This window comes from Acidovorax soli (assembly GCF_014207955.1).
Classification (GTDB): domain Bacteria; phylum Pseudomonadota; class Gammaproteobacteria; order Burkholderiales; family Burkholderiaceae_C; genus Acidovorax; species Acidovorax soli_A.
Genome location: NZ_JACHLK010000004.1, coordinates 444471 through 499890 on the forward strand (window position 1 = coordinate 444471; position 55420 = coordinate 499890).

A 55420-nucleotide genomic window follows, 5' to 3' on the forward strand; every position below is an offset into this window, starting at 1 on the left:
GCACTGACTTTCGAGATCATCTACGGCCATGCCTTCAAGCCCGCGCCGCGCCTGAAAATGAGCGCCAGCAGCGCGGTTTCGCTGCAGGACATGCGGGCCATGCTGGCCAGTGGAACAGGTAGAAGTACCGGGTAGCTCCCTGTCAATGACATGGAACAAGGCACGCTACAATTCAGGGTTATTGGGATTTCGGGCATCTTCCCGCGCAACGTAGCGGGCTGCGCATGCCGCGCCAGTGGCTTTCCTGGTGTGGCCTGCAGCCGGCAGTCTTGTGGGCACCTCCGGTGACAGGCTTGGTATTTCGCTTCGCCACGGTCTCGGGCCAGCGCATCGATTGGCGCCTGGTCCGCAACTGCTCGGTCACGCCGGCGCAGATGGGGTGGATGTACCTGTCGCTGTGTGCCGTGTCGCTGGGCATTGCGACGTTCTTCTGGCTGCTCGGAGCCCGGTTGGTCATGCCCTTCGCATGGCTGGAGATAGTGGTTGTTGGTTTGGCATTCGCCACATACGGACGTCATGCGGCCGATGGCGAGAGGATCTCACTGCAGGGCTCGCGCCTGGTGGTGGAGTTGGAGACAGCAGGCAAGCTCCAGCGTGCCGAATTCGACCGGAGCTGGGTTCGCGTAGAACCCAAGACCGGCGACCGGTCGCTGATCACCTTGTCTGGCCAAGGCCGATCGGTGGAGGTGGGGCGCTACGTGCGCCCCGAGCTTCGACCGGCCCTGGCATCGGAGATACGCATGGCCTTGCGCGCAGCCTGACCCCACGCAGGCGCGCCAGCAGGGATTGGTTAATTTGAGGCTTAGAAGTAAGTGAGAACTATGAAGAGCATTTCCAATAAGCTGGCTTCTCTGCTGCTGATCGCAGGCACATGGGTAGGTGGCGTGGCCCATGCCGTTCAAGACCTGCCCGGCGGTCCTGCAGTCAACCAGCTCAATCTGCATCCTCCGGTCACCAAGATCGCCGAGGAGCAGCATTTCCTGCATTGGATGATGCTCATCATCTGCACGGTGATCTTCGTGGCCGTGTTCTCCGTGATGTTCTATTCCATCTGGAAGCATCGCCAGTCCAAAGGCGCCAAGGCCGCCAACTTCCATGAGTCCGTCACCGTCGAAGTCGTCTGGACCATCATTCCCTTCATCATCGTGATCCTCATGGCCCTGCCCGCCACCAAGGTGCTGGTGGCGCAGAAGGACACGACCAACGCCGACCTCACCATCAAGACCACGGGCTACCAGTGGAAGTGGGGCTACGACTACATCACCGGCGAAGGCGAGGGCCTGGCCTTCATCTCCACGCTGGACAGCAGCCACCGCGTGATGTCCGACAGCGGCAACGTCAAGGAAGCGCCCGCCAACTACCTGCTCAAGGTGGACAACCCCATGGTGGTGCCGGTCAACAAGAAGATCCGCATCATCACCACCGCCAACGACGTGATCCACGCCTTCATGGTGCCGGCCTTCGGCATCAAGCAGGACGCGATCCCCGGCTTCGTGCGCGACACCTGGTTCCGTGCCGAGAAGATCGGCGATTACTACGGCCAGTGCGCCGAGCTGTGCGGCAAGGAACACGCCTACATGCCCATCCACGTGAAGGTGGTGTCCGCCGAGGACTACACCGCCTGGGTGGCCGACCAGAAGAAGAAAGCCGCCGCCAAGCTCGACGACCCGACCAAGGTCTGGACGCTGGAAGACATCGTCAAGCGTGGCGAGAAGGTCTACGCCGCCAACTGCGCTGCCTGCCACCAGGCCAACGGCAAGGGCGCCGGCCCGATCAAGCCGCTCGACGGCGCGGCCGTGGTGCTCGATGCCGACCACGCCAAGCAGATCCAGATCGTGCTCAAGGGCGCGGCCAATGGCGCCATGCCCGCATGGGGCCAGCTGAGCGACACGGACATCGCGGCCGTGGTCAGCTACACCAAGAACAACTGGTCCAACAAGACCGGCCAACTGGTGCAGCCTTCGGAAGTCGTTGCCCAGCGCGGCAAGTGATCGACGCCCAACGTACTGATTGATTGAGGAATCCACAATGAGCGCAGTTCTCGACAACCACGGGCACGCTGGCGACCACGCACACGACGACCACGGCCACCATGGCCCCACCGGCTGGCGCCGCTGGGTATTCGCCACCAACCACAAGGACATCGGTACCCTGTACCTGCTGTTCGCCTTCGCCATGCTCATGGTGGGCGGTGTGCTGGCCCTCCTGATCCGCGCCGAGCTGTTCCAGCCCGGCCTGCAGCTGGTGAACCCCGAGCTGTTCAACCAGCTCACCACCATGCACGGCCTGATCATGGTGTTCGGCGCCATCATGCCGGCCTTCGTGGGCTTTGCGAACTGGATGATCCCGCTGCAGATCGGCGCCTCCGACATGGCCTTCGCGCGCATGAACAACTTCAGCTTCTGGCTGATGATTCCTGCCGCTGCCATGCTGGTCAGCTCCTTCTTCATGCCCGGTGGCGCACCCGCCGCCGGCTGGACGCTGTACGCACCGCTGACGCTGCAGATGGGCCCCTCGATGGACGCCGGCATCTTCGCCATGCACATCCTGGGTGCCTCGTCCATCATGGGCTCGATCAACATCATCGTGACCATCCTGAACATGCGCGCCCCCGGCATGACGCTGATGAAGATGCCCATGTTCGCCTGGACCTGGCTCATCACCGCCTACCTGCTGATCGCCGTGATGCCCGTGCTGGCCGGCGCCATCACCATGACGCTGACGGACCGCCACTTCGGCACCAGCTTCTTCAACCCCGCCGGCGGCGGTGACCCGGTGATGTACCAGCACATCTTCTGGTTCTTCGGCCACCCCGAGGTGTACATCATGATCTTGCCGGCCTTCGGCATCGTGAGCCAGATCGTGCCCGCCTTCGCGCGCAAGAAGCTGTTCGGCTACGCCTCCATGGTGTATGCCACCTCGTCCATCGCCATCCTGTCGTTCATCGTGTGGGCGCACCACATGTTCACCACCGGCATGCCCGTGACCGGCCAGCTGTTCTTCATGTACGCCACCATGCTGATCTCCGTGCCCACGGCCGTGAAGATCTTCAACTGGATCGCCACCATGTGGCGCGGCTCCATGACCTTCGAGACCCCCATGCTGTTCGCCGTGGGCTTCATCTTCGTGTTCACCATGGGTGGCTTCACCGGCCTGATCCTGGCCATGGCGCCCATCGACATCCAGCTGCAGGACACCTACTACGTGGTGGCCCACTTCCACTACGTGCTGGTGGCCGGCTCGCTGTTCTCGATGTTCGCGGGCGTGTACTACTGGCTGCCCAAGTGGACGGGCCACATGTACTCCGAGACGCGCGGCCAGATCCACTTCTGGGGCTCGCTGATCACCTTCAACATCACCTTCTTCCCGATGCACTTCCTGGGTCTGGCCGGCATGCCCCGCCGCTACGCCGACTACCCCATGCAGTTCGCCGACTTCAACGCCATCGCCTCGGTGGGCGCCTTCGGTTTCGGCCTGATGCAGGTGTACTTCTTCCTGGCCATCGTGCTGCCTGCCATGATGGGCAAGGGCGCTGCGGCCCCCGCCAAGCCCTGGGACGGCGCCGAAGGACTGGAATGGGAAGTGCCATCGCCCGCACCGTTCCACACCTTTGAAACCCCGCCCAAGCTGGACGCCACGGCAACCCGCGTGATCGGCTGAGCACCATGCCCATGACCCCCGAACAGAAGAAGAGCAACCTGCGCCTGGGTTTGATCCTGGCGTCCATCGCTGCGGCCTTCTTCATCGGGTTCATGGTCAAGATGGTCCTCTTGTCCTCGCGCTGAAGCACCACCACGAGGCACCGGACCCGTCACCATGAACCTGCGCCGCGAAAACGCCAAGATGGTGGGCAAGCTGGTCGTGATCGCGGCCGGCATGTTCGCCTTCGGCTACGTGCTGATCCCCATCTACAAGCACATCTGCGAGATGACGGGCATCAACATCCTGTCGCTGTCCGAGCGCCAGGTGCCCGGCAACGGCGTGGCCGGCAAGGACGTCAAGGTGCCCGCCAACACGCAGGTGGACAAGAGCCGCACCATCACCGTCGAGTTCGACGCCAATGCGCGCGGCCCCTGGGACTTCAAGCCCGCCCAGCGCTCGGTGCAGGTGCACCCCGGCGAGCTGACCACGGTGATGTACGAGTTCCAGAACGTGCAGAACCGCCGCATGGCCGCCCAGGCCATCCCCAGCTACGCACCGCGCCAGGCGGCAGCGCACTTCAACAAGCTGGAGTGCTTCTGCTTCAACCAGTACACGCTGGAGCCCGGTGAAAAGAAGCAATGGCCCGTGGCCTTCGTGATCGACCCGCGCCTGTCCAAGGACGTCACGACGATCACCCTGTCCTATACCTTCTTCGAAGTGGGCGGCAAGACGCCCGCGGCGCCCGAGTCCACGGCTGCGGCACCGGTGCTGCAGCATGCCGCTACCGAAGGAGCCGGATCATGAACGCCCCCGCGCCGGCACACCAGCGCAAGGGCTCGCTGCTGCGCACCATCCGCGCCGTGGCCTGGTCCTTCATCGGCCTGCGCAAGGGCAGTGAATACGCGCAGGACGTCGAGAAGCTCAACCCGGTGCACATCATCGTGGTCGGGCTGGTCGCGGTGTTCCTGCTGGTGATCGGGCTGATCGCCCTGGTGAACTTCATTGTGTGACGGCGGCATGGCCAGCGTCCCCACGAGTACGATAGATAGATAACAAAAGATTCAAAGAGATTCAGGAGCTGAAGAAATGAGTGCATCAAGCCACGGAACCACACCGTACTACTACGTGCCCGCCGAATCGCGCCACCCGGCGATGGCGGCTGCCGGCCTGTTCTTCGTGATCCTGGGCGCGGGCCAGTGGATCAACGGCCACGATTGGGGCAAGTACTCCCTGCTGCTGGGCCTGGTCTGGTGGCTGTTCGTGCTCTACCAGTGGTTCGGTGACGCCGTGCGCGAAAGCGAAGGCGGCCTGTACGGCCACAAGATCGACCTCTCGTACCGCTGGAGCATGAGCTGGTTCATCTTCTCGGAGGTGATGTTCTTCGGCGCCTTCTTCTCGGCCCTGTGGTGGGCGCGCGCGCACTCGGTGCCGGCCCTCGGCAGCCTCGACAACGCGCTGCTCTGGCCCGACTTCAAGGCCGTGTGGCCCAGCGTGGCCGCGGGCGTCACCGCATCGCCTGCCGGCATCGTCGAGCCCTTCCAGACCGTGGGTCCCCAATGGCTGCCCACCATCAACACGGCCCTGCTGCTGACCTCGGGCGTCACGCTGACCATCGCCCACCATGCGCTGCGCGAAAACCACCGCGGCAAGACCATTGCCTACATGTGGGCTACCGTGGTGCTGGGCTTCACCTTCCTGTGCGTGCAGGGCTACGAGTACTACCACCTGTACACCGACCTGAACTTGAAGCTCAACTCGGGCGTGTTCGGCTCCACCTTCTTCATGCTCACGGGCTTCCACGGCTTCCACGTGTTCCTGGGCATGCTGATGCTGCTGTTCATCACCCTGCGCCTGCAAAAGGGCCACTTCACGGCCGACAAGCACTTCGGCTTCGAGGGCGCTGCCTGGTACTGGCACTTTGTGGACGTGGTCTGGCTCGGCCTGTACGTGCTGGTCTACTGGATGTAATCCGGCACGGCCTTCCGCAAAAAAAGCGCCGTGAGGCGCTTTTTTTGTTCCGGCCGGGTGCGCTGGCTCAGCGCGAGGCGGGCAGCCCCGTGGGCTGGATGTAACCGAGCTGCCAAGCCACCAGAATGCACAGGAACAGTACGATGGACAGCCCCACCCGCAGCGCCAGCGCGCGCGCCATGCGGCGGCCCTTGGCCTTATCGTCGCTGGCATCCTTGCCGCCACGCATCATGAAGAACAGGGCCGAGGCCAGGCTGGCGAGGATGGCGATGAAGGCCAGCACAACGAGGTATTTCATGGAGCACATTATCCCGTGACCGACACGCGACGCGCCCTGGGCCCGCTGTTCTGGCTGGTGCTGCTGGCCGCCCTGGCCGGCATGGCGGCCACCGCCTCGCTGGGGCGCTGGCAGCTCTCGCGCGCGGCAGAGAAAGAGGCGCTGCAGGCCCGCATCGACGAGCGCATGCGCGAGCCGGCCATCGATGGCCGCACGCTGCTGGCCGCGACAGCATCCACACCCGCCTCCACCGACGCGCCGCAGCAGGCCCTGGTGCACCGCACCGTGCAGCTGCAGGGCCGCTGGCTGCCCGAGCACACCGTGTACCTGGACAACCGCCAGATGCAGGGCCGGCCCGGCTTCTTTGTGCTCACGCCACTGCAGCTGGCGGGCGAGCCCGGCGCCGTGGTGTTGGTGCAGCGCGGTTGGGCGCCGCGCAATTTTCAGGACCGCATGCAGTTGCCGCCCGTGCAGACGCCCGCCGGCCCGGTGCAGGTCACGGGCCGTGTGGCAGCGCCCCCATCGCGCCTGTACGAGTTCGAGGGCGGCGACAGCGCCAAGGGGTCTTCCCGCATCCGGCAAAATCTCGACCTGGCTGCCTTCGGGGCAGAGACCGGCCTGGCGCTGGCGCCCCTCACGGTCTTGCAGACCGGGGCGGCCGGCGAGGGGCTGCTGCGCGACTGGCCGGTGATCGGCGCGGGCGTCGACAAACACTACGGTTACGCATTTCAATGGTTCGGGCTCTGCGGCCTGATTGCACTTCTTTATGTCTGGTTCCAAATCGTCCGACGCTTCGTTCGCCCACGCCGCCAGCCAGGTGCCTGAGCCCCACAGCAGCGGCGTCGCCCACCCGCTGGGCCTCACGGTGCACAGCCTGCCCGAGGCAGGCGAGGCCGTTGCCAGCAGCCAGCGCACGCGCCATGGCCGCCTGAAGATGTTCGGTGTGCTGCTGATCTGTGCCGCCCCGGTCATCGCCTCGTACTTCACCTACTACGTGATCCGGCCAGAGGGTCGCCGCGTCTACGGCGAACTCATCAACCCCCAGCGCAGCATGCCCGCGCTGGTGGGCACGGCGCTCGACGGCACGCCCCAGGCCCTGGCCTCGCTCAAAGGCCAGTGGCTGCTGGTGAGCGTGGCCGGCGGCGATTGCAACGACACCTGCCAGAAGCACCTGTACCTGCAGCGCCAACTGCGCGAAACCCTGGGCCGCGAGAAGGACCGTGTGGACTGGGTCTGGCTCGTCAACGACAGCGCGCCGCCGCCGCCGCTGCTGGCGCCGGCCCTGCAGCAGGCCACCGTGCTGCGCCTGGCGCCCGAGGCCCTGGCGGCCTGGCTGGCGCCGGCTGAGGGCCATGCCCTGCAGGACCACCTCTACGTGGTGGACCCCATGGGCAACTTCATGATGCGCTTTCCCGCCGCCATGGACCGCAGCGGCGCGGCCAAGGCCAAGCGCGACCTCGACCGCCTGCTGCGCGCCTCCTCCTCGTGGGACGAGGCCGGCCGGCCCGCCAAGCCATGAGCGACGCCCAACCCCTGTACGACCTGGCACCGCTGGCCCGGCTCATGCTGCTGGGCGTGCTCATCGCCCTGGGCCCGCTGGTCTGGGTGTGGCTGCGCAACCGCAAGAGCACGCCGCTCAAGCGCCTGCAGGCGCTCACTGTGCTCACGCTGTTCCTCACCTTCGACCTGGTGCTGTTCGGCGCCTTTACGCGGCTCACCGATTCGGGCCTGGGCTGCCCCGACTGGCCCGGCTGCTACGGCAATGCCAGCCCCGTGGGCGCACGCGCCGAGATCGCCGCGGCGCAAGAGGCCATGCCCACCGGCCCCGTCACCCACGGCAAGGCCTGGGTCGAGATGGTGCACCGCTACCTGGCCACGGGCGTGGGCGTGCTCATCATCGTGATCACCGTCTCGTCCTGGGTGCAGCGCCGCCAGGCCCGGCAGCAGGGCATCGCCGAGCCGCCCATCAGCCCCTGGTGGCCCACCTTCACGCTGTTCTGGGTGTGCCTGCAGGGCGCGTTCGGCGCGCTCACGGTCACCATGAAGCTGTTCCCCGCCATCGTCACGCTGCACCTCATCGGCGGCCTGGTGCTGCTGGCCCTGCTGTGCGTGCAGGCCGTGCGCCATGCACACTGGGCCCAGGGCCGGGTGGCTGAGCGCATTGCCCCCGCGCTGCGCCAGGGCCTGCTGTGGACCGCCGTGCTCGTGTCCGTGCAGATCGTGCTGGGCGGCTGGGTCAGCACCAACTACGCGGTGCTGGCCTGCACCAGCTTCCCCACCTGCCAGGGCAGTTGGTGGCCGGCCATGGACTTTGCCCAGGGCTTCCAGGTCTGGCGCCAGCTGGGCATGCTGCAGGACGGCAGCCACATCAGCTTTGCCGGCCTCACGGCCATCCACTACGTGCACCGGCTCATGGCCTATGTGGTGCTGGCCGCGCTGCTGGCGCTTGTCTGGCGCCTCTACAAGGCCGCCGTGCTGCCGGTGCAGGCACGCTGGCTGCTGGCGCTGTCGCTGGCCCAGCTGGCAACGGGCCTGTCCAACGTCGTGCTGGACTGGCCCCTGCTCGCAGCCGTGCTGCACACCGGCGGCGCCGCCGCCCTGGTGGTGGTACTGACCTGGGCCCTGGCGTCCAGCCGGTCTACAGCCGCCGCTGCCACTGCCACTGCAGCCCCCGAAGAATCCCAGGCGCCGCAGGGCGCATCGAGAAGAGTGTCCGCATGAGTGTCGCCCCCGCCCTACCGTCGTCGCTGCCCTCGCGTGCGGCGCAGTTCTATGCCCTGACCAAGCCGCGCGTGGTGCAGCTCATCGTGTTCTGCGCGCTCATCGGCATGGTGCTGGCCGTGCCCGGCATGCCCAGTGGCGCGCAGTTCGGCCGCATGGCCATTGCCTGCCTGGGCGTGTGGCTGGTGGCCGGCGCTGCCGCCGCCTTCAACTGCATCGTGGAGCAGGGCATCGACGCCAAGATGAAGCGCACCGCCTGGCGCCCCACGGCCAAGGGCGAGCTGTCCAATTCGCAGACCCTGCTGTTCTCGGCCATCCTGTGCGGCGCCGGCTCGGCCCTGCTGTACTTTGCCGTGAACCCGCTGACCATGTGGCTCACCTTTGCCACCTTTGTCGGCTACGCGGTCATCTACACCGTGATCCTGAAGCCGCTCACGCCGCAGAACATCGTCATCGGCGGCGCCTCGGGCGCCATGCCGCCGGTGCTGGGCTGGTCGTCCATGACGGGCGACGTGGGCCCCGAGGCGCTGATCCTGTTCCTCATCATCTTCCTGTGGACGCCGCCGCACTTCTGGGCCCTGGCCCTGTACCGCGTGGAGGACTACCGCAAGTCCGGCCTGCCCATGCTGCCCGTGACGCATGGCAACGAGTTCACGCGCCTGCAGGTGTTCCTCTACACCCTCATCCTGTTCGCCGGTTGCCTCATGCCGTTTGTCTACGGCATGAGCTCGTGGATCTACCTGACCGCCGCCGTGCTGCTCAGCATCGGCTTTTGCGGCTACGGCTTTGCGCTGTGGCGCAAGTACTCCGACGAGCTGGCGCGCAAGACCTTCCGCTTTTCCCTCGTCCACCTGAGCGTGCTGTTCGCCGCCCTGCTGGTGGACCATTACGTGCTCTGAACGGGCCTTTTCCCACCATGCAGAAACGACATGCTTTGAAAGCCATCGCCCTGGGGACCGCCGCGTTCGCTGGCAGCACGCTGCTCACCGCCTGCTTCGACAAGAAGGAGCAGACGCTGCAGTTCCGCGGGGTCGATGTCACCGGTGCCGACTATGCACGGGACCTGCCGTTGACCGACCACAACGGCCAGGCGCGCAGCATCAAGGACTTTGCCGGCAAGGTGGTCGTGGTGTTCTTCGGCTTCACCCAATGCCCCGATGTCTGCCCCACCGCCATGGCCGAACTGGCCGAGGTGAAAAAGGCCCTGGGCCAGGACGGTGACAAGCTGCAGGGCCTGTTCGTCACCGTCGACCCCGAGCGCGACACCCCCGAGGTGCTCAAGGCCTACATGGCCAACTTCGACCCCAGCTTCCTCGCCCTGCGCGGCACCCCCGAGCAACTCGCCGCCGTGGCCAAGGACTTCAAGATCTACTACAAGAAGGTCGAAGGCAAGACCCCCACCAGCTACAGCATGGACCATTCCGCCGGCAGCTATGTCTATGACACGGCCGGGCGGCTGCGCATCTACAACCGCTATGGCAGCGGTGCGCAGGCGCTCACCGAGGATGTGCGGGCGCTGCTGAACACGGCCGCCTGAGCGCTGCCATAAAAAAGCCCTCCCCCGCCATGGCGGAGGAGGGCGATAGACGGAACAGGGCGGTTTACTCGGCCTTGATGCCGCGCATGGCGATCACGCCGCCCAGCAGGTTGGTGTCGGCCTTGATGCGGTTGGCCAGGCCTTCGGGCGAGGTGCCCACCACCTGCCAGCCTTGCTGGAACAGCTTGCTGCGCACGTCGGGGCTGCGGGCGATCTCGCTGATGAGGGCGGCGACCTTGGCCTGGATGGGCTTGGGCATGGTGGCCGGGGCGGCAAAGGCGTTCCAGATCTCCAGGTTGTAGTTGGTGATGCCGGCTTCGGCCAGGCTGGGCACGTCGGGCACCAGCGGGCTGCGGCCCGACGAGGTGACGCCGATGGCGCGCAGCTTGCCGGCCTTGACCTGGGCCTGGGCCAGGGCGGGGGGCAGCAGGGCCATTTGCAGCTGGCCGCCGAGCATGGCGGTGGCCACCTGGGGGTAGCCGGGGTAGGGCACGTGCACGGGGTTGATGTTGCTGCGCGACTTGAGCAGCTCGGTGCCGATGTGGCCCACGGTGCCCACTCCGGGGGTGCCGTAGCTCCACTTGTCGCCGCCGTTGCGGGCGGCCACGAAGAATTCGCGCGCGTCGGCCGTGGCGGGCACGCCGGGCTGGCTCACGGGGGCCGTCAGCACCAGGGGCGAGGTGCCGATCAGGCTCAGCGGGGCCAGGTCCTTGATGGGGTCGTAGGGCACGGCGGGGTTGAGCATCTTGGCGATGGTCATGTTGCCGTTGATCATCAGGCCGATGGTGTGGTCGTCACGCGCCTTGGCGACGGCGTCGGCACCGATGTTGCCGCCCGCGCCCACCTTGTTCTCCACGATGACCGGCTGGCCCAGCGCCTTGGACAGGGGCTCGGCAATGGTGCGGGCCGTGAGGTCGGGCGAGGAGCCGGCCGGAAAGCCCACGATGATGCGCACAGGCTTGGTAGGCCAGGCCACGGGGGCTGCCGCCGCCGCAGGTGCTGCGGGTTTGGCAGCGGGCTTTTGCGCGGACGACTGCTGGGCTTGCTGGGCCAGGGCCCAGGGCGACGACGTCAGGGCAGCGATCGCCAGGGCCAGGGCCGCGCGGCGGGGAACAGGAACAACAACAGGGCGTGACAAGAGCATCTCCTTGAAAGTGATCTGCAGCGGCTGCCGCGCCAAAGAAAAAGGGCCCCGACGGGGCCCTTGTGCTCAAGGCGCTTTTGCCGCGAAGCAGCGATGGTAACGCGCCCTTTGCAGCGAAGCGGATCGATGCTTATGCCTTTATGCGTACTCCGCCAGCGCCTTTTTCATCTTCTTCATGGCGGCTACTTCGATCTGGCGAATGCGCTCGGCGCTCACGCCATAGACGGCGGCCAGCTCGTGCAGCGTCATGCCGCCCGTGCCGTCGTCGTTCACCTTGAGCCAGCGCTCTTCCACGATGCGGCGGCTGCGCTCGTCCAGGCTGGCCAGGGCGTCGGCAATGCCGTCGGTGGCCAGGTAGTCGCGCTGGCGCGATTCGATCATGGCCGTGGGCTCATGGGCGGCATCGGCCAGGTAGGCGATGGGGCCGAAGGCCTGCTCGCCATCGTCCGAGGGGGCCGGGTCGAGCAGCACATCGCCGCCCGACAGGCGGGTTTCCATCTCGATGACTTCTTCGCGCTTGACGTTGAGCTGCTCGGCCACAGCGTCGATCTCGCGGTCCGACAGGGTGTCGCGGTGCGTGGCGGCATCGGCGGCGGCCGCATCGGCCTTGAAACCTTGCTTCATGGACCGCAGATTGAAGAACAGCTTGCGCTGGGCCTTGGTGGTCGCCACCTTGACCATGCGCCAGTTCTTGAGGATGTATTCGTGGATCTCGGCCTTGATCCAGTGCATGGCGTAGCTCACCAAGCGCACGCCCTGGTCGGGGTCGAAGCGCTTGACGGCCTTCATCAGGCCCACGTTGCCTTCCTGGATCAGGTCGCCGTGCGGCAGGCCATAGCCCAGGTACTGGCGCGAGATGGAGACGACCAGGCGCAGGTGCGACATCACCAGCCGGCCGGCGGCGTCCAGGTCGTTGTTGTCCTTGAGAGCGCGTGCGTAGGTCTGCTCTTCCTCGTGGGTGAGCAGGGGCAGGCGGTTGACGGCCGAAATATAGGCGTCCAGATTGCCCAGCGGGGGCACCAGCGCCCATGGGTTGGCGGGCGCCAAAGTCGTCGTAACGGTTCCAGACTGAATGTTCATTCCGGGAATCCTTTCCTCTAAGCCGTGATATTAGCACTCTCTTTGAATGAGTGCTAAAGCCAAAGTTCCCCTGCTGCGGTGGGGTGATTGCCGGGGTGTCCGGGCCACGATGGACCATGGACTGGCATGCATCCCCAAGGTTCCTTCCACGGTGCTTTGCCCTGCAAAGCCGGCCGAAAATCGCTGGTCCCCAGTCTAGGGAGCGTGCCTGGGCCCGCCTGTAGGAGCCCGGCCCAGTTCTGTGTGGTGATTGGCGACGGATGCGGGAGCAGGGGGTGGGGGCGCGCATCGCTACCATCGGCGGCCACAGCACCTGTTTACGTCCATGCACCCCCAGCCCGCCACCGCCACCCCTCCCGCCCCCGCTCCCTGGATCGCCCGCATCCCCCTGTCGCCCGAGCGCAGCCGCCAGGCCCTGGTCATCGTGCATGCCGGCAAGGCCACGCGCCCGGCCGAGGGGCTGCAGGCGCTGCTGGGCTTCCATGCCGATGGGCAAGGGGGCTGGATCTCCGCCGCCCAGGCGGAGGATGGGCGCTGGGGCTTCATCGATGCCGGGGGCCGCTGGCGGGTGCCGCCCACGCTGGAGAATGCGCGCGGCTATTCCGTCGACGGCCTGGCGCGCTTCCAGCAGGGCGGGCTGTGGGGCTTTGTGGACCTTGCAGGGGCGGTGGCGGTGGCGCCGCGCTTCCTGGATGTGCGGCCATTCCGGCACGGCCTGTCGGCGGCGCGGGTGGGCGAGGACGAATGGCGCATCCTCGACCGCGAGGGGCGCTTCACCTCGGAGGCGCGCTTTCACGACCTCAGCGAGTTCGGCGCCTGCGGCCTGGCCCGCGCGGTCCCGTGGGATCCGCAAGGCGACGAGCGCCTGCACGGCTTTGTGGACCGGGAGGGGCGCTGGGCCATCGCGCCGCGTTTCCAGGCGGCCGAGCCCTTTGACGAGCTGGACACCACCCCCGCCACGCTCGACGGCGACCGTTGGGGCCTGATCGATGCACGTGGGGAGTGGGTGCTCACCCCCGGCTATGCGCTGATCGATGCTTTCAACGGCGACGGCCTGGCGTACTGCGAAGGGCCCGACGATGGGGACGAGGACGATTGCGCCTACCTCGATGCCCAGGGCCGGGTCGTCGTGCAGGGCGACGCCCAACTGGCCCGGTACATGGCCTGCGGCCGGGTGGCCAGCAACGCCGAGGGCAGCCGCTTTCTGTGCGCCGACGGCACGCCGCTGGCCACCCCGGCCCTGGCCTGGGGCACCCACTTCCGCCCCGCCTGCGGCTTTGCCGTGGTGCGCACCCGCAGCAGCGGCGATGGCGACGGGGCTGTCCCCGCGGCCTGGGGCCTGTTGCACACCGATGGCAGCGTGCTGCCAGTGGATGCTGCGCCGCTGCTGGAGCCGCTGACCGACGCCGAGGGCTGGATACCCGCCGAAGAGCGCGGCACGCCGCTGGTGCCGTTTCTCACGCGCGATGGCCAGGTGGCCTGGATCGACCGGGCCGGTACCGTGGTCTGGCGTGCCGTGGCCGACGGCGCGCAGGTGGTGCTGCAGGCCGCCGATGGCCGCCCGCTGTGGCGCAGCGCGGTGCAGGAGGGGGCTGTCGGGCCGGTGCAGCCGTTCTTCCACCCCCAGCCCACCGCGCACCAGGATGCGGTGGCCCTGGCCCGCGACCTGCTGGCCGATGCCGAGGCCGCCCTGCACGGGCTGGCGGCGGGCGAAGCGCTGGAGGGCGGGCCCGCCTATGACGAGGAGGAAGAAGCGGACGAGGACGCCGCCCCGGTGCGCCATGCGGTGCGCACGCGGCGGCTGGCGCGCACCGACCTGGGCGAAGAACACAGCGGACACTACGAGTTCCTGGGCCCGCTGCGGGCCGGTGCCGTGGAGCAGGCCCATACGGCGGTGCTGCAGGCCCTGGCCGGGCATTACGGCCCGCCCTTGCGCGACCCCGAGCACAAGGTCCCTTGGTGGTTCCCCGCCGGCCAGCTGCCGCCGGCCTGGGCCGTGCCGATGGACCGCGCCCTGCCGGGGGACAGCGGCGTGCTGCGCGAGTCGCGCGAGCAGTGGCTGTCGCTGTACCAGGTGGATGGCACGGGCGACGGCGATGCCTGGTGGGAGCTGCGGCTGATGGCGGCGCCGAGCGTGGACGCGCTGCAGACCGCGCTGCGCGCACGCCAGCAGGCCCTGCCGGCCGGGGAGGGCGAGGGGGACAGGCCTCGCGCTGACGGCCCGCCCGAGGCGCCCCGCGAACCGCAGACGCGCGAGGAATGGCTGCAGACCGTGGCCCGCAGCGGCCGCTCCATCGGCCGGGTGCCGGCACAGTGGCTGGACGATGCCATGGTGGATGCGGCGGTGGCCGACTGGACCGCGGCGCTGGAAGATGTGCCCGCGCGCTGGCAGACGCCCGAGCGCCTGGCCGCCCTGGTGCGCCAGGGGGTCGACAAGGCCACGCAGATCCCGCCCCGCTGCATGACGGCCGAAGCCTTGGCCCTGGCGCGCGCGCTGTACGCGGGCCAGCCCGACTGGGACTGGCGCGACCAGGAGCACAGCCGCGTGCCCCGGCAGTGGAACCACAACAGCCTGCACGGCGTGTGGGCCGGACTGCTCACGCCAGCGATGGCGCTTGCGGCCGTGCGCGCGCATGCGCCCCTGCGCACCGTGGCGCACTGGCTGCGCACCGATGCGGTGGAAGAGGCCGCCCTCAGCACCAGCCTGGACAACATCCGCGACCTCGACCCCGCCAAGGTCACGCCGGCGCTGGCCGAAGCCGCCGTGCGCTACCGCGGCGACCGGATCGACGCCATCCCGGCCCACCTGCTGACCCCCCAGCTGTGCCTGCTGGCGGTGCGCAACAACGGCCAGTCGCTGGCCCTGATTCCCGAGGCCCTGCGCAGCGTGGACGTCTGCGTCGCAGCGCTCCAGGAATCCTGGAACCAGTTCATGGAAGTGCCCCAAGCCCTGCGGGTGGAGGTGACCACCCAGCTCATCGACGCGGAGCTGGCGAAGAGCAAGCGCAAGAAGAAGCAAGCCGGCGCGCCGGAGGAAAGCAGCGAGTGGCACGCCTACCGCGCATGGGCCCGCCTCTGGGCCGGCGACTGGCCGGGCGCCATGGCCGACGCGCAGCGCAAGCAGGGCAGGGCGGCCGACATGCACTACGTGATGGCCAGCGCCTGGCGCGCGCTGGGCCGCCCCGAAGAGGCCGCGCGCGAGGCTGCGAACGTGCTCGCCCGCGAGTCGCCCTACGTCGCCATGTGGAACCGCGCCGAAGACACGCGCTGGCTCCAGGCCCTGGCCCGGGAGCACACCGCCCGGGCGCTGGCGGTTGACGATGCGGCGCTGGTGGAGCGGCTGCGCGCGCAGCCCGACCTGCTGGGCGACATCCCGCGCGAGCGCATCACCCACGCCATGGTGGATGCCGCGCTGCAGGACGATGAACGCACCGTGCGCTTTGTGCCGCGCCGCCTCATGACGCCCGAGCGCTATGCCATTGCGCTGGAGCGCCAATTCAAGCAGTTCGGGCAGATCCCTGCCAGCATGCTCAGCGAGGCGGCCTGTATCGCGCATGTGCGCAACGCGGGGTGGAACCTGGGCGCGGTGCCCGAGGCCCTGCGCACGCTCACCGTCTGCGCCTACGCGGTGCGCCACAGCGCCCGCGCCATCGAGGAGGTGCCCGCGGCCCTGCGCGAGCGGGTGCCGGCCGCGGTCCGCAAGCTGCCGCGCGAATAGGGGGATGTCCCGCACCGAGGGGTGCTGGGGACGTCCCTTTAGCGGCCGGTCGGCAGCAGCCGCTCCACCAGCGGGTGCAGCACCTTCTTGTGCGCGGCGATGGCAAAGAAGTGCTCCTCCACGCCTGTGCAGGCGCCCACGCGCTTGACGCCATAGTGGGCCCTCAGGTCCTCGTGCACCAGGCCCGCCATCGGAAACACGCCCATGCCCGCGGCGCCAAAGGTCTTGAGCAGGGCGCTGTCCTCGAACTCCCCGGCCACATTCGGGCGGATGGCCTGGCGTTCGAACCACTGGTCGAGCCGGGCGCGCACGGCGGCATGGGTGGTGGGCAGCAGCACGGGCACCTGCGCCAGCGACTGTGGAAAGCCGCGCCGCGCGGCCGCATACAGCGCGGGCGGCGCGTACCAGGCCAGGGCCGAGGAGGTGAGCGGGTGGCTGTAGACCTTGAGGCTGGGGTTGGGCGGTGCGGCGCGGTCGGCCAGCACCACGTCGAGCCGGTGCAGCGCCAGGTCGCCCAGCAGGTCTTCGAACTCGTCCACCAGGCACAGCAGCTTGAGGTGCGGCGCCTGCATCACCGGCTGCATCAGGCTGCGCACGGCCAGCTTGGGCAACTGGTCGGAGATGCCCACCACCAGGCGCACCGTGGGCGCGCCCGCGGCATCGCGCACGGCGGCCGGCAACTGCTCGCCCAGCTGGAAGATCTGCTCGGCCTGGCGCAGCGCGGCCAGCCCCGCTTCGGTGAGGGCCACCCCGCGCCCCGCGGGCTTGAGCAGGGCGTAGCCGAGGGCGCGCTCGAGCTCGCGCACCTGGGTGCTCACGGTTTGCACGGCCATGCCCAGGCGTTCCGCGGCGCGCGCCACGCCCCCTTCCTTGGCGACGACCCAGAAGTAGTAGAGGTGCCGGTAGCTGAAGTCGGGGCCCATGCACTGTCCGGTTTTTCAGAACTGTTGCTTCCCAATTATCTGCTTTGACAAAGCTGCCGCGCCAGTATCGTGGAGGCTGGCTCCAGGCCATGGCAGGGGGCCACCACTCCGGTCCACCGGAAGGAGGAAGCCATGTTGAGAGTCCTTGTGCCATCGGATGGTTCCGCCAACGCGGCGCATGGCCTGCGCCATGCCATCGGCGAGTTCAGCAAGAACCGGGATCTTGAAATCCATGTGCTCAACGTGCAGCCGCCGTTCTCGCAGCATGTCTGCGATTTCAGCAGCAAGAGCGACCGCATGGACCTGCACCGGGAGCAGTCCGCGCAGGCGCTGGCCCCGGTGCGCCAGGCGCTGGACGATGCCGGAGTGCCCTACACCGTGCACATGGAGGTCGGCGACAAGGCCGACTGCATCGTGGAGACCGCGCGCCGGCTCGGCTGCGACTGCATCGTCATGAGCACGGGGCGCAAGAGCTCGCTGGTGCGCATGGTCGAGAATTCGATCACCAACCAGGTGATCGAGCGCACCAGCGTGCCCGTGGAGGTGATCGCCGGCGAGCCCGCCTCCAAGCTGGAGCGCTTTGGCATTCCCGCGGGGCTGGGCGCGGGCCTGCTCGTGCTGTGGATGGCCGCCAACTGAGGCGGCGCAGCGCGGGGGCCTGCCCATGACCGGCAGCATCGACACCCTGGCCACCGGCCCGATGTGGGCCGGTTTCATCGCCTTCGTGCTGGCCATGCTGGCGCTGGACCTGTTCGTGCTGGGCGGCAACAAGGCCCACCGGGTGGCGCCGCGCGAGGCCGCGGGCTGGGCGGCGGCCTGGGTGGCGCTGGCCTGCGGCTTTGGCGCGCTGCTGTGGTGGTACCTGGATGGCGTAGCCGGGCGCGAGGTGGCCAACCGCAAGGCGCTGGAGTTCTTCACCGGCTACCTGATCGAGCAGGCCCTGTCGGTGGACAACATGTTCGTGTTCGTGATGGTCTTCGGCTACTTCGCCGTGCCGCCCGAGCTGCAGCGCCGCGTGCTGCTGTATGGCGTGCTGGGCGCGATCGTGATGCGCGCGGCCATGGTGCTGGGCGGCGTCTGGCTGGTGTCGCAGTTTGCCTGGGTGCTCTACGTCTTCGGCCTGTTCCTCGTGGTCACCGGCATCAAGATGCTGGTGCTGGCCGAGCACCAGCCCGACCTGGACAGCAACCCCCTGCTGCGCTGGCTGCGCGGCCACCTGCGCATCACGCCGGGCTTCCATGGCCAGGCCTTCTTCGTGCGCATCGGCGGCGTGCGCCATGCAACGCCCATGCTGCTGGTGCTCGTGATGATCGAGGCCAGTGACCTGGTGTTCGCGGTGGACAGCATCCCGGCCATCTTTGCCGTGACCACCGACCCCTTCATCGTGTTCACCTCCAACATCTTTGCCGTGATGGGCCTGCGCTCCCTGTACTTTCTGCTGGCCGACATGGCCGAGCGCTTTCGCCTGCTCAAGTACGGCCTGGCCCTGGTGCTGGTCTGCATCGGCAGCAAGATGCTGGCCACGCCCTGGTTCCATCTGCCCACGCACTGGTCGCTGGCGATCGTGGGCGCCATCATCCTGGTGTCGGTGCTGCTCAGCCTGCGACTGCCGGCTCCCGCTCCCACTCCCGAGCCCTCCAGGCGTGCCGTCCGCTGACGGCCGGGCGGGCGTGCTGGTCTGCTGGCTTGTCCGATTCGGGCCCGAAACTGGCCAGAGCGATCATTCTCACGGCAGGGCATGCGGGCGATAGTGGCGGCCCCCATCCACCATCCCTGCGAGAACCGACCGTGCGCCCTTTCAGAAACTGGCTTCCCTTGCTCCTGCTGGTCTCCACCGCCCTGTGCAGCACTGCGCAGGCACAGCAGACCTACCCCACGCGCCCCATCACCCTGCTGGTGCCGTTTCCGGCCGGCGGGCAGGCCGATGCGCTGGCACGCGCGACGGCACCGGCGCTGCAAAAGGAGCTGGGCCAGCCGGTCATCGTGGAGAACACGGCGGGCGTCGGCGGCGCGCTGGGCGCGCAGCGCGTGCTCAACCTGCCGGCCGATGGCTACACGCTGATGTTCGGCACGCCCATCGAGCTGATCCAGACGCCCATGGCCGTGGCCGGCGCCAAGTACCAGCCCGACGCCTTTCGCATGGTGGCGCCCGTGGTGTCCACCTACCTGATGATGGTGGTGCGCTCCGAGCTGCCGGTGAACAGCGTGGCCGAGTTCGTGGCGCTGGCCCGCTCGCGCAGCGGCGCGGCCGGGCTCAACTACGGCAGCGTGGGCCGCGGCTCGGCCTACCACCTGGTGGCCGAGCGCTTTGCCCAGGACACGGGCGTGAAGATGGTGCATGTGCCCTACCGGGGCGCGCAGCAGATGATCACCGACCTCGCGGGCGGGCAGATCGACATGGGTTTCCTCGCGATGGGCGGACCGGTGCCCGGGCTGCTGCAGTCGGGCAAGTTCAAGGCCATCGGCTACACCGGCACGACGCGCCACCCGGCCTTCCCGAACGTGGCGACCTTGAACGAGAGCAAGCTGGTCAAGGATTTCAACTTCGACCTCTGGGGCGCCGTGGTGGCAAACCGCAACCTGCCCGAGGCCGTGGTGGCCAAGGTGCATGCTGCCGTGAACACGGCGCTGCGCCAGCCGCAGTTCCGCAAGAGCCTGGAGGCCACGGGCGTGATTCCCGCCGAGCCCATGGCCCTGCCCAAGGCGGCGGCCTTCTACGCCTCGGAAATCACGCGCTACCAGCGGGTGGGCCAGTCGATCGACCTGCAGCCCGAGTAGGCCGCGGCTCCGTCCTAAGGGACTTTCCGGGTAGCCGGGAGCGGGGCCCCGCGGCACCATCGCGGCATGTACTCCCACCTTGCACAGGGCGCGGCGCAGCGCGCGGACCCGGCCCGGGCGGCCATGGCGGCGGTCCAACGCCCCTGGAGCCAGGCCTCCACGGCTGCGGCGGGCGAGAAGCGTTTCGCGCCCTCCAAGCTCTCGGTGCTGGTCGAGGTGGCGCAGGAGCTGGGCTGGCCCGTGGAGGCCGTGCTGGCCGGCACGGGGCTGGACCGGGCGGCGGTGCAGGACCCCTTCACGCTCACCTCGCCCTCGCAGTTTCTGCAGGCCGTGCGCAACATCGTGCACCTGCCCCGGGGCTGTGAGGCCGGCGTGCGCGTGGGTGCGCGCCTGCATGCCTCGTGCTACGGCATGTACGGCTATGCGCTGCTGTGCTCCGAATCCATGCGCCAGATGTTCGACACCGGCGTGAAGTTCCACCAGCTGGCCAATGGCATGCTGCAGATCAAGTGGGTCGAGCAGCAGGGCCTGGCCACCTGGCTGCTGCCCTCGCACGACACCCTGCTGGTGCGCGACGTGGACGCGGCGCTCTACCGCCTGCTCATCGATCTGCAGTTCGCCGTGCATGTCACCCTGTTCAAGGACATCATGGGCCCCTGGTGCGTGCCGCAGCAGGCCTGCTTCACCTGCCCCGAGCCGCCCCACGCCGCGCTGCTGGCGCAGTTGCTGGAGTGCCCGCTGGCCTTCGGCCAGCCGCAGAACACGCTGAGCTACCCGGCCGCCTGGCTGGAGCGCGCGCCCCAACTGGCCAACCCCATCACGGCGGCCCATGTCTCCAGCCAGTGCATGCGCCTGCTCGACGAGTTCAAGTGGCACGCCGGCATCACGCGGCGCGTGTACCAGGAGCTCACGCGCACGCCCGGCCAGTTCCCGGACATCGAGGTCGTTGCCGAAGCGCTGTGCATGACCTCGCGCACCCTGCGGCGCAAGCTGGAAGCCGAGGGCACCTCGTTCACCGACCTGCTGTCCAGCGTGCGCAAGGCCCTGGCCATTGACTACCTGAGCAGCACGCGCATGGGGGCCGACGACATCGCCGCGGCCATCGGCTTCAGCGACGCGGTGAGCTTTCGCCACGCGTTCAAGCGCTGGACCGGCAAGTCCCCGAGCGAGTACCGCCGCGCGGCGGGTTTCCTGCAGGGCTGACCTGTCCCGCGTGGGGTGTCCGCTGCGGACACCCCTTGGCCGGAGGCGTCATTCCCCGTGGCGGGGCTCCGCTGGATACTGGGATGTGCCCAGAAACAACAACGGAGACATTCAGATGAAGCGCAATTTGCTGTGGTGCGGTGCTGCCGCATGGGTGGGGATGCTGACGGCCTGTGGTGGCGGTGGCGATGGCGGGCCGCAACGCGGCGCGCTGCTGGAGGCGCCGGCCAGCGTGGCCACGCTCTCGGCCGCACAGATCGATGCCGCCATGGCCGCCAGCGGCCTGCAGGCGCTGACCGGCAAGGCCCGCTGCGACGTGAAGATCGTCGCGCTCAACTACCGCACGGTGGACCCGAAGAACGCCGAGGCCAATGTCTCGGGCGCCATGCTGGTACCCACCGGGGCCGCCTGCAGCGGGCCCGCGCCGCTGGTGGCCTATGCGCGCGGCACCGACGTGGCCCAGGGGCGCACCATGGCCAGCGCCACCGATGCCGAGACCGGCATGGCCATGGGCTTTCTCGCCGCGCAGGGCTATGCCGTGGTGCTCACGGACTACCTGGGCTACGCCAAATCGACCTTCCCCTACCACCCTTACCTGCATGCCGATTCGGAGGCCGCCTCGGTGATCGACTCCATCCGCGCGGCGCGCAACGCGGCGGCGGGGGTGGGTGCCAACCTCTCGGGCAAGGTCATGCTGGCCGGCTACTCGCAGGGCGGGCATGCGGCATCGGCCGCGCAGCGCAACGGCGAGCGCGACAACGCGGCCGAGCTCAACATCGTCGGCGCCGCCCTCATGGGCGCACCGTTCAACGTGTCGGACTCGGCCCGCCAGCCCATCGCCGGGGTGCAGGTCTTCGTGCCCCTGGCCATCACGGCCTGGCAAAAGACCTACGGCAACATCTACAGCGATGTGAACACGGTGTTCCGCAAGCCCTATGCCGACACCATCGAGAACCTGATCCCCTCGCGCACGCTGAACTTCACCACCATGGTCACCAGCGGCGCGCTGCCCGGGGCCAACGGCGAATCGCCCGAGCAGGCGCGCGCCGCCATCCTGCAGCCGGCCTTTCTGGCCGACTATGTGGGGAACAACCAGAACCCGGTGTACCTGGCGGCCAAGCGCAACGACCTGGTGGACTGGACGCCGCGCGCCCGCACGCTGCTGTGCCAGGGCTCGGCCGACCCGACCATTCCCTACGCGCTGAACCAGAAGGCCTTCAAGGCCCTGCTCGACGCACGCGGCGCCAGCCACGTGACGGCGGTGGATGTGGACGCCCAGGTGCAGGCGGCCTTTGGCACCAACGGCGCGGCGCCCACCGACCCGGCCAACCCGGCCTTTGCCAAGTACTACGGCGGCTACCACGGCAGCTATGCGCCGCCGTTCTGCTTTGCGCAGGCGCGCGCGCTGTTCGACACGGTGAAGTAAGCCGGCCGAACCCTCTGGCCCCCCGCACTCGCGGGGGCGCCTTTCTCTCTGCATTCTCCCTGGGGACTTGGCATTGCCGGGCCTGGCCTGCAAGGGCGGGCCGTGGGCGTTGCACAAGCCACCCCTTCACTGACAAGAAAGATCAGGAGACACGCACCATGGGACACACCCGTTTCACCCTGGCCGCGCTCGCGCTGGCGGCCGTCCTCGCCGGTTGCGGCGGCGGTTCGTCTGAGCAGGACGCCGGCAGCGGCGCATTCGGCAAGCAGTCTGCGCTGCAACTGCCGCCCGCGGCCACGCTGCGCCAGACCGCACAGGGGCCCGTCACCGGGCGCGAGGACGCCGCCACGCAGACCTATGCCTGGCTGGGCCTGCCCTATGCCAAGCCGCCCGTCGGCCCCCTGCGCTGGATGCCGCCGGTGGACCCCGAGCCCTGGACCCAGGCGCGCGCCGCCGACCGCTACGGCGCCTCGTGTGCGCAGATGGGGCGCACCTTCAGCCCCGCCCCCGGCGGTGCCCCGTACGGCCTGGCCGTGCGCGAGGGCTTCGGCAAGCCGGTGGGCGCCGAAGACTGCCTGACCCTCAACATCTGGCGCCCGGCCACACCCGACGCCGACCTGCCGGTGATCGTCTTCGTGCACGGCGGCAGCAACATCTCGGGCTACGCCGCCGACCCGATCTACGACGGCGCGGCCTTGGCGGCCAAGGCCCGGGCCGTCGTCGTCACCATCAACTACCGGCTGGGCCTGTTCGGCTGGCTGGACATGGCCCAGCTCAAGACCGGCGAGCCCGTGGCCGACTCGGGCAACTTCGGCACCCTGGACCAGATCCAGGCGCTGAAGTACGTGAAGGCCAACATCGCGGCCTTCGGCGGCAACCCCGGCAAGGTCACGCTGGCGGGTGAATCGGCGGGCGCCGTCAACACCTGGGCACTGCTCACCGCGCCCGCGGCCGGCGGGCTGTTCCACCGGGCCGTGGCCATGAGCGGTGGCATCCTCACCGCGCCCGGCCTGCCGGCCCGGGCCTATGCGCGCTCGCTGCTGCAGGCCCTGCTCATCGCCGACGGCAAGGCCAGCAACGCCTGGACGGCCGATCTCTACCTGCTCACGCAGAGCAAGGCCCAGGTCGCGGCCTACCTGCGCGGCCAGACCAGCGGCGCGCTGCTGCGCGCCGAGGCCGCGGCAGGGCAGGGCACGGCACCGCCGGTGTTCGTCGACGGCCATGTGCTGCCGATGGAGCCGCATGTCGCCATCCTCGCCGGGCGCTACCACCGCGTGCCCATGCTGGCCGGCAACACGCGCGAGGAGGGCAAGCTCTTCGGCGGTGCCATCGGTGCCTTCAAGCCCGATGAGTACGAGCGCTTCGGCCTGCAATTCCAGTTCGACCCCGACGCACCGCCCACCCTGGCCGAGTCGGACCTGCTCAACCCCCTGTACCTGCCGGTGGACAAGCCCGTGCTCGGCTGGAACGCCGCCGCCTCGGTGCTGACCCTGGCCCTGAGTTCGCAGAACGCGCTGTCGCTGGGCACCCTGGCCACCCAGCAGCCGGGGCAGATCTGGGGTTACCGCTTCGACTGGGCGCAGCAGCCTGTGCCGTTCAACACCGTGTACGGCGCCGGGCACGCCATGGACCTGCCGTTCTTCTTTGGCAACTTCGGGCCCAGCGTGTTCTCGTTTGGCTTCAGCGCGGCCAACCGGCCCGGCCGCGAGGCCTTGTCGGAGGCCATGATGGGCACGCTCGGGGCCTTCGCGGCCACGGGCAACCCCCAGGGCGGTGTGGGCGTGCCCTGGCCGAACTGGCCCTCGACCCTGGTGTTCGATGCATCGCGGGAGCAGGCGCGCATCCGCGTCGAATGAGACCTTGGACTCAGGCGGTGCGGAACTGCTTGCGGTAGGCCAGCGGCGAGACCTGCAGGTTCGCCGCGAAGTGCTGGCGCAGCGAGGCCGGCGTGCCGAAGCCCGCCTGGTCGGCCACGGCGTCGATGGACTCTTCGGTGGTCTCCAGCAGGCGCTGGGCCAGGGCCAGGCGCTGGTGCAGCAGCCACTGGCCCACGGTGGTGCCCATGGCCTCGCGGAAGTTGCGCGTGAAACTCCTGCGGCTCATCAGCGCCTTGCCGGCCAGGGCATTGAGGTCGTGCGGCTGCTGCAGGTTCTCGCGCATCCAGTCGACCACGGGCGTGAGCCGGTCGCGCTCGGGCGCGGCGCGCACGGGCGTCTCGATGTACTGCGCCTGCCCGCCCTGGCGGTGCGGCGCCACCACCATGCGGCGCGCCGCGCGGTTGGCCACCTCGGCGCCGTGGCGCACGCGCAGCAGGTGCAGGCAGCAGTCGATGCCGGCCGCGGTACCGGCGGAGGTGAGCACGTCGCCGTGGTCCACGTACAGCACCTCGGGCTGCAGCAGCACCTGGGGGTAGCGCGCGGAAAAGCGCTCGGCCAGGTGCCAGTGGGTGGTGGCCGTGCGGCCGTCCAGCAGACCCGCCTCGGCCAGCACGAAGGCGCCCAGGCACAGGCCCACGATGGTGGCGCCGCGGCGGTGGGCGCGGCGCAGCGCCTCCAGCAGCTCCGGTGGCGCGGCACGCGTGTCGTCGAACCACGAGGGCACGACGATGATCTGGGCCCGGCGCAGGATGTCCAGGCCATGCGTGACCTGGATCGCAAAGCCCGCATTGGTGCGCAGCGCGCCGGGTGCCGCAGCGCACACCGAGAGCGCGAAGCGGTGGCTGCGGTCCTCGTCGCGGTCCTCGCCGAAGACCAGGCAGGGCACCGACAGGTGGAAGGGGCTGATGCCGTCGAAGGCGACGACAGCAACGGTCTCGGGGCGGGACGATGGTGTGGGAGGGGGGCGCATCAACATGGCCCGATTCTATCGATGATTGGCATTCGGGCCGCTATCGAAAGGCCGCTCCGCTGCCTAAGATCACCCCCATCAACCACCCCAACGGAGCCTTGCCATGTCGACTTCTCCCCGCCGCGCCCTGATCGTCATCGATGTCCAGAACGAGTACTTCGACGGCGGCCTGCTGCCCATCGAATACCCGCCCGTGGCGCAGAGCCTGCCACGCATCCTGCAGGCCATGGATGGCGCACACGCCGCCGGCGTGAAGGTGGTGGTGGTGCAGCACCATGCGCCCAAGGGCGCGCCGGTGTTCCAGGCCGATGCCCACAACGGCCAGCTGCACCCCGAGGTGGCGCGCCGCCACCGCGACCACCTGATCACCAAGGCCACGCCCAGCGCCTTCACGGGCACCGACCTGGCGCAGTGGATCGCCGACAACGGCATCGACACGCTGAGCGTCATCGGCTACATGACGCACAACTGCGATGCCTCCACCGTCTTCGAGGCCATGCACCGCGGGCTGGCGGTGGAGTTCCTCGCCGATGCCACGGGCGCGCTGCCGTACGAAAACGCGGCAGGGTATGCCAGCGCCGCGGAAATCCACCGCGTGTTCAGCGTGGTCTTCCAGAGCAACTTTGCCGCAGTGGCCAGCACCGAGGGCTGGCTGGCCGCGGTGCGTGATGGCCAGGCCCTGGCCAAGGACAACGTGGTGGTCTCGAACCAGCGCGGCCGCGCCCGCGCAGCCCGGGCCTGATTTCTTCCTCATCTGGCCAGCTCGCGCAGCGCCTCGGCCAGGCGGGGGTACTGGAAGCGGTACCCGGCCTGCAGTGCAGCCCGGGGCTCCACGTTCTGCCCGTCGAGCAGCAGGGTGGACATTTCGCCCAGCAGCGCGCGCAGCGGCGCCCCCGGCATGCGCAGCCAGACCCTGCGGCCGAAGGACTGCGCCAGCGCGCGGCTGAAGCCCTGCTGCGATGGGGTCTCGGGCGCCACGGCATTGACGGCACCGTCCAGGCTGCGGTGCTCCATCGCATGGCGCAGCAGGCCCACGGCGTCGGCGCTGTGGATCCAGGGCGCGGGCTGCCGGCCGGAGCCCAGCACGGCACCCAGCCCGAAGCGCGCGCTCAGGGCCAGCAGGGGGTAGGCGCCATCGCCCCGGCCCAGCACCACGCCCAGGCGCATCCGCACCACGCGCACGCCCAGGGCCTCGGCGCGCCGGGCCTCGTGCTCGATGGCCACGCACAGGTCCGACTGGAACTCGCCCGGCCGGGGCGGGGCGTCTTCGGCCAGGGCCGCACCGGCGAGGTTGTTGGCCGCGCCGTAGTAGCCCACGGCCGACGCGCTGACCAGCACCTCGGGCACCTGGTGCAGCCGCCGCATCAGCTGCACCAGGCCCATGGCCACCTGCGTGCGGCTTTCGACCAGCGCGCGCCGGCGAGCGGTTGTCCACGGCCGGCCAAGGACCCGGGCCCCTGCGACGTGCACGACGGCGCCGAGGCGGGTCTCGCTGGGGATCTGGTCCAGCCGCTCCACCACCCAGGCGCCCGGGCCGAACATGCCCTGGGCCTGCCGCCCGTCGCGCGACAGCACGATGACACGCCGGCCTTCGGCCAGCAACTGGCGCACCAGCACCTCGCCGAGGAAGCCCGTGCCTCCTGCGACCAGCACCGCCGGGCCGCTGCGCTCGCTGGCCGGGCGCGCAGGGGCGGCCGGCGCCGCGGCCTGCTGCCGCAGCCGCAGCACCGCACGCAGGTTGCGCACGCTCCAGGCCAGCACGCCCACGCCATAGGCCGTGAACAGCCACGACACCCAGCCGTGCGGCGTGAAGTGCAGGGCCGTGTCCAGGCGCGCCCAGGCCAGCAGCACCGGCACCATCAGCGCCACGAAGCCGCCATAGCTGATGGTGAGCACGGTGTGCAGCAGGCGCTCGAAGGGCGGCAGGCGGCGCGTGCGGTCTTCCTCCAGAAAGTCGGCCAGGGTGATCAGCACCTCGGCCGCCAGGACCAGCGCCAGCACACCGGCCATCGCGCCGCGCCATTCGAACCAGGCCAGGCCCAGAAAGACCAGGCCGTACAGCGCCTCGCGCGCCGCATGCAGCGCCAGTTCGCGGAGCGCCGACAGCCGCTGCGGCAGGCGCGCCTCCCACTCGTGGTGCCAGAGGTTGTCGAAGGCGCCGAGCACGGACTGGAAGGACAACAGAAGAAAAACGGCATGCATGGTGGACTCCTCATTCATTCGACATGCAGGGGGTCGGTGAAGACGCCCGATTGGTAAAAGGTCTCGCCCCACAGCAGGTGCTGCATGGACAGGGTGAAACGGAAGTCGCCGCCGCCCAGGTCGGTATGGGTCACGCGGCATTGCCCGGGCGACAGCCATTGCGGCACCGGGATGCGCAGCCGGCCCAGTGCCAGGAAGAAGCGGCGGCTCTGGAAGACCAGGCTGCCGTCTTCCTCGAACACATCGAGCGCCATGGCCAGGCCGCCGTCGGTGCGCTCGGTCAACTGCGCGCCCGCGCCAGGTTCCTTGGTCGAGCGCACGGTGGCTGCACCGGCCGTGGCGTCATCGCCGAACACCCTCTCCCACACCACGCCGCCCTGGCCATTGCTGCGCACCCGCACGGTGGCCGCGAGGCCATGGGCCTGCAGGCCGGTGAGCGGGCTGCCGAAGGCGCGCGACAGGCCGGCATACACCCGGCCGATGGCCGAACAGTGCAGCTCCATGCGGCCGGTGTAGTCCACGTCGGGGTGGCCGGCGCCGAAGCGCCGCCGCACGGCGGCCGGCAAACGGGCCCAGCCCGCGGCGCCCACGCAGTCGGCCAGGTCGAGGTGGCGCACGGCGTGGGCTGCAGGGGCGAGGGGGGTCAGGGAGGTGGAGGTCATGGCGGTTTTCCTGTGGGCTGCTTGCACCCTCTTCTGCGAAAACCAGGCCAGCCCCTTGCGCATCCGCAAGTCGTTGATTCATTTGGCTTTTCACCGGCGACCTGCATACTTCGTTTACAGTACGCGCAGGCCCGGTTGTCAACGCTGGCAACAGGTCCACCCCCCTCGGCATCCCTCCCTGCCCATGCTCATCCGCGCCGTCCTTGGCTTCTCCATCGTCGAAACCCTGGCCCTGGCCGGCATGCTGCTGTGGTGGGCCGACCGGGTGGCCGGGGCCCGGCTGCTGGCGGCTTTCCTGACCGGCATCGCCATCTGGATCACGGGCAACGAGCTGCCCAACTGGATCGGGCCGGCGCACCAGACGCTGACCTTCGCGCTGCTGGCCTTTGCGCCCCTCACCTCGGCCTTCTTCTTCCACTTCTGCGTGGTGTTCTGCCGCGTGCCGCTGCCGCGCTGGGGCGTGGTGGCGGCCTACCTGATGGGCGGCTCGGCAACGCTGGCGGCCCAGGTGCTGCTGCCTGCCGAACTGGTCCACAAGCCGCATGTGGGCTACATCGCCATTGCCAATACCGTGGGCTGGACGGCCAGCCTGGCCTGGATCCTTCTGGGCACCGGCGGGGTCGCCGTGCTGCTCACGGCACTGGCGCGCGCGCGGCGCCCGGCCTTCAACCAGATCGCCGCGGTGACCGCGTCCTGCCTGTGGGGCCTGTTGTGCCTGGCCGGCTACGGCATCGTGATCCTGGACCTGCCGGTCTACCCCTACCCGCTGCTCGGGCTGCCGTTCTACCCGGTGATCCTGGTCTACGGCATCCTGCGCTACGGGGTCTTCGTCGCCAATGCCTGGGCGCGCCGTGCGCTCGCCTGGGCCCTGCTGCTGGCGGCCGGCGCGGCCATGGTGGCGCTGATCCCGCTGCTGCCCATCGAGTCGCGCTGGGCCGGTGGCCTGGTGGTGGCGGCCAGCTGCATCGCGCTCAACGGCCCCGTGCGCCAGTTTGCCGAGCGCCTGGTCTACCCGGGCGGCGCGGTCTCGGCAGTCGACCTGCAGTCCTGGCGCCAGGCACTGCAATCGGCCGACAGCATGCCGGCGCTGGAGAACGAGGCCAGCACCTTGCTCAGTCGGCGCACGGGCACCCAGGTGCGGGTGCTGCTGGGCGACGGCGCTGCCCAAACCCCCGGTGATATGCCCTGCCTGATAGGCACCCGCTCGGGCCCCGGCTGGAGCATTGCGCTGCAGGGCTGGGAGGCCGCCCCACCCGGGCCGCGGCGCGTGGCCGAGCTGTTCGGCACCGTGGTGGCCGATGCCGCCGAGCGTGTGGCCCAGGGCGAGCAGATCGCGGCGCGCGAGCGCGAGCGCCAGCTGCAGGCGCGGCTGGCCGAGCTGGGCTCGCTGGCCGCCACCGTGGCGCACGACATCCGCAACCCGCTCAACATCATCGCCATGGCCGTGGTCACAGCCCCGCCCGAGGTGCGCCGCGAGGTGGCCAGCCAGGTGGGGCGCATCGCGCACCTGAGCAACGACCTGCTCGACTACGCCAAGCCCTGGAAGCTGGTGCCCCAGCGCTACGACCTGGCGGCCCAGGTGCGCGCCGCCGCCGCCCGGCTGCCGCACTGCACGCTGGGCGAGGCCCTGCAGGCCCCCCTCATGATCGACGGCGACGCGCGGCGCGTGGAGCAGGCGCTGACCAACCTGCTGGAGAACGCGCGTGCGGCCGCTGGGGCGGGTACCCCGGTCCATGTGCACATCGACGCCGAGCAGCGCCCCGACGCCGTGCTGCTGCATGTCTGCGACGATGGCCAGGGCGTGCCCGAGGAGATCCGCCACCGGCTGTTCGAGCCCTTTGCTTCGCGCAGCCCCGGTGGCACCGGCCTGGGCCTGGCCATCGTGGCGCGCACCCTGGCCGCCCATGGGGGCGCGGTGGCGCTCACCGAGCGGCCGCCCTGGACCACCTGCTTCACCCTGACTTTCCCCCTCCACCACGATGCAAAACCCTCCTGATTCGGGCCGTATCCTGCTGGTCGACGACGAGCCGGCCTTCCAGCGCCTGGGCGCCGACTTTTTGCGCGGGCTGGGCCACGAGGTGGTTGTGGCCGGCGATGCCGAGCAGGCCCTGGCCGCCTTCGCCACCCTGCCGGCGCCCGACCTGGTGCTGCTGGACCTGGCCATGCCGCCCACCATGGACCCCGAGGCCGGGCTGGAGCTGGTGCCGCGTTTTGCGCGGGTGCCGGTGATCGTCTGGTCCGGCCATGGCGACCATGAGCTGGCCCTGCGCGCAGCCGAACTCGGTGCCTGGGACTTCCTCACCAAGCCCATCGACCCGGACATGCTGCGCTTTGTCATAGCGCGCGCGCTGCGCAAGGCCAAACTCGATGCCGAGCTGCGCGCCCTGCGCGCGGCGCAGGCCGGCGATGACATGGGCCTGGTCGGCCAGGCCCAGGCCACGGTGCAGCTGCGCGCCATGGTGCGGCGTGTCGGGCCCACGCGGGTCAGCGTGCTGGTGCTGGGGCCCACGGGCAGCGGCAAGGAGCTGGTGGCGCGTGCCCTGCATGCCAGCAGCCCGCAGTCGGAGAACGCCTTTGTCGCCATCCACTGCGGCGCGCTGTCGGCCGAGCTGCTGGAGAGCGAACTCTTCGGGCACTTGAAGGGCAGCTTCACCGGCGCCTACCGCGACCAGCCCGGCCTGGTCGAGGTGGCCCATGGCGGCACCCTGTTCCTCGACGAGGTGGGCGAAATGCCGCCGCCCATGCAGGTCAAGCTCTTGCGCTTTCTGCAGGAGGGCACCTTTGTGCCCGTGGGCGGGCGCAGTGCCAAGAAGGCCGAGGTGCGCGTGGTGGCCGCCACGCACCGCGACCTGGAGGCCATGGTGCGCGACGGCAGCTTCCGCGAAGACCTGTACTACCGCCTCAAGGGCGTGGTGCTGCGCACCCCGGCGCTGGGCGAGCGGCCGGCCGATGTGCCGCTGCTGGCCACGCGCTTTTTGCACCGCGTGGCACCGCGCGCCGGCCTGTCGGGCGATGCCCTGGCCTGGCTCGCGGCGCGCGAATGGCCGGGCAATGTGCGCGAGCTCAAGGCCTTGGTCGAGGCGGCCGGGGCGCTCTTGCTGCCGGACCAGCCCGAGGTCGATGCGCCGCTGCTGCGGCTGGCCGCGGGCGAGGCGGATGGGGACCTGCCTGCCGAACCTGCCGCCCCCTTGGAAGGGCTGGGGCCGCTCGATGCCGCGCTGGCCGAGCTGGAGCGCCGGCTGGTGCGCGATGCCCTGCAGGCGGCGGGCGGCAACCAGTCCGAAGCCGCGCGGCGCCTGGGCATCTCGCGCGTGGGCCTGATCAAGAAACTCGCGCGGCTCGGCCTGCGCTAAGGCGCAGACTTGGCCTTGCCTGGCAAGCGCGCTACGCGCTCGCTCAGAAACTCCACCAGCACGCGCACGCGCTGAGGCAGGTAGGGGCGCGCGGCATACAGCAGATGCGCCTCTTGGGCCGGGCCGGTGTAGCGCGGCAGCACGCGCGCCAGGCGGCCCTCGGCCAGCAGCCCGGCCACCATCCAGGTGGGCTGCAGCGAGATGCCGGCACCGGCCAGCACGCTGTCCAGCATGGCCACGGCGTTGTTCACGCGGTAGCGGCTGTGCACCGGCACGTTCACGGGGCCATCGGGGCCCTGCAGCAGCACGCCATCGTCACCGGCGGCATAGCGCAGGTAGTCGTGTGCCAGCAGGTCCACGGGCTGGCGCGGTCGGCCGCGCGCGGCCAGGTAGGCCGGCGAGGCCACCAGCACGCGCGGCCAGGTGCCCAGGTGGCGCGCGACCAGGTCCGGGGGCAGGGGGCCGCCCAGGCGCAGCGAGACATCGATGCGCTCCTCCAGCGGGTGGATGAAGCGGTCGTCCAGCACCAGCTCCAGCGCGATGTCGGGGTAGGTGGCGAGGAACTCGCCGGCCATGGCGTTGAGCCGGCACTGGCCCAGCGCCACCGGCGCGCTCACGCGCAGCAGGCCGCGCGGCTGCGTGCTGCGCTGCTGCAGGTCGGCCACGGCCTCGTCGTGGGCGTCGAGCATGCGCCGCGCGTGTTCGACAAAGCGCTGGCCCTCGTCCGTGAGGCTCAGCCCCGCCGGGGCGCGGCGCAGCAGGCGCACGCCCAGCGACTGCTCCAGGCCGGCCACCAGCTTGCTGACCGTGGGCTGGGTGGTGTCCATGGCGCGGGCGGCGCCCGACAGGCTGCCCAGCTCCACGCTGTGAACAAAGGCCGCAAGCGCGCGCAAGGTGTCCATGGATATTCCGAAATCGAATGAAGAGCATGCCATTTTGCCGTCTGTTCATGGAATCGGGAATGCAAGACAGTGGCGTCTCTTTCAGCCCCTCCAAGGATTTGCCACCATGCACACCACCCCGACCCTTACCGCACGCCTGCGCCACGCCCTGCTGGCATTGACCGTTGCCGCAGGCCACGCCACCGCTGCACCCCCGGCCGCACCCGCCGAACACTGGAGCCCGAGCTGGATGGCCGCCCCTCAGCCGCTGTGGGGCGGCGATTTCGTGCTGCCGCTGGGCCTGCCGCTGCAGTACCACCAGCAGACCCTCCGCCAAGTGGCGCGCCTGAGCATCGGCGGCACGCAGCTGCGCGTGGTGCTCAGCAACGAGGGCAGTGCGGTGCCGCTGCACATCGGCGCGGCGCGCGTGGCGCGGCATGCCCAGGGCTCTGCCACCGTGCCGGGCACGGACCGCCCGCTGCTTTTTGGCGGCCAGGCCGCCACCGTGGTGCCGCCCGGTGCGCGCTGGGTCAGCGACCCGGTGGACCTGCCCCTGCCCGCGCTGGCCGAGGTTGCCGTGTCGCTGTACCTGCCCCGGCCCAGCGCGCCCGCGGGCTTTCACTTCGATGCGCGCCAGACCGCCTATGTGGCCGCGGGCGAGCACACGGCCGCCCTGCAGCTGCCGGCGTCCGCCACCGCGTGGAGCACCCGCGTCTATGTGGCCGCGCTGATGGTGCAGACCCCGCAGCCTGCCGCAGCCGTGGTCACACTGGGCGACTCCATCACCGATGGCAACGGCGCCACGCCCGGCGCGAACGCGCGCTGGCCCGACGTGCTCGCCGAGCGCCTGGCGGGCCGCGGCGTGGCCGTGCTCAATGCCGGCATCTCCGGTGGCCGGCTGCTGCGCGACGGCATGGGCCGCGCGGGGCTCACGCGGGCTGCGCAGGACGTGTTCGCACAGCCCGGCGTGCGCAGCCTGGTCGTGCTGCTGGGCACCAACGACATCGGCTGGCCCGGCGGCCCGTTCGCGCCCGGCGAGCCCGCGCTGCGCGCCGAGGAACTGGTGCAGGGCTACCGCCAGCTCATCGCCATGGCCCGTGCCCACAATGTGCGCATCGTAGGCGGCACCATTCCGCCGTTTGGCGACGCGCTGGCCGGCACGCCGCTGGCGGGCCACTACTCGCCCGAGAAGGACGCCGTGCGCCAGGCCGTGAACCGCTGGATCCGCGAGGCCGGGGCCTTCGATGCGGTGGTGGACTTCGATGCGCTGCTGCGCGACCCGGCCCGCCCCTCGCACCTGCGCGCGGCCATGGATTCCGGGGACCACCTGCACCCGGGCGATGCGGGCTACCGCGCCATGGCGGATGCCATCGACCTGGATGCGCTGTAAGAAATCAGGAGTCGGTCTCCCGTGCTTCAGAGGGCTACCGCTTCCAAGGCCTGGCGCAGGTCGGCCACCAGGTCTGCTTCGTCTTCCAGGCCCACGGACAGGCGCACCAGTCCGTCGCCGATCAGGTGGCGCTGGCGCTCCTCTGGCGAATAGGGTGAGTGGGTCATGCTGGCGGGGTGCTGGGCGAGGCTCTCCGCGTCGCCCAGGCTCACGGCGCGGGTCACGAGCTGCAGCGCGTCGATGAAGCGGCGCCCGGCCTCCACGCCCCCGTGCAGGTCGAACGCGATCATGCCGCCCGGGGCCGCCATCTGGCGCCGGGCCAGCTCGTACTGGGGGTGGGACGGCAGGCCCGGGTAGTGGACGGCCGCCACCTGCGGCGATGCCTGCAGGAACTCGGCGATGGCCTGCGCCGTGCGGCAATGGCGCTCCATGCGCACGGGCAAGGTCTTGAGCCCGCGCAGCACGAGAAAGGCGTCCATCGGCGACATGCAGGCGCCGGTCAACTCCTTGAGGCCCACGAGCCGCATCTGCGCCATCAACTCGCTGCGGCCGATCAGCGCCCCGGCGATCACATCGCCATGCCCGTTCAGGTACTTGGTGAGCGAGTGCACGACCACGTCGGCGCCCAGCTCCAGCGGGCGCTGCAGGCAGGGCGTGCAGTAGGTGCTGTCCACCGCGACCAGCGCCGGGCTGTGGGCGTGCACCAGGGCGCTCACGGCCGCAATGTCCACCAGGCGCATGTTCGGGTTGGCGGGCGTCTCGAACAGCACGAGCCTGGTCCGTGCATTCAGGTGCTGGCGCAATTCCTCGGGCCGCGTGAAATCCAGCGAGCGCGTCACGATGCCGAACTCCGGCAGCAGGTGGCTCACCAGCGCATGCGTGCAGCCGTAGAGCGTGAGGTCGACCAGCAGCTCGTCGCCGGGCCGCAGCAGGGTCCAGATCAGCGTGCAGATGGCCCCCATGCCCGAGCCGAAGGCCAGCGCCGCCTCGCCCCCCTCCAGGGCGGCCAGGCGCTCTTCCAGCATCTGGACGGTGGGGTTGGTGATGCGCGAATAGACCATCCCCGGTTCTTCTCCCGCGAAGCGGGCCGCCCCCTGGGCCGCGCTCTCGAACGCATAGGTGGAGGACCAGTAGATCGGCGGATTGAGCGCACCCTGGTGGCTCATCGGGCGGTAGCCGGAGTGGATGGCTTGGGTGGCGAGGGACAGGGAGCGGGTGTTCATGGGCAGGGGCCTCGGTGGCGGGAAGTGGATTCGGTAGGGGAAGTTTGCCTATTTGCTGCGGTAATTTGCTTGCTAAAAATAACCCTGTTTATAGGTATATGGGTAAGATAAATACCCATGGACAAGCGAGACACCCAGATCCTGCGGACCCTGCAGGACGATGGCCACACCACCAACGCCGCGCTGGCCAAGCAGCTGTGCATTGCGGAGGCGCCGACCTGGCGGCGCGTGAAGGCGCTGGAAGAAGCCGGCGTGATCACCGGCTACCAGGCTGTGCTCAACCAGCAGGCCCTGGGCTATGCGGTCACCGCCTTCGTGCAGATCCGCTTCTCCAGCCACGACCCCAAGCTCCAGCAGGCCTTCGAGGAGCAGGTGCTGCTGATCCCCGAGGTCGTCTGGTGCCACAACGTCTCGGGCAGCACCGACTTCCTCCTGTGCGTGGTGGCGCGCAATCTCCAGGAGTACGGAGAGTTCGTCAGCGCCCGGCTGCGCATGCTGCCGGGCGTCACCTCGATCGAGTCCTCGTTCTCCCTCAAAGCGGTGAAGCAGGGCGGCAAGCTCCCCGTGGGGTGAGCCCAGGCCGCGGGTTTTGCGTGACAGACCTGCTACAACATGCAGGCCGCTGCAGCCCGCGACGCGGCATTGCAAAGGAGGAGCCCGATGTCCCCGCACCCCCGCTTCAATGTCTTTGGCCGCATCGTCGAGGTACAGCGCCAGGGCGCGCAGTGGCAGTCGTTCCTGATCGGTGCGGACGGCAAGCGCGCACCGGCCGGCTGGGTGGTGCCCGATTTCATCGAGGTGGACGAACTGGCCCAGTACCTGGCCGACCTGTTCCACGAAAGCGCCATGCCGCACAACGGCGAGGTGCACCGGATAAGGTGACACCCCCTGAGTCGCTCCGCGCCTTCACCCCTCTCTCGACTCGCTTCGCGATTCGGGAGGGGGACGCCCCCGGTGCGGCGGGGCGGCCCTTGCATAGGGGCACTGGCTTGGGCCGCGCCAGTTGCATCCATTGCAGGTGACGCTACCGCCTGCAGGTGCTGTGGCGTTTGTGTCCACGCTGCGTGTTGGTTTGTGTAACTCCTGCGAGCAGATGCGCAGGCGCTCCTGTCGCGGAACCCCTGGGGCCCGGTGGGTGCCGCCTGTGACCTGAGCGGATGGGCGGCGCGCGGCAGGCCGACTTCGGTCTGTACCTGGCCAAAGCCCCTTCCTATACTGGCCGCGCTGCACGGCAGGCTGCGTGCAGTTCTATAAAACCAGACGACAAGACCTCGCAGAAACGAGGGAGGGAACCATGACCACGATTACCACCACCTTGAAGGCGGGTGGCGGCGCAGCCTTGCGCGCGCCGCACCGCCACCACCATCTCCAGGCCGCGGCGCTTGCGCTGGGCCTCGCCGCAGCAGGCACCGGCGGCGCACAGGCCGCCACGCCCCCCGCGCTGTCCAGCGCCAGCAGCTGCTTTCACACCACCCAGGGGCTGATCGCGCGGGCCCAGCTCGATCTGGGCGCGGAGAGCCCCGACGGGCTGTTCGACATCTACCAGGGCGTGACCTACCAGGGCCAGTGGGCGTTCCGCAACGCGCAGGGCCAATGGGTGGTGCTGCCGCCGTCCATCGGCGTGGTCCCTGTGGCGCAGAGTGCCGTGCGCCATCCGCAGCGCACCCAGGGGACGGGCGCCAGCACGCTGGAGCTGAGCCTGAACGAGCCCGGCCTGCGCAATGCCGCTGCGCTGCCTGGGTTGACCCTGTTCGTCGGCTATGGGGCCAGCGGGCCGCAGAGCTTTGCCGACCTGCTGGCGCGCGGGCGTTTCGGTGTGGTGGCGCAGTTCAGCGGCAGTGAAGCGGTGCGGGACAACTGCGATCCGGTGCCCGCAGCAGGGGGCGGCGGTGGTGCCGGAGGCGGCGGCGGCAAGCCGCCCGCGCCGGCCGACACCCAGGCGCCGAGCCGGCCCGCGGGGCTGAGCCTGGCGCAGGCCACGGCCTCCTCGCTCACGCTGGCCTGGCAGGCCAGCAGCGACAACGTGGGCGTGGCGCAGTACGAGGTGCTGCTCAACGGCACGCTGGTGGCCAGCGTCGCCAGCCCGGGCTATTCGTTCACCGGGCTGGCCGCGTCCACGGCCTACACCCTGGCCGTGCGCGCGCGCGACCAAGCCGGCAACCTGTCCACCCTGGCCACGCTGTCGGCCTCCACGGCGGCAGGGGCGGGCCCCACGGCCCCGCGCGAGCAGGTGGGGGCCAATGTGCTGGCCTCGCCGGGCGCGCTGCAGCTGGGCAGCGGCACGGTCTACCACGTGGCCCTGTCGGGCAGCGATGCCAACCCGGGCACGGCGGCCCGGCCGTTTCGCAGCATCAACAAGTTCATCTCTGTGGCCAAGGCCGGCGACACAGGCCAGGTGCATGCGGGCACCTATGTCGAGAATACGCTGAACAACCCGCATGTGCAGCCCTCGTGGTGGTTCGATGGCGTGGGCGTGAGCATCGGCATGCGCTCCAGCGGCACGGCCGGCAACCCCATCACGCTGATGGCCGCGCCCGGCGAGGAAGGCCGGGTGGTGATCGACTCGGCCAGCCAGCGCCTGGGCATCTTCACCAATGGCCACGACCACTGGCAGCTGCACGGCCTGCGCATCGAGAACAGCCTGGAGTTCGGCATCGGCTCGCCGAGCCAGGCCCACCTCGACTTGCCGGACGAGGGCGTGCTGGCCATCGGCTGGCGCATCGAGAACTGCCTCATCAAGGGCGTGACGCCGACCACCCAGGGCAATACCGCGGGCATCGGCATGTGGGCCAGCAAGAACTGGGTGGTGCGCAACAACCGCATCGTGCAGATCGGCAACCTGGGCAACCGCATCTCCTCGGGCATCCAGGCCTATGCCACCATCCAGTCACTGGTGGAGAACAACTACGTGGAGGCGGCGGCGGGGGTCTACCTCAAGGACCACTTCCTGCAGTCCGCCTCGCCGCGCACCACCTACTTCGAGTTCGAGGTGCGGCACAACGTGTTCAACGTCCAGCAGATCGGCTTTCTCTCGTCGATCAAGGGCGCGCCCAACGTGGAGTCGGGCAGCAACTCGGTGCACCACAACATCATGTACGGCTTTGGCACCGGCGAGATGAACAACGCCGGCGTGAGCGGCTCAACCTTCCAGCCCGGTGGTGCCTACCGCTTCGCCCACAACATCGTGGATGCCACCGGCACCAGCAGCAATGCCCTGCTGCAGATCGCCGACCACAACGACGTGCAGTCGCAGGGCAATGTCTTTGTCGGTGGCAGCCTGACCTACAACTTCATTGCCGGCCCGGGCACCGCGCTGACCTATTCGGACTACAACGTCTTCAGCGGCTTCCAGATGGCCATGGACCGCACCTACGGCGCACCGGGCACCGTGTACTTCACCGACCTGGCCGCCTGGCAGGCCGCGCGCGCGGGTGCGGCCAGCACCCTCAAGGTGGTCAACCCCGACGCACACAGCCGCACCAGCGGGGCCGAGGCCCTGTTCATGGACCGCGCCGGCCGCGACTACCGGCTGCGGCCCGGATCGGCCGCGCTGGGCCTGATGGCCGATGGCTCGCATGCCGGCCCGTTCCAGCGCGGAACGGAGAAGATCGGCACGCTGGCCACGTACAGCGCGGGGCAGTAGCCGCACCCGCTCACTGCGCCGCCACCGGGCGCTCTGGCAGCAGGCGCTGCACCACCTGCTGCAGGCTGACCTGGCCCCGGCGCGGCGTGCCCTCGAAGCGCAGCCAGCCGGCGTTGAACCCGTCGAGCATCTGCATGCGGGGCCCGGGGTGGCGCATGCCCTGGGCGCGGAACCCGGCCTCCCACGTGCCGCGCGGTACGGCCTGCGCGTGCACCGGGCGGCCCAGCCGCTCGGCCAGGGCCTGGGCGATGTCCCGTGGCGAGACGGCGGCCGGGCCTTCCAGTTCCACGACACGCCGGCCGGCAGAGCGCTCGGTCAGCAGTTCGGCGGCGGTCCGCCCGACGTCTTCGGTGGAGACCATGGGAATGGGCCGCTCCAGTGGCTGCAGGTAGCAGGGCAATGTGCCGTGCCCGCGGGCGGCAGCGATGTCCCACTGCAGGTTCTCCAGAAACCAGGCCGGCCGCAGCACGGTGACGGCCAGGGGCAGGTCGGCGAGTGCTTGCTCCAGCAGGCCGAGCTGGTTGAGCAGGTTGGGCTCTGGCGCCTGCGCGCCCACGGTGGACAGCACCACCGCCCGCGCGGGCCGGGCCTCGTGCAGCGCGCTGCGCAGGGCGGCGATGGCGGCGCGCGACTCGGGAAACCCGGGGGACGGATCGAACTGCGGCGGCAGCAGGACGAAGACTCCCTCGCAGCCGCTGAACGCCCGGGCCAGCGCCGCTGCGTCCGCCATGTCGGCCAGTGCCGTCTGGCACCCTCTGGCGGCCCAGGCAGCGGCCTTGGCCGGGTCGCGCACGATGGCCCGGACGGGCTGGCCCTGCGCCAGCAGCGTGCGCGCCAGGGCGCCCCCCACCTGGCCTGTGATGGCGGTAATGGCAAACATGTTCATGCTCCTTGAAACTCCGCGGCCGATTGCCGCCGGGCGAATTCTGCGAACGATGGACCGTTTCAGCGATAGCATGGGTGGCATTTGATCCATGACTGGAAGGCATGCATGCCTGGATTTGACGAACGCCTGCTTGCAGGCCTGGGTGTCTTCACCGCCATCGCGGACGCGGGCAGCTTTGCGGCGGCAGGCGAGCAGCTGGACATGTCGCAGTCGGGCGTCAGCCGCGCCGTGGCCCGGCTGGAGCAGCGGCTCGGGGTGCGCCTGTTCGACCGCACGACGCGCGTGGTCAGCCTCACCGAGGAGGGGCGGCGCTTCCATGCGCAGGTGCTGCCGCTGCTGGCGGGGCTGGAGGACGCTGCCCACGCGGCGCAGGCCGGGCGCACCAGCGTGCGCGGGCGCCTGCGGGTGCAGCTCGACCCGTTCTTCTCGCGCATGGCGCTGGGGCCGCGGCTGGGGGAGTTCCTGGCCCTGCACCCGCAGCTCACACTCGACCTGGTCACGCGCGACCAGCTGGGCGACATGGTGGCCGATGGCTTCGACCTGGCCGTGCGCTTTGGCCACCTGCCGGCCTCGACCCTGGTCGCGCGCAAGCTGCTGGACACGCGCATCCTCACGGTGGCCGCGCCGGCCTACCTGGCGCGCCGCGGCCGGCCCGCCACGCCCCAGGCCATTGCGCAGGAGGGGCATGCCTGCATCGACTTTCGCGATTCAGCGAGCGGCAGGCCCTTCCCGTGGGAGTTCCACCGCAGGCGCCAGCGCCTGCAGGTGCCTACCGATGGCCGGCTGGTCGTCAACGACGCCGGCACCTTGCTGAGCACCTGCCTGGCGGGCTATGGCATCGCGCAGGTCATGGACTTTGGCACCCGCGCGCTGCTCGACGCGGGGCAACTGGTGGAGCTGTTTCCCGACTGGCCGGACGAGCGCTTTCCGCTGCACGCCATCACCCCCTCGCGCCACCAGGCGCCTGCCAAGGTGCAGGCCTTCCTGAGGTTCGTCGTGGGCGTGGTGCAGACCGGGGAGCCCTGAGAGCGGCTTGGGGGCGCGCAGGGCGGCGCTCAGCCCGCATCCGCCAGGTACACGTGCAGCCGGTTGCGCCCCATGGTCTTGGCCTGGTACATCGCGTTGTCGGCCTGGCGCAGCACCTCGTCCACCGTCTGGCTGTGTCCGGACACCAGGCTCACCCCGATGCTGGCCTCGCAGTGGTAGGGCTGCCCGCCCAGCTCATAGGGCGCGCGCAGTGCGGCCAGCATGCTCTCGCCCACCGTGCGCGCCTTGCTGGTGGCCTCGGCGGGGTCCTGGCCCAGGCTTTGCAGCAGCACGATGAACTCGTCGCCCCCCAGGCGGGCCACGGTGTCCTGCTCGCGCACGCAGGCGCGCAGGCGCAGGGCCACCTCGCGCAGCAGCAGGTCGCCCACAGCATGGCCGCGGCTGTCGTTCAAGGCCTTGAAATGGTCCAGGTCGACGAACAGGGTGGCGGCGATCTGGCCGCTGCGGCTGCTGGCTGCCATCACCTGCTCGAGCCGGTCGGTCAGCAGGCGCCGGTTGGGGAGTTGGGTGAGCGTGTCGTACAGGGCCAGGCGGCGCGCCTCCTCCTCGGCGGCCTTGCGCCGGGAGATGTCGATGTCGATGCAGAACATCTCCGGCTCCTGGCCCGGCACGTTCACGTAGGCGTGGCTGGAGAACACATCCACCGGCGAGCCGTCCTTGCGCTTGAGGCGCAGCTCGCCCGCAGGGATGGGCTCGCCCGAGCTGAACATGTGCGCGACATGGGTCGCCACGGCCTCGTGCATGGGCTCGGGGATGATGAGCTCCAGCAGGTTCTTGCCCAGGGCCTCCTGCTCGGTGTAGCCGTAGAGCTCCTCCGAGGCCTTGTTCCAGTAGGTCGTGGTGCCGTCGGCCCGGTAGCCCTGCACCGACACCGAGGGAATGCCCAGCAGCAGCGAGCGAAAGCGCAGCTCCGACTCGTGCAGCGCCTGCTGGGCCTGCCAGCGCTCGGTGATGTCACGCGCCAGGAAGAGCACGGCGGCCTGGCCATTTACCTGCGTGCCCAGGGATTGCACCCGCCCTTCGAAGTAGCGGATGCCCGAAGGGGTGTACACCGTGTATTCGAGCTTGTGTGGCGTGCCCGAGGCCAGCGTGTCCTGCAGCAGCTGCACCAGCCGTTGGGCTTCACCAAAGGGAAGCATGTCGTGCATGCGCTGCCCCACACGCTGCGGCGCCCCTGCGGCATGCACACCATCGTCGCGCGAGAACAGCTCCATGCAGCGGCCCTGGGCGTCCAGCACCACCAGCGCATCGGGAATCGCCTGGGTGATGGCGCGCAGGCGGGCCGCGCTGCCCGCCAGGGCGAGGTCGGTGGCCTGGCGTTGCTCCACGTCGCGCAGCAGCACGCCCAGCAGGGCGGTGGCCACCGGAAAGATCATCAGGTAGGGCACGGCCACGGTCTCGTTGATGCGTGCCGCCACCTCGGCGGGCAGCGCCTGGAACAACCCCACCACCGCCAGGTGCAGCAACAGGCCGAACACCAGCAGCGGCCAGATGCCCACGCCCAGGCGCCAGCGGTGGCGCGCGTAGCGGTAGGCCAGGCCGGCGGCCACGCAGGTGGTGATGCTCAGCACCCCGACCAGGGCGCCCGCGCCCCCCAGCCACAGGCGCCAGCCGGCCGACAGGACCCCGGCGATCAGCGCCACGGTGGTGCCGCCGAACAGGCCCGCCATGCACAGCACCACGGAACGCGCATCGATGATGACGCCTGGGGAGATGGTCAGGGGCGAGAGCATGCCCACGATGCAGATGCCGCCGAAGATCAGCCCCGAGAAGGCCTTGCCCACCCGTGGATGCCGGCGCCACAGGCGCATGTTGGCCCCGTGCAGAAAGCACAGGGCCAGCAGCAGCGCCGCACCCTTGACCAGTTCGACGAACAAGGAACCTCCCCGCAGCCCGTGAGCGAAGTTCCATCATGTGGCAATTGCTGCCGGCGGTAAATGCTATTTTGGCCGGGTTTTCCGCCATCCGGCTGTGGGCGCCGCGGCGCTCAGAGGCTGAGAATTTTTTGGCCGTGCCCGAAAGGCGCGTCACAACGCTCCGGATCTAGGCGCAAAGCACAGCCATAGCTCGGGCTATGGCGAGCATTTGCAACGAAGAGCCGGGGCATTGTGGCGTGCAAGGCGGGCATGGACGAAATATTCTCAGTCTCTTAGGCCAGCAGCGCCTGGGCAAATTCGCGCGCGTTGAAGGTTTCCAGGTCTTCGAGCTTCTCGCCCACGCCGATGAAGTACACGGGGATCGGGCGCTCCTGCGCGATGGCGGCCAGCACCCCGCCCTTGGCCGTGCCATCGAGCTTGGTGACGATGAGGCCGGTGAGCTGCAGCGCATCGTCGAAGGCGCGCACCTGGGCCAGGGCGTTCTGGCCCGTGTTGCCATCGATCACCAGCAGCACCTCGTGCGGGGCCGTGGCGTCGGCCTTGGTCACCACGCGGCGGATCTTCTTGAGCTCCTCCATCAGGTGCAGCTGCGTGGGCAGGCGGCCGGCGGTGTCCACCAGCACCACGTCCTTGCCGCGGGCCTTGCCGGCGGTCACGGCGTCAAAGCTCACAGCCGACGGGTCGCCGCCTTCCTGGCTCACGATTTCCACGGTGTTGCGGTCGGCCCAGACGCCCAACTGCTCGCGCGCCGCCGCGCGGAAGGTGTCGGCCGCCGCCAGCAGCACGGCCGCGCCTTCGCCCGAGAGGTGGCGGGTGAGCTTGCCAATGGAAGTGGTCTTGCCCGCGCCGTTGACGCCCGCCACCATGATCACGGTGGGCGTGTACTGGCCGATGACCAGGGATTTCTCCAGCGGGCGCAGCAGGTCCGCCAGGGCCTCGGCCAGCAGGCCTTTGACCTGGGCGGGGTCGGTGGCCTTGGCCTCCTTCACACGGCGCTTGAGGTCGGTCAGCAGGTGCTCTGTGGCCTTCACGCCGGTATCGGCCATGAGCAGGGCCTCTTCAAGCTCCTCGTACAGGGCGTCGTCGATCTGCGTGCCCGTGAACACCGTGGCGATGCTGGTGCCGGTCTTGCGCAGGCCGAGCTTGAGGCGGTCGAGCCAGCCCTTGCGCTCCACCGCCGCCGGGACGGCGGGAGCGGGGGGCGGCGCCATTGCGGGGGCAGGGGCCGGTGCCACCGGCACGGGCGCAGGCGCGAAGACCGGGGCGGCCACCGGGACCGGCGCGGGGATGGCGGGGGCCGGTGCTGGGGGCGGGGGCGCCCAGGGGGCGGGGGCCGCAGGAACTGGCGCAGGCGCGTGCACAGGGGCGGCGAACGGCGGCGGTGCCGGGGCGACAGGCGCCGCCACTTCGGGTGCTACCGGCGGCGCGGGCTCGGCGGTCTTGCTGCCGAAGGGGTTGCGCAGCCAGCCAAAACCGGGGACGGCGGGCGCGGGTGGCGGGGTCGCCGGGGCGCCTGCAGCAGGCGCTGCGGGCGGGGTGCCAGAGGCGGTTTCATCGGCCGGGGTGGGCGAATCGGAGGGTTTTTTCTTGAAAAAACTGAACATTGCAGGGTTCTTAGAATCACCCATTCTATGAAACGCGCTTTCACCCTACTGGGCCTGATGGCCTGCCTCAGTGCCGGGGCCACCACCGCGGTGGTGCCTTCGGCGTCCGATTCCCCGTCTGTCGCAGGCAAAACCGCCGCGGCGCCGACCCCGGCCGGGCCGCGTGCCACGGCCTCCGGGGCGCAGCAGTTCACGCTGGCCAACGGCATGCAGCTCATCGTGCAGCCCGACCACCGTGCGCCCACGGCCGTGCACATGGTCTGGGTGCGCGTGGGCTCCATGGACGAGGTGGACGGCACCTCGGGCGTGGCCCATGTGCTCGAACACATGATGTTCAAGGGCTCCAAGACCGTGCCGCCGGGCGACTTCTCGCGCCGCGTGGCGGCCCTGGGCGGGCGCGAGAACGCCTTCACCAGCCGCGACTACACGGGCTACTACCAGCAGATTCCGGCCAACCGGCTGGAAGACGTGATGCGCCTCGAGTCCGACCGCTTCGCCAACAACCAGTGGCCGGACGCCGAGTTCAAGAAGGAAATCGAGGTGGTCAAGGAGGAGCGCCGCATGCGCACCGAGGACCAGCCGCGCGCCGTGCTGGCCGAGCAGCTGTTTGCTGCCATCTTCACTGCCTCGCCCTACCGCCGCCCCATCGTGGGCTGGATGAGCGACCTCGATGCCATGACGCCGGACGACGCGCGCGCCTTCTACCGCCAGTGGTACACCCCCACGAATGCCGTGGTGGTGGTGGCCGGCGACGTGGACCCGGCCAAGGTGCGCGCCCTGGCCGAGAAATACTATGGCAAGCTGCCCACGCATGCGCTGCCCGTGCGCAAGCCGCGCGTGGAGCCGCCCCAGCAGGGCCTGCGCCGCATTGCGGTGAAGGCGCCGGCCGAACAGGGCTATGTGGCGCTGGCCTTCCGCGTGCCGGCGCTGGAGCGCCTGCAGGACCTCAAGGAGCCCGACACCGAGGCGCTGGCCCTGTTGATGCTGTCGGCCGTGTTCAGCGGTTATGACGGCGCACGCCTGGAGCGCGCGCTGAGCCAGGGCGAGAACCGCGTGGCCGACAGCGTGGGGGCCTCGGCCATGCTCACCGGGCGTGGGCCGGCGCTGTTCATGTTCACCGGCATCCCGGCGGAGGGCAAGACCTCCCAGCAAGTCGAGGAGGGCCTGCGCGCCGAGGTGGCGCGCGTGGCGCGTGATGGCGTGAGCCAGGCGGAACTGGAGCGTGTGAAGACGCAGTGGATCGCCTCCAACGTCTACGAGCGCGATTCGGTCCACAGCCAGGCGCAGGAATTGGGCAGCAACTGGGTGCAGGGTTTCCCACTCGACGCGGAAGAGCGCCTGCTCGACCTGATGCGCAGCGTCACGCCGGCCCAGGTGCAGGCCGTGGCCGCCAAGTATTTTGGCGACGACCAGCTCACCGTGGCCACGCTGCTGCCGCAGCCGCTCGACGCCCCCCGCCCCCGCCCGGCCCCCAAGGCCGGTGCCGCCCGCCATTGAACTTAGAAGTCTCCCGCTCATGATCAATTTCAAGAAACTGGCGGTCGGCACCGTGCTGGCCAGCAGCAGCGCGCTGTTCTACTGTGGCTCGGCCTGGGCCCTGCTGCCCATCCAGCACTGGACGGAGCCGAGCGGCGCCCGCGTCTGGCTGGTGGAAAGCCCGGTCATCCCCATGGTGGACGTGCAGATCGACTTCGACGCCGGCAGCCGCCGTGACCCGGCCGGGCAGGCTGGCCTGGCCAGCGCCACCGCGTCCATGGCCTCCAAGGGCGTGAAGGGGCAGGGCGCAGAGCCCGCGCTCGACGAAAACGCCCTGGGCGAGGCCTGGGCCGACCTGGGTGCGAGCTTCGAAGCCAGCGCCGACAGCGATGCCATGCACTTCTCGCTGCGCTCGCTGACCGATGCGGCGCTGCTGGACAAGGCCGCGCGCCTGGCGGCACGCCAGATCGCCGAGCCGAGCTGGCCGGCCGACATCTGGGCGCGCGACCGCGCGCGCTGGAGCGCGAGCATCAAGGAGTCGGACACGCGCCCTGCCACCGTGGCCGAAAAGACCTTTGGCGCCGCGGTCTACGGCAGCCACCCCTATGGCGTGCGCACCACGCAGGAGACGCTGGCGCGCATCAGCGTGGCCGACATGCAGGCCTTCCACGCCAGCACCATCGCCGCCTGCCGTGCCAAGGTGAGCATCGTGGGCGCGGTCACGCGCGCCCAGGCCCAGACCCTGGTGGCCACGCTGCTGGCGCGCCTGCCCGCCGCGGCGGCCTGCGCGCCCCTGCCCGCCGTGGGCGAGATCGCCGCGCTGACGGCGCCCGAGGAGAAGAACATCCCCTTCGCCTCGGCGCAGGCGCATGTGCTGATCGGCCAGCCCGGCTTTCCACGCCGTGACCCCGACTTCATCGCGCTGCTGGTGGGCAACCACATCCTGGGCGGCGGCGGCTTTGTCTCGCGCCTGACCGAGGAGGTGCGCGAAAAGCGCGGCCTGAGCTACAGCGTCTACAGCTACTTTGCGGGCGGCCTGCATGCCGGTGCCTTCACGGTGGGCCTGCAGACGCGCCCCGACCAGGCGGCCCAGGCCGTGAAGGTCTCGCGCGACGTGCTGGCCCGTTTTGTCGCCGAAGGCCCGACCGAGGCCGAGCTGCGCGCCGCCAAGGACAACCTGATCGGCGGCTTCGCGCTGCGCATCGACAGCAACAAGAAGCTGCTGGGCAATGTGGCCAACATCGCCTGGAACGACCTGCCCCTGGACTACCTGGACCGCTGGACGCAGCGCGTCGATGCGCTCACCGTGGCCGACATCCGCGCCGCCATGCAGCGCAAGCTGCAGCCCGAGCGCATGGTGACCGTGGTGGTCGGGGGCAAGCCATGAGCCGCTCGACCCTGCGCGGCGGTGCCATCAGCGCCGAGATCCGCAAGTCCCAGGCCGCGGCCGCCGCAGCGCCTGCGCCCAAGGCCGGCGCCAAGGCGGGTGCCAAGGACAAGGCCGCCGTGGCGGCCCCCAAGGGCGCGGGCGAGATCCGCATCATTGGCGGGCAGTGGAAGCGCACGCGCCTGCCTGTGGCCCAGCGCCCGGGCCTGCGCCCCACGCCCGACCGCGTGCGCGAGACCCTGTTCAATTGGCTGGGCCAGGACCTGGCGGGCTGGCGTTGCCTGGACGCTTTTGCCGGCACCGGCGCCCTGGGCCTGGAAGCCGCCTCGCGCGGCGCCGCGGCCGTGCAGCTGGTGGAGAGCGACGCCGCGCTGGTGGCCCAGCTCAACACCTTGCAGCAGCGCCTGGACGCCAAGGCCGTGCGCGTGCAGCGCGGCGATGGCGTTGCGGCGCTGCGCCAGGCCGCACCGGCCAGCCTGGACCTGGTGCTGATCGACCCGCCGTTCGACGGCCAACTGTTCGAGCCGGCCCTGCAGGCCGCGGCCCAGGCCGTGGCGGCCAGCGGCTATGTCTACCTGGAGGCACCCGTCGCCTGGACCGACGAGGGCCTGGCCGCCTGCGGGCTCACGGTCTACCGCCACCTCAAGGCGGGGGCCGTGCATGCCCACCTGCTGCGGCCTGCGGCCGGCGGCACGACGGGCTGAGCGGGTTCGTTCGTTCGCGCCCCGGCGCGCCGGCGGCGGGGTCGGGTACCGCGGGGCGGAAAAACTCCATGTTGCAGTGCACTGCATAATGCGGCCAAGAGCGGCCCGGCAGGCCCACAAGAGGCCGGGGCCCCGTGCCCATTTCGCCGTACAGGAGACAACCCGCCATGGCCCAGAACGTGCTCGCCGTCTATCCCGGAACCTTCGACCCCATCACCCTGGGCCACGAAGACGTGGTGCGCAGAGCCACCCAGCTGTTCGAACGCGTGATCGTTGCCGTGGCTGCGGGCCACCACAAGAAGACCCTGTTCAGCCTGGACGAGCGCATCGACATGGTGCGCGAGGCGGTCAAGGCCTACCCCCAGGTGCAGGTGGAGAGTTTTTCGGGCCTGCTGCGCGACTTCGTGGTCTCGCGCGGCGGCAAGGCCATGGTGCGCGGCCTGCGCGCCGTGACCGACTTCGACTACGAATTCCAGCTCGCCGGCATGAACCGCAGCCTCATGCCCCAGGTGGAAACCGTGTTCCTGACCCCCAGCGACAAGTACCAGTTCATCAGCAGCACCTTCGTGCGCGAGATCGCGGTGCTCGGCGGCGAGGTGACCAAGTTCGTCTCGCCCTCGGTGGAGGAGCGGCTGGCGATCAAGGTGCGCAGCCTGGCGCCCCAGCCCTGATCTGGCCGGTTTGCGGCCGGCGCTTGCGTCACCGGCGAACCTTTGAACGGTGCGCTGCGCAAGCCAGGACCGCCGCGCAAGGGCCGCCCCGCCGCGCTGGCGGTGTCCCCCTTCCCGAATGGCGTAGCCATTCGAGAGAAGGGGCTGAGGGCCGCGGCTCCAAGCCTGCCTGCGCAGGCTTGGACGAGCCCAAAGAGCGGCCGCTTCTGGCGGACGCACTGAGGCGCGAAGCGACTCAGGGGGATGCTCACCCCGTCCAGCGCTGCAGCCACTGGATGAGCAGCGCGTTGACCACCTCGGGCCGTTCCATGGTGAGCATGTGGCCGCAATCGGCCACGACCTCGAACTGCGCGCCCGGCACCAGGCCCGCGATCTCCTCGGAGCAGGCCAGCGGCGTGAGTTGGTCCGCCTCGCCGCAGACCACCAGCACGGGGCATTGCACGGCGGGCAGGTGCAGCCGTGCGTCGGGGCGTGTGATCACGGCGCGGTTTTGCCGCACCAGCTGTTCGGCACCGGCGCGCAGCACGAAATCGAGGTAGTCCTGCACCAGGTCGACCCGCGCAGCGCCGCTGGGGTGGAAGGCGAAGGCCACATTGGGCTCGATCACCTCGCGCACGCGGCCTTGCTCGAAGAGTTCGATCGCGGCTTCGCGCAGGGCCTGCATCTCGGAGGTTTCCGGCCGGGCGCTGGTGCCCAGCAGCGCCAGCCCGAGCACACGCCCCGGCGCCTGGCGGGCCGCCTCCATCGCCACCATGCCGCCCATGGATGCACCGCACAGCAGCAGCGGCCCGCTGTAGCGTTCCAGCAGCAGGGCGGCCATCTTCTGCACGGTGGTGGCCTCGGGGCGGGTGTGCACGTCGGTCACCTCCGGCCGCAGGGCCGCGGGCAGGGCCTCGCGCTGGAAGCGCCACATCGTCGCATCGCCTGCCAGCCCGGGGATCAGCAGCAGTTGGGGGGCAGGGGTGGGCGGTGGGTTCGTGGTCATGGAATCGGTCATCGGGGGAAGGCTTGCCAAGGAGAAGAGGCTGCTTATACCGCGCTGGCCAGCGGCTGCGCCGGGTCGGCGGGTGTGGGCTGCACGCCCTGCACCAGGTCGTGCACGAAGCGCAGCTTGACCATGGCCCCGGAGGACAGCGCAAACGGGTAGGCGTCGTCCTGCCCCAGGCTGCGGTTCAGGCTGTTGAGCATGAGCGTCAGCGGCACCCATTGGCGCACCATGTCCTGGAAGTCGGGGTGGCTGGTGGCAAACGGGTCGGTCACGTGGTGGCGCAGCGCCATGTGGGGGTCGGGCACGGTCACGGCGGTCTGGTAGCTGGCGGCGGTTTCCAGCAGGTCGACCATGTGCAGGTAGTGGGCCCAGGTCTCGGCCCAGTCTTCCCAGGGGTGGGCGGCCGCATAGGCGCTGACGTGGTTCAGGAACCAGTCATTGCCACTGCCTCCCCGGGCGTAGTGCGCGTCGAGCGCGGCGGCATAGTCCTGGCGCTCATCGCCGAACAGGCTGCGAAAAGCCTCCAGCCGGTCGCCTTCGCGCACCAGCTGGTCCCAGTAGAAGTGGCCGGACTCGTGGCGCAGGTGGCCGATGAGGGTGCGGTAGGGCTCCCCGAGCGCGATGCGCCGGCGCGCGCGCTCGTCATCGTCGGCCTCGGCCACATTGAGGGTGATGGTGCCCCCCTGGTGGCCGGTGAGGATGGCGGGGCCGCCGGGCAGGTCGGCCAGGAACTCGAAGACCGGCCCCGCCCGGCCCGGAACCGGCTCCAGACCCAGGCGCGCCAGCGTATAGAACAGCTGGCGTTTGGCCGCTTCGATCTGCTTCCAGCGGCGCAGGTTGGCCGGGTCGGACAGGTCGGGCAGGATGCGCGTCTGGCGGCAGGAGACGCACAGCTCGGAATAGTCGCTCGATGGCACGGCGAAATTGCAGGCCTCGTGCTCGGTGTGGTTGCAACACAGGCGGTAGAGCCGGCCCCCGTACTGGGTCGCATCCCGCGGGCCCAGGCGGCGCCACAGGTCGGGGCCGTCCTGCGGGGCGGGCGTGAGGGCGGCCATGGTGAGCTCGTCGGGCAAAAAGGCCAGCGCGCTGCCGCAGTGCAGGCACTGCACGCTGTCGAAAAACACCAGGTGACCGCAGTGGTCGCAATTGAAAACCCGCATGTGGTGAGCTTAAACCGGGATGCTGCGCGAAAGTGTATGCAAGGGCCGGGCGCCCATGCAAATCGGGCTTTTACGCATGCCGCAATGGCAAAAAGCAGGCCCTGCAAAAGCAGGAACCTGCAGTTTGAACGGACCGCTGGCAACTGGCGCGGCCAAATACCAGTGCCCCCGTGCAAGGGCCGCCCCGCCGCACCGGGGGCGTCCCCCTCCCGACTCGCGCAGCGAGGAGAGAGAGGGGTGAAGGCGCGCAGCGCCTCAGGGGGTGCCCTCTATCACGGACGGACCACGATGCTGTTGCGCACTTCGCGCACATGCTTGGTGTTGCGCGCGATGTTCTCGGCCTGGTTCTTTTCGGCGGCCGACTTGGCGAAGCCCGACAGCTGCACCGTGCCGTTGAGCGTTTCCACGCTGATCGAGGTGGCCGACACGGTCTTGTCCTCGGCCATCTTGGCCTTGACGGCGGTGGTGATGCCGGCATCGTCCACATAGGCGCCGACGGTCTGCTGGTCGCGCGCCACCGAGCAGCCGGTGGCGGTGACGATGGTCATGCCGGCAACAGCGGCAAAGGCGAGGGCACGTGCGTATTTCATGGTTTTTCCTTCTTCAGTGGTTTTGGGAACGCGGGTGCTGTGGGAATGTCAGCCAGGCGGTCTTTTGCACCCTCCATGACCGGATGGCTGTGGGTTGGGTTGGCTTGCGGCCTACTGTTCGAGCAGGTCCTTGAGTTCGTCGGCATGCTCTTCCTCGTCGGCCAGGATGCCTTCGAGCATGCGGCGCGTCGTGGGGTCCTTGTCGCCGATCAGGCTGATCATCTGGCGGTAGGCCTCCACGGCAATGCGCTCGGCCACCAGGTTGGCACGCACCATGGCCTTGAGGTCCGATGAGGTGTCGTAGTCCGCATGGCTGCGCGCGCTCAGGCTGTCGGGGGCGAAGTCCGGTTCGCCGCCGAGCTGCACGATGCGCCGTGCGATCTGGTCGGCGTGGCCGGCTTCTTCATTGGCATGCACCATGAACTCGCTGGCGATGGCGGGCGAAGACAGGCCGTGCGCCGTGAAGTGGTGGCGCTTGTAGCGCAGCACGCAGACCAGTTCGGTGGCCAGGGCGTCGTTAAGCAGGGCGATGATGTCGTCGCGGTGCTCGGCAAAGGCCGGGGTGACCGCGCCCTCGTCCAGGTGGCTGGTGGCGGCGGCCTGCAGGGCATGGCCGTCCAGCACCAGGGTGCGCTGGTGGTCATCGTGCTCGGGGGCTCTCTTGTCGTTCATGGCTTTGCCTGGTGGGGAGGTGGTTTTTTGCTGCTTGCCAGAATCAATAGCTGCCACGGCGGCGCGATGCCATCAGGACCAGGCTCGCAGTCAGCGCGCCGACACCGGCTGCGATGAGGATGGACTTGCCCGGCTGCTCGGCCACGTACTTGCTGGTGGCGTCGGCGACTTCCTGCACTTGGCGGCGGGCACGGGCGCTGGCGTCGGCCGCGTAGTCGATGCTGCGCGAGGCCAGTGCCTGGGCGCGGGCGGCCAGGTCGTCGATGGCGGGGTCGGCCTCGCGGCGCAGTGCGCGCACCGTGCTTTCGGCCTTGTCCAGCGAACCGTTGGCGACGCTGCGCGTGCTTTGCACCGCATCCTGGGCGCTTTGCAGCACGTCGTCGGCAAGGGATCGGGCTCCTTGGGCAACCTTGTTGGTGGCGGATTGGATGGTCATTGGGTCACTCCTGGGTGTAGACGGTGGGAGGGTCGGCCGGCTCTGGCGCCAAGGGGCTCAGCCCCTTCGCAGCAGGCCCATGACGAAGGTGACGACGGCCATGATCACGAACACGAAGAACAGGATCTTGGCGATGCCCACAGCACCTGCGGCAATGCCGCCGAAGCCGAAAATGGCTGCGATCAGTGCGATGACCAGGAAGACGACGGCGTAGTGCAACATGTGCTTTCTCCATTGGGGCCGGAAGGTCCGGCGGGTCGTGTCGCGCTGCTCTCGTCAGCGCTTGACTCCAATGTAGGTGGGGGGTGCCGCGGGGAATGCCGGTGGCCGGCGCGCCCCTGTGTCGGTGGCCGGACGCCGGCCGTGTAGGACGGGGGCTTGCTGGATGGTGACAGGCAGGCTGCTGCCTGCCCGGTCCCTGGCAGGGCTGTGTGGAGGCTCGCGCGAATGGCGAGGGGAAAGGGCCTGCCGCCCGGGGGGGGCAGGCCGGGCCCTCAGTGCTGCAGCAGCGGCAGGATGGCCGAGACCAGCGCGCCGTTGCCCGGCCGCGAGGTGATGGTCAGGCGCCCGCCGGCGGCTTCCACGCGGTGGCGCATGCCGGCCAGGCCATGGGACGAGGGGCTGACGCTGGCCGGATCGAAGCCCTGGCCATCGTCGCGCACCTGCACCGCCACATGCTTGGGGTGGCTGTGCACGGAGACCAGCACCTTTTGCGCCTTGGCGTACTTGCCGATGTTGGTGAGCGACTCCTGCACCAGGCGGTAGACGGTGAGCTGGGTGGGCTCGGGCAGTTGCACCGGCTCCAGGCTGGTTTCGACCTCGATGCCGGCACGCTCGCCGTACTCGCGCGCGAGGATCTCGATGGCGGCCGTGAGCCCCAGATTGGACAGGGACGAGGGGCGCAGGTCCTCGATGATGCGGCGCTTGAGCGCGATGCCGCTGTTGAGGGTTTCGGTCAGATGGCGCAGGCGCTCGGCGATCTCGGGCACCTGGGTGTCGATCTTGGATTTGAGGCGCGCTACGTCGAGCTTGGCGGCCGTGAGCAGGGCGCCCAGTTCGTCGTGCAGCTCGCGCGCCAGGTGGCCGCGTTCGTCCTCGCGCACCTGCTGCAGGTGGCTGGCGAGCTCGGACAGGGTGGCCGTGCGCTCGCGCACCAGGCCTTCGAGCCGGTCGCGCTCGCGTTCCAGCAGCAGCTGCTCGCGCAGGCTGAACTCCTGCAGGGCGGTGGCCTGGCGCAGGTACATGAAGAAGGCCAGCAAGCCGATGGCAGTGACCGTGGCGATGCCGATGCGCGAGAGCATGAGCGAGCGCAGCACCTGGGCCTGCCCCTGCTTGACGACGATGGAGCTGCGGTCGATGAGGGCCTGGGCGTGCTTGCGGATGGCCTGCATGTTCTCCATGCCCACGTCGGTGTGCAGGATGAACTTCCAGGCGTCTTCGTTGCCCTGGCGGCGCAGCTTGAGGCTGAGCTCCATCTCGGCGAGCTTGCGCGAGATCTGGCGCGACAGCAGCGACAGCTCCTGCATGTCGTCGGGCGAGTCGAGGAACTGGTTGCGCAGGTTGTCCAGGTCCTGCTGCACGCTGGCCAGCGCCTTGTCATAGGGCTCCAGGTAGCGGTCGTCTCCGGTCAGCAGGTAGCCACGCTGGCCGGTCTCGGCGTCCAGCATGCTCTGCAGCAGGCGATTGAGGGCCCCGTGCGTCACCTGGCCGTGCGCCATGTGGGTGACGGCGTCCTGCGAGCGCATGTGACCGACCTCGTTGATGCCCACCAGCACCAGGGCCGCGAGCAGCGCCATGGGCAGGCTCAGGGCCATCTTGCGGACTTTGGGCAGCAAGTCCCTGGCGATCTCATGCAAATTCATAGGCGTTATTCTGGATAATGGCCACAGACCGGCCCACGGCACTGCCCTGGAGACGGGGATCGCAGTGCAGGTGCATTCAACAAAAATTGGGAGCGGGCGCTTGTCCCCTCCCCGAAAGAACGCTCAATGATCAAGATCGGCATTGTGGATGACCATGCAATTGTTCGCTCCGGACTGCGCCAGTTCCTGTCCGAGCATGTGGACCTGCGCGTGGAGGGCGAGGCCGCCAACGGCCGTGAAGCCATCGACCTGGTGCGCACCCATGAAATCGATGTGCTGCTGATGGACCTGTCCATGCCGGGCCAGAGCGGCCTGGACGCGCTGGCCATGCTGCGTGCCAAGGCGCCGGACATGGGGATTCTGATCCTCAGCGGCTACCCCGAAGAGCATTACGCCATCAACCTGATACGCCAGGGGGCCAGCGGCTACCTCAACAAGGAGTGCGATCCCGCAGAGATCGTGGAGGCCATCCGCATCATCGCCCTGGGCAAGCGCTACCTCACGCCCGCCGTGGCCGACCTGCTGGCCCAGCAGCTCAACCGCAAGGACGACGCGCCGCCGCACGAGCAGCTGTCCGAGCGCGAGTTCCAGGTGTTCCTCAAGCTGGCCAAGGGTGAGACGGCGGGCGATATCGCCAAGTCGCTGTCGCTGAGCGTGAAGACAGTGAGCACCTACCGCACGCGCCTGATGGAAAAGATGAGCCTGTCGTCCAACAGCGACCTCACCTACTACGCGCTGAAAAACCGCCTCATCGATTGATACGGGCGTGGCCTGCCGGCGGCAGGCCCGCCCGGACGGCCATGCCAGGGTGGCCCTGCGCAGGCGGGCGCGGTTCTTCATTGGGGGAAACGGGCAGGCTGGCGCAGCGCCAGCGCACTCAATGGCTGCCGCGCACGGGGATGCGGTCGACAGAAGCGGGGTGTACGCTGCCATGCTCTATGCAGTAGTCCACCAGGGCATCGATTTCGTTGGATTTGTCGAACACCGCATCCACACCCAGCTGGGCGCAGCGCATGCGGATGTCGGGCGTGGCATAGTTGCTCAGCACCACCATCTTCTGGTGGGGGCGGCGGTCACGGCAGGCGGCCAGCACACCCAGGCCGCTGCCCTGGCGCAGGAACAGGTCCACGATGGCCAAGTCCCATTGCTCCTGGTGGCCGGTGAGCCAGCCCTTGCCCTCGTCCTCGGTTTCGGCCACACCCACCGCTTCGACAGACGCCAGCTCTTCCAGGGTACCGATGAGGTTCTCCCGGATGGTGGCATTGTCTTCAACGATGTACGTGCGCAGTTTCACTACCTGATCCAAACAATGGCCGGTGCGAGCAAACCCGGGCCTGGTTCTGAATTTAACCGAAGCGTGGCTGCCATTCTGACAGCGGCTGCGCGCAGGCGGCGTAGGAGTGCTCCTACGGTGATGCGCACACGCTACATCCGGGCGCGCG

Annotated in this window: 54 protein-coding genes (2 of these 54 only partly in view); 33 read left to right on the plus strand and 21 right to left on the minus strand. The window is 69.4% G+C overall.

Going from position 1 to position 55420, the window contains the following annotated elements:
* The 8 genes from HNP48_RS13755 to HNP48_RS13785 all read left to right on the plus strand — a co-directional run.
* Window positions 1–135: the 3' portion of a biotin synthase gene (locus HNP48_RS13755; protein WP_184857738.1), read on the plus strand. It extends 774 nt beyond the left edge of the window; the window shows 135 of its 909 coding nt (coding positions 775–909); the start codon falls outside the window, past its left edge; it ends in the stop codon at window positions 133–135.
* A gap of 149 nt (window positions 136–284) precedes the next feature.
* Window positions 285–761: a DUF2244 domain-containing protein gene (locus HNP48_RS13760; RefSeq protein WP_184857891.1), complete on the plus strand. Its 477-nt coding sequence runs from the start codon at window positions 285–287 to the stop codon at window positions 759–761.
* Between the two features lie 60 nt (window positions 762–821).
* Window positions 822–1991, plus strand: coding sequence for a cytochrome c oxidase subunit II (coxB, locus tag HNP48_RS13765; protein ID WP_184857740.1), 1170 nt, complete (start codon window positions 822–824; stop codon window positions 1989–1991).
* A 37-nt stretch (window positions 1992–2028) separates the two neighbouring features.
* Window positions 2029–3660, plus strand: a complete 1632-nt coding sequence (ctaD, locus tag HNP48_RS13770) for a cytochrome c oxidase subunit I (protein WP_184857742.1) — start codon at window positions 2029–2031, stop codon at window positions 3658–3660.
* Window positions 3661–3671: 11 nt separating this feature from the next.
* Window positions 3672–3785, plus strand: coding sequence for a cytochrome oxidase small assembly protein (locus HNP48_RS35195; protein ID WP_221480214.1), 114 nt, complete (start codon window positions 3672–3674; stop codon window positions 3783–3785).
* Between the two features lie 31 nt (window positions 3786–3816).
* A complete protein-coding gene (locus HNP48_RS13775) occupies window positions 3817–4446 on the plus strand; it encodes a cytochrome c oxidase assembly protein (protein WP_184857744.1) in 630 nt (209 codons plus the stop codon).
* Complete coding sequence (locus HNP48_RS13780) at window positions 4443–4652, plus strand: DUF2970 domain-containing protein (RefSeq protein WP_184857746.1); 210 nt, start codon at window positions 4443–4445, stop codon at window positions 4650–4652. Before HNP48_RS13775 ends, HNP48_RS13780 begins: the two co-directional genes overlap by 4 nt.
* A 76-nt stretch (window positions 4653–4728) precedes the next feature.
* Window positions 4729–5610, plus strand: coding sequence for a cytochrome c oxidase subunit 3 (locus HNP48_RS13785; RefSeq protein ID WP_184857749.1), 882 nt, complete (start codon window positions 4729–4731; stop codon window positions 5608–5610).
* A gap of 67 nt (window positions 5611–5677) precedes the next feature.
* Here HNP48_RS13785 and HNP48_RS13790 read toward each other — a convergent pair whose 3' ends face one another.
* Window positions 5678–5908: a twin transmembrane helix small protein gene (locus tag HNP48_RS13790; RefSeq protein WP_184857751.1), complete on the minus strand. Its 231-nt coding sequence runs from the start codon at window positions 5906–5908 to the stop codon at window positions 5678–5680.
* 15 nt (window positions 5909–5923) lie between these two features.
* Between HNP48_RS13790 and HNP48_RS13795 the strand changes: the two genes are divergently transcribed.
* From HNP48_RS13795 to HNP48_RS13815, 5 genes are read left to right on the plus strand one after another with little or no spacing between them, the layout of a single operon-like run.
* Entirely contained in the window at window positions 5924–6712 is a 789-nt protein-coding gene (locus HNP48_RS13795; protein ID WP_311773825.1) for an SURF1 family protein, read from the plus strand.
* Entirely contained in the window at window positions 6654–7406 is a 753-nt protein-coding gene (locus tag HNP48_RS13800) for a hypothetical protein (RefSeq protein WP_184857753.1), read from the plus strand. The genes HNP48_RS13795 and HNP48_RS13800 overlap by 59 nt, the downstream gene beginning before the upstream one ends.
* Window positions 7403–8608, plus strand: coding sequence for a heme A synthase (locus HNP48_RS13805; protein WP_184857755.1), 1206 nt, complete (start codon window positions 7403–7405; stop codon window positions 8606–8608). Before HNP48_RS13800 ends, HNP48_RS13805 begins: the two co-directional genes overlap by 4 nt.
* On the plus strand, window positions 8605–9507 hold the full coding sequence (gene cyoE / locus HNP48_RS13810) for a heme o synthase (protein WP_184857757.1): 903 nt from the start codon (window positions 8605–8607) through the stop codon (window positions 9505–9507). Before HNP48_RS13805 ends, cyoE begins: the two co-directional genes overlap by 4 nt.
* Window positions 9508–9524: 17 nt before the next feature.
* Window positions 9525–10145, plus strand: coding sequence for an SCO family protein (locus HNP48_RS13815; RefSeq protein WP_184857759.1), 621 nt, complete (start codon window positions 9525–9527; stop codon window positions 10143–10145).
* A gap of 64 nt (window positions 10146–10209) precedes the next feature.
* On the opposite strand, the gene HNP48_RS13820 is transcribed toward HNP48_RS13815, so the two are convergent.
* Window positions 10210–11289, minus strand: coding sequence for a tripartite tricarboxylate transporter substrate binding protein (locus tag HNP48_RS13820; RefSeq protein ID WP_184857761.1), 1080 nt, complete (start codon window positions 11287–11289; stop codon window positions 10210–10212).
* A 138-nt stretch (window positions 11290–11427) separates the two neighbouring features.
* Window positions 11428–12369 carry an RNA polymerase sigma factor RpoH gene (gene rpoH, locus HNP48_RS13825; protein WP_184857763.1) on the minus strand — a complete coding sequence of 314 codons (942 nt, stop codon included), beginning with the start codon at window positions 12367–12369 and terminating at the stop codon, window positions 11428–11430.
* Between the two features lie 325 nt (window positions 12370–12694).
* Here rpoH and HNP48_RS13830 point away from each other — a divergent pair, with 325 nt between their 5' ends.
* A complete protein-coding gene (locus HNP48_RS13830) occupies window positions 12695–16087 on the plus strand; it encodes a WG repeat-containing protein (protein WP_184857765.1) in 3393 nt (1130 codons plus the stop codon).
* A 38-nt stretch (window positions 16088–16125) separates the two neighbouring features.
* Here HNP48_RS13830 and HNP48_RS13835 read toward each other — a convergent pair whose 3' ends face one another.
* Complete coding sequence (locus tag HNP48_RS13835; protein ID WP_184857767.1) at window positions 16126–17010, minus strand: LysR family transcriptional regulator; 885 nt, start codon at window positions 17008–17010, stop codon at window positions 16126–16128.
* Between the two features lie 132 nt (window positions 17011–17142).
* Here HNP48_RS13835 and HNP48_RS13840 point away from each other — a divergent pair, with 132 nt between their 5' ends.
* The 6 genes from HNP48_RS13840 (at window position 17143) to HNP48_RS13865 (ending at window position 24273) form a co-directional block, all read left to right on the plus strand.
* Window positions 17143–17649, plus strand: a complete 507-nt coding sequence (locus HNP48_RS13840; RefSeq protein ID WP_184857769.1) for a universal stress protein — start codon at window positions 17143–17145, stop codon at window positions 17647–17649.
* Window positions 17650–17674: 25 nt separating this feature from the next.
* The gene (locus HNP48_RS13845; protein ID WP_221480198.1) at window positions 17675–18667 is read left to right on the plus strand and encodes a TerC family protein; all 993 of its coding nucleotides are present in this window, start codon (window positions 17675–17677) and stop codon (window positions 18665–18667) included.
* Window positions 18668–18798: 131 nt separating this feature from the next.
* A complete protein-coding gene (locus tag HNP48_RS13850; protein WP_184857771.1) occupies window positions 18799–19788 on the plus strand; it encodes a tripartite tricarboxylate transporter substrate binding protein in 990 nt (329 codons plus the stop codon).
* Window positions 19789–19854: 66 nt separating this feature from the next.
* Window positions 19855–20991, plus strand: a complete 1137-nt coding sequence (locus tag HNP48_RS13855) for an AraC family transcriptional regulator (protein WP_184857773.1) — start codon at window positions 19855–19857, stop codon at window positions 20989–20991.
* Between the two features lie 115 nt (window positions 20992–21106).
* The gene (locus tag HNP48_RS13860; RefSeq protein ID WP_184857775.1) at window positions 21107–22417 is read left to right on the plus strand and encodes a lipase family protein; all 1311 of its coding nucleotides are present in this window, start codon (window positions 21107–21109) and stop codon (window positions 22415–22417) included.
* A 158-nt stretch (window positions 22418–22575) separates the two neighbouring features.
* A complete protein-coding gene (locus HNP48_RS13865; protein WP_184857776.1) occupies window positions 22576–24273 on the plus strand; it encodes a carboxylesterase/lipase family protein in 1698 nt (565 codons plus the stop codon).
* Between the two features lie 10 nt (window positions 24274–24283).
* Here HNP48_RS13865 and HNP48_RS13870 read toward each other — a convergent pair whose 3' ends face one another.
* Entirely contained in the window at window positions 24284–25270 is a 987-nt protein-coding gene (locus HNP48_RS13870; protein ID WP_184857778.1) for a GlxA family transcriptional regulator, read from the minus strand.
* A gap of 97 nt (window positions 25271–25367) precedes the next feature.
* On the opposite strand from HNP48_RS13870, the gene HNP48_RS13875 reads away from it, so the two are divergent.
* Window positions 25368–26006 carry a cysteine hydrolase family protein gene (locus HNP48_RS13875; RefSeq protein ID WP_184857781.1) on the plus strand — a complete coding sequence of 213 codons (639 nt, stop codon included), beginning with the start codon at window positions 25368–25370 and terminating at the stop codon, window positions 26004–26006.
* A gap of 8 nt (window positions 26007–26014) precedes the next feature.
* Here HNP48_RS13875 and HNP48_RS13880 read toward each other — a convergent pair whose 3' ends face one another.
* Both HNP48_RS13880 and HNP48_RS13885 read right to left on the minus strand, forming a co-directional pair.
* Window positions 26015–27466 (minus strand): TIGR01777 family oxidoreductase, encoded by a 1452-nt coding sequence (locus tag HNP48_RS13880; protein WP_184857782.1) that lies wholly within the window; start codon window positions 27464–27466, stop codon window positions 26015–26017.
* A 14-nt stretch (window positions 27467–27480) separates the two neighbouring features.
* Window positions 27481–28128 (minus strand): DUF4166 domain-containing protein, encoded by a 648-nt coding sequence (locus HNP48_RS13885; RefSeq protein WP_184857785.1) that lies wholly within the window; start codon window positions 28126–28128, stop codon window positions 27481–27483.
* 184 nt (window positions 28129–28312) lie between these two features.
* Here HNP48_RS13885 and HNP48_RS13890 point away from each other — a divergent pair, with 184 nt between their 5' ends.
* Both HNP48_RS13890 and HNP48_RS13895 read left to right on the plus strand, forming a co-directional pair.
* Entirely contained in the window at window positions 28313–30124 is a 1812-nt protein-coding gene (locus HNP48_RS13890) for a HAMP domain-containing sensor histidine kinase (protein WP_184857787.1), read from the plus strand.
* A complete protein-coding gene (locus HNP48_RS13895; RefSeq protein WP_184857789.1) occupies window positions 30108–31481 on the plus strand; it encodes a sigma-54 dependent transcriptional regulator in 1374 nt (457 codons plus the stop codon). Before HNP48_RS13890 ends, HNP48_RS13895 begins: the two co-directional genes overlap by 17 nt.
* On the opposite strand, the gene HNP48_RS13900 is transcribed toward HNP48_RS13895, so the two are convergent.
* Window positions 31478–32383: a LysR family transcriptional regulator gene (locus HNP48_RS13900; protein WP_184857791.1), complete on the minus strand. Its 906-nt coding sequence runs from the start codon at window positions 32381–32383 to the stop codon at window positions 31478–31480. The genes HNP48_RS13895 and HNP48_RS13900 overlap by 4 nt on opposite strands.
* Window positions 32384–32489: 106 nt before the next feature.
* Between HNP48_RS13900 and HNP48_RS13905 the strand changes: the two genes are divergently transcribed.
* The gene (locus tag HNP48_RS13905) at window positions 32490–33752 is read left to right on the plus strand and encodes an SGNH/GDSL hydrolase family protein (RefSeq protein WP_184857793.1); all 1263 of its coding nucleotides are present in this window, start codon (window positions 32490–32492) and stop codon (window positions 33750–33752) included.
* 26 nt (window positions 33753–33778) lie between these two features.
* Here the strand turns inward: HNP48_RS13905 and megL are convergent, their stop codons facing one another.
* Window positions 33779–34975, minus strand: a complete 1197-nt coding sequence (gene megL, locus HNP48_RS13910; RefSeq protein ID WP_184857795.1) for a methionine gamma-lyase — start codon at window positions 34973–34975, stop codon at window positions 33779–33781.
* A gap of 117 nt (window positions 34976–35092) precedes the next feature.
* Between megL and HNP48_RS13915 the strand changes: the two genes are divergently transcribed.
* From HNP48_RS13915 to HNP48_RS13925, 3 genes are all read left to right on the plus strand, one after another.
* Window positions 35093–35548 (plus strand): Lrp/AsnC family transcriptional regulator, encoded by a 456-nt coding sequence (locus tag HNP48_RS13915; protein WP_221480199.1) that lies wholly within the window; start codon window positions 35093–35095, stop codon window positions 35546–35548.
* Window positions 35549–35635: 87 nt separating this feature from the next.
* Complete coding sequence (locus HNP48_RS13920; RefSeq protein WP_184857797.1) at window positions 35636–35857, plus strand: hypothetical protein; 222 nt, start codon at window positions 35636–35638, stop codon at window positions 35855–35857.
* A 412-nt stretch (window positions 35858–36269) separates the two neighbouring features.
* On the plus strand, window positions 36270–38618 hold the full coding sequence (locus HNP48_RS13925) for a right-handed parallel beta-helix repeat-containing protein (protein WP_184857799.1): 2349 nt from the start codon (window positions 36270–36272) through the stop codon (window positions 38616–38618).
* A 10-nt stretch (window positions 38619–38628) separates the two neighbouring features.
* Here the strand turns inward: HNP48_RS13925 and HNP48_RS13930 are convergent, their stop codons facing one another.
* The gene (locus tag HNP48_RS13930) at window positions 38629–39498 is read right to left on the minus strand and encodes an NAD(P)H-binding protein (RefSeq protein WP_184857801.1); all 870 of its coding nucleotides are present in this window, start codon (window positions 39496–39498) and stop codon (window positions 38629–38631) included.
* Window positions 39499–39609: 111 nt separating this feature from the next.
* Between HNP48_RS13930 and HNP48_RS13935 the strand changes: the two genes are divergently transcribed.
* Window positions 39610–40530, plus strand: a complete 921-nt coding sequence (locus HNP48_RS13935; RefSeq protein WP_184857803.1) for a LysR family transcriptional regulator — start codon at window positions 39610–39612, stop codon at window positions 40528–40530.
* A 29-nt stretch (window positions 40531–40559) separates the two neighbouring features.
* Here the strand turns inward: HNP48_RS13935 and HNP48_RS13940 are convergent, their stop codons facing one another.
* Both HNP48_RS13940 and ftsY read right to left on the minus strand, forming a co-directional pair.
* Window positions 40560–42428: a diguanylate cyclase domain-containing protein gene (locus HNP48_RS13940; RefSeq protein ID WP_184857814.1), complete on the minus strand. Its 1869-nt coding sequence runs from the start codon at window positions 42426–42428 to the stop codon at window positions 40560–40562.
* Window positions 42429–42700: 272 nt separating this feature from the next.
* Window positions 42701–44032, minus strand: a complete 1332-nt coding sequence (gene ftsY, locus HNP48_RS13945) for a signal recognition particle-docking protein FtsY (protein WP_184857816.1) — start codon at window positions 44030–44032, stop codon at window positions 42701–42703.
* 27 nt (window positions 44033–44059) lie between these two features.
* On the opposite strand from ftsY, the gene HNP48_RS13950 reads away from it, so the two are divergent.
* The 4 genes from HNP48_RS13950 (at window position 44060) to coaD (ending at window position 48270) form a co-directional block, all read left to right on the plus strand.
* The gene (locus HNP48_RS13950; protein ID WP_184857819.1) at window positions 44060–45529 is read left to right on the plus strand and encodes a pitrilysin family protein; all 1470 of its coding nucleotides are present in this window, start codon (window positions 44060–44062) and stop codon (window positions 45527–45529) included.
* Between the two features lie 19 nt (window positions 45530–45548).
* Window positions 45549–46895 carry a pitrilysin family protein gene (locus HNP48_RS13955; RefSeq protein WP_184857820.1) on the plus strand — a complete coding sequence of 449 codons (1347 nt, stop codon included), beginning with the start codon at window positions 45549–45551 and terminating at the stop codon, window positions 46893–46895.
* Window positions 46892–47599, plus strand: a complete 708-nt coding sequence (rsmD, locus tag HNP48_RS13960) for a 16S rRNA (guanine(966)-N(2))-methyltransferase RsmD (RefSeq protein WP_184857822.1) — start codon at window positions 46892–46894, stop codon at window positions 47597–47599. Before HNP48_RS13955 ends, rsmD begins: the two co-directional genes overlap by 4 nt.
* A gap of 167 nt (window positions 47600–47766) precedes the next feature.
* Complete coding sequence (coaD, locus tag HNP48_RS13965; RefSeq protein ID WP_184857824.1) at window positions 47767–48270, plus strand: pantetheine-phosphate adenylyltransferase; 504 nt, start codon at window positions 47767–47769, stop codon at window positions 48268–48270.
* A 247-nt stretch (window positions 48271–48517) separates the two neighbouring features.
* On the opposite strand, the gene HNP48_RS13970 is transcribed toward coaD, so the two are convergent.
* The 7 genes from HNP48_RS13970 to HNP48_RS14000 form a co-directional block, all read right to left on the minus strand.
* Entirely contained in the window at window positions 48518–49255 is a 738-nt protein-coding gene (locus tag HNP48_RS13970) for an alpha/beta fold hydrolase (RefSeq protein WP_260420224.1), read from the minus strand.
* Window positions 49256–49299: 44 nt separating this feature from the next.
* On the minus strand, window positions 49300–50418 hold the full coding sequence (locus HNP48_RS13975; RefSeq protein ID WP_184857829.1) for a putative zinc-binding metallopeptidase: 1119 nt from the start codon (window positions 50416–50418) through the stop codon (window positions 49300–49302).
* 272 nt (window positions 50419–50690) lie between these two features.
* On the minus strand, window positions 50691–51008 hold the full coding sequence (locus HNP48_RS13980; protein WP_184857831.1) for a BON domain-containing protein: 318 nt from the start codon (window positions 51006–51008) through the stop codon (window positions 50691–50693).
* A gap of 111 nt (window positions 51009–51119) precedes the next feature.
* Window positions 51120–51680 carry a bacterioferritin gene (locus HNP48_RS13985; RefSeq protein ID WP_184857833.1) on the minus strand — a complete coding sequence of 187 codons (561 nt, stop codon included), beginning with the start codon at window positions 51678–51680 and terminating at the stop codon, window positions 51120–51122.
* Between the two features lie 43 nt (window positions 51681–51723).
* The gene (locus tag HNP48_RS13990; RefSeq protein WP_184857835.1) at window positions 51724–52116 is read right to left on the minus strand and encodes a DUF883 family protein; all 393 of its coding nucleotides are present in this window, start codon (window positions 52114–52116) and stop codon (window positions 51724–51726) included.
* A 57-nt stretch (window positions 52117–52173) separates the two neighbouring features.
* The gene (locus HNP48_RS13995; protein WP_007860309.1) at window positions 52174–52338 is read right to left on the minus strand and encodes a DUF1328 domain-containing protein; all 165 of its coding nucleotides are present in this window, start codon (window positions 52336–52338) and stop codon (window positions 52174–52176) included.
* Window positions 52339–52610: 272 nt separating this feature from the next.
* Complete coding sequence (locus HNP48_RS14000) at window positions 52611–53978, minus strand: CHASE3 domain-containing protein (protein WP_184857838.1); 1368 nt, start codon at window positions 53976–53978, stop codon at window positions 52611–52613.
* Between the two features lie 126 nt (window positions 53979–54104).
* On the opposite strand from HNP48_RS14000, the gene HNP48_RS14005 reads away from it, so the two are divergent.
* Window positions 54105–54737, plus strand: a complete 633-nt coding sequence (locus HNP48_RS14005; RefSeq protein ID WP_184857840.1) for a response regulator transcription factor — start codon at window positions 54105–54107, stop codon at window positions 54735–54737.
* A gap of 118 nt (window positions 54738–54855) precedes the next feature.
* Here HNP48_RS14005 and HNP48_RS14010 read toward each other — a convergent pair whose 3' ends face one another.
* A complete protein-coding gene (locus HNP48_RS14010; RefSeq protein ID WP_184857842.1) occupies window positions 54856–55272 on the minus strand; it encodes a response regulator in 417 nt (138 codons plus the stop codon).
* A gap of 112 nt (window positions 55273–55384) precedes the next feature.
* Window positions 55385–55420, minus strand: partial view of a molybdopterin-synthase adenylyltransferase MoeB gene (locus HNP48_RS14015; RefSeq protein ID WP_184857844.1) — the end only. Its footprint extends 714 nt past the window's final position; 36 of the gene's 750 nt are visible here — the last part of the coding sequence; its start codon lies off the right edge, out of view; the stop codon is at window positions 55385–55387.

Coding starts and splice junctions, on each gene's coding strand:
- coxB (WP_184857740.1), top strand. CDS start 822: ATGAAGAGCATTTCCAATAAGCTGGCTTCTCTGCTGCTGATCGCAGGC.
- ctaD (WP_184857742.1), top strand. CDS start 2,029: ATGAGCGCAGTTCTCGACAACCACGGGCACGCTGGCGACCACGCACAC.
- HNP48_RS35195 (WP_221480214.1), top strand. CDS start 3,672: ATGACCCCCGAACAGAAGAAGAGCAACCTGCGCCTGGGTTTGATCCTG.
- HNP48_RS13775 (WP_184857744.1), top strand. CDS start 3,817: ATGAACCTGCGCCGCGAAAACGCCAAGATGGTGGGCAAGCTGGTCGTG.
- HNP48_RS13780 (WP_184857746.1), top strand. CDS start 4,443: ATGAACGCCCCCGCGCCGGCACACCAGCGCAAGGGCTCGCTGCTGCGC.
- HNP48_RS13785 (WP_184857749.1), top strand. CDS start 4,729: ATGAGTGCATCAAGCCACGGAACCACACCGTACTACTACGTGCCCGCC.
- HNP48_RS13790 (WP_184857751.1), bottom strand. CDS start 5,908: ATGAAATACCTCGTTGTGCTGGCCTTCATCGCCATCCTCGCCAGCCTG.
- HNP48_RS13800 (WP_184857753.1), top strand. CDS start 6,654: ATGTCTGGTTCCAAATCGTCCGACGCTTCGTTCGCCCACGCCGCCAGC.
- HNP48_RS13805 (WP_184857755.1), top strand. CDS start 7,403: ATGAGCGACGCCCAACCCCTGTACGACCTGGCACCGCTGGCCCGGCTC.
- cyoE (WP_184857757.1), top strand. CDS start 8,605: ATGAGTGTCGCCCCCGCCCTACCGTCGTCGCTGCCCTCGCGTGCGGCG.
- HNP48_RS13815 (WP_184857759.1), top strand. CDS start 9,525: ATGCAGAAACGACATGCTTTGAAAGCCATCGCCCTGGGGACCGCCGCG.
- HNP48_RS13820 (WP_184857761.1), bottom strand. CDS start 11,289: ATGCTCTTGTCACGCCCTGTTGTTGTTCCTGTTCCCCGCCGCGCGGCC.
- rpoH (WP_184857763.1), bottom strand. CDS start 12,369: ATGAACATTCAGTCTGGAACCGTTACGACGACTTTGGCGCCCGCCAAC.
- HNP48_RS13830 (WP_184857765.1), top strand. CDS start 12,695: ATGCACCCCCAGCCCGCCACCGCCACCCCTCCCGCCCCCGCTCCCTGG.
- HNP48_RS13835 (WP_184857767.1), bottom strand. CDS start 17,010: ATGGGCCCCGACTTCAGCTACCGGCACCTCTACTACTTCTGGGTCGTC.
- HNP48_RS13840 (WP_184857769.1), top strand. CDS start 17,143: ATGTTGAGAGTCCTTGTGCCATCGGATGGTTCCGCCAACGCGGCGCAT.
- HNP48_RS13845 (WP_221480198.1), top strand. CDS start 17,675: ATGACCGGCAGCATCGACACCCTGGCCACCGGCCCGATGTGGGCCGGT.
- HNP48_RS13855 (WP_184857773.1), top strand. CDS start 19,855: ATGTACTCCCACCTTGCACAGGGCGCGGCGCAGCGCGCGGACCCGGCC.
- HNP48_RS13860 (WP_184857775.1), top strand. CDS start 21,107: ATGAAGCGCAATTTGCTGTGGTGCGGTGCTGCCGCATGGGTGGGGATG.
- HNP48_RS13865 (WP_184857776.1), top strand. CDS start 22,576: ATGGGACACACCCGTTTCACCCTGGCCGCGCTCGCGCTGGCGGCCGTC.
- HNP48_RS13870 (WP_184857778.1), bottom strand. CDS start 25,270: ATGTTGATGCGCCCCCCTCCCACACCATCGTCCCGCCCCGAGACCGTT.
- HNP48_RS13875 (WP_184857781.1), top strand. CDS start 25,368: ATGTCGACTTCTCCCCGCCGCGCCCTGATCGTCATCGATGTCCAGAAC.
- HNP48_RS13880 (WP_184857782.1), bottom strand. CDS start 27,466: ATGCATGCCGTTTTTCTTCTGTTGTCCTTCCAGTCCGTGCTCGGCGCC.
- HNP48_RS13885 (WP_184857785.1), bottom strand. CDS start 28,128: ATGACCTCCACCTCCCTGACCCCCCTCGCCCCTGCAGCCCACGCCGTG.
- HNP48_RS13890 (WP_184857787.1), top strand. CDS start 28,313: ATGCTCATCCGCGCCGTCCTTGGCTTCTCCATCGTCGAAACCCTGGCC.
- HNP48_RS13895 (WP_184857789.1), top strand. CDS start 30,108: ATGCAAAACCCTCCTGATTCGGGCCGTATCCTGCTGGTCGACGACGAG.
- HNP48_RS13900 (WP_184857791.1), bottom strand. CDS start 32,383: ATGGACACCTTGCGCGCGCTTGCGGCCTTTGTTCACAGCGTGGAGCTG.
- HNP48_RS13905 (WP_184857793.1), top strand. CDS start 32,490: ATGCACACCACCCCGACCCTTACCGCACGCCTGCGCCACGCCCTGCTG.
- megL (WP_184857795.1), bottom strand. CDS start 34,975: ATGAACACCCGCTCCCTGTCCCTCGCCACCCAAGCCATCCACTCCGGC.
- HNP48_RS13915 (WP_221480199.1), top strand. CDS start 35,093: ATGGACAAGCGAGACACCCAGATCCTGCGGACCCTGCAGGACGATGGC.
- HNP48_RS13920 (WP_184857797.1), top strand. CDS start 35,636: ATGTCCCCGCACCCCCGCTTCAATGTCTTTGGCCGCATCGTCGAGGTA.
- HNP48_RS13925 (WP_184857799.1), top strand. CDS start 36,270: ATGACCACGATTACCACCACCTTGAAGGCGGGTGGCGGCGCAGCCTTG.
- HNP48_RS13930 (WP_184857801.1), bottom strand. CDS start 39,498: ATGTTTGCCATTACCGCCATCACAGGCCAGGTGGGGGGCGCCCTGGCG.
- HNP48_RS13935 (WP_184857803.1), top strand. CDS start 39,610: ATGCCTGGATTTGACGAACGCCTGCTTGCAGGCCTGGGTGTCTTCACC.
- ftsY (WP_184857816.1), bottom strand. CDS start 44,032: ATGTTCAGTTTTTTCAAGAAAAAACCCTCCGATTCGCCCACCCCGGCC.
- HNP48_RS13950 (WP_184857819.1), top strand. CDS start 44,060: ATGAAACGCGCTTTCACCCTACTGGGCCTGATGGCCTGCCTCAGTGCC.
- HNP48_RS13955 (WP_184857820.1), top strand. CDS start 45,549: ATGATCAATTTCAAGAAACTGGCGGTCGGCACCGTGCTGGCCAGCAGC.
- rsmD (WP_184857822.1), top strand. CDS start 46,892: ATGAGCCGCTCGACCCTGCGCGGCGGTGCCATCAGCGCCGAGATCCGC.
- coaD (WP_184857824.1), top strand. CDS start 47,767: ATGGCCCAGAACGTGCTCGCCGTCTATCCCGGAACCTTCGACCCCATC.
- HNP48_RS13970 (WP_260420224.1), bottom strand. CDS start 49,255: ATGACCACGAACCCACCGCCCACCCCTGCCCCCCAACTGCTGCTGATC.
- HNP48_RS13975 (WP_184857829.1), bottom strand. CDS start 50,418: ATGCGGGTTTTCAATTGCGACCACTGCGGTCACCTGGTGTTTTTCGAC.
- HNP48_RS13980 (WP_184857831.1), bottom strand. CDS start 51,008: ATGAAATACGCACGTGCCCTCGCCTTTGCCGCTGTTGCCGGCATGACC.
- HNP48_RS13985 (WP_184857833.1), bottom strand. CDS start 51,680: ATGAACGACAAGAGAGCCCCCGAGCACGATGACCACCAGCGCACCCTG.
- HNP48_RS13990 (WP_184857835.1), bottom strand. CDS start 52,116: ATGACCATCCAATCCGCCACCAACAAGGTTGCCCAAGGAGCCCGATCC.
- HNP48_RS13995 (WP_007860309.1), bottom strand. CDS start 52,338: ATGTTGCACTACGCCGTCGTCTTCCTGGTCATCGCACTGATCGCAGCC.
- HNP48_RS14000 (WP_184857838.1), bottom strand. CDS start 53,978: ATGAATTTGCATGAGATCGCCAGGGACTTGCTGCCCAAAGTCCGCAAG.
- HNP48_RS14005 (WP_184857840.1), top strand. CDS start 54,105: ATGATCAAGATCGGCATTGTGGATGACCATGCAATTGTTCGCTCCGGA.